General features: G+C 55.0%; 53 protein-coding genes and 1 other RNA gene. 21 read left to right on the top strand and 33 right to left on the bottom strand.

All coding sequences use genetic code 11. The features are described 5' to 3' along the window. Positions 1-24: 24 nt before the first annotated feature. The 3 genes from C0560_RS09265 to C0560_RS09255 are packed head-to-tail and all read right to left on the bottom strand — an operon-like array spanning position 25 to position 2,541. Entirely contained in the window at positions 25-837 is an 813-nt protein-coding gene (locus C0560_RS09265) for a MetQ/NlpA family ABC transporter substrate-binding protein (protein WP_006174916.1), read from the bottom strand. A gap of 20 nt (positions 838-857) precedes the next feature. Next, positions 858-1,526, bottom strand: a complete 669-nt coding sequence (locus C0560_RS09260; RefSeq protein WP_181827773.1) for a methionine ABC transporter permease — start codon at positions 1,524-1,526, stop codon at positions 858-860. Continuing rightward, complete coding sequence (locus tag C0560_RS09255; protein ID WP_123428981.1) at positions 1,519-2,541, bottom strand: methionine ABC transporter ATP-binding protein; 1,023 nt, start codon at positions 2,539-2,541, stop codon at positions 1,519-1,521. The genes C0560_RS09260 and C0560_RS09255 overlap by 8 nt, the downstream gene beginning before the upstream one ends. A 399-nt stretch (positions 2,542-2,940) precedes the next feature. Between C0560_RS09255 and C0560_RS09250 the strand changes: the two genes are divergently transcribed. The 4 genes from C0560_RS09250 (at position 2,941) to C0560_RS09235 (ending at position 7,814) form a co-directional block, all read left to right on the top strand. Further along, positions 2,941-4,311, top strand: a complete 1,371-nt coding sequence (locus C0560_RS09250; RefSeq protein ID WP_100780440.1) for a cystathionine beta-synthase — start codon at positions 2,941-2,943, stop codon at positions 4,309-4,311. 12 nt (positions 4,312-4,323) lie between these two features. Next, the gene (locus C0560_RS09245; protein WP_100780894.1) at positions 4,324-5,469 is read left to right on the top strand and encodes a PLP-dependent aspartate aminotransferase family protein; all 1,146 of its coding nucleotides are present in this window, start codon (positions 4,324-4,326) and stop codon (positions 5,467-5,469) included. Positions 5,470-5,847: 378 nt separating this feature from the next. Then, the gene (pykF, locus tag C0560_RS09240) at positions 5,848-7,269 is read left to right on the top strand and encodes a pyruvate kinase PykF (protein WP_100780441.1); all 1,422 of its coding nucleotides are present in this window, start codon (positions 5,848-5,850) and stop codon (positions 7,267-7,269) included. Positions 7,270-7,577: 308 nt separating this feature from the next. Continuing rightward, positions 7,578-7,814, top strand: coding sequence for a major outer membrane lipoprotein (locus tag C0560_RS09235; protein WP_095281761.1), 237 nt, complete (start codon positions 7,578-7,580; stop codon positions 7,812-7,814). A 60-nt stretch (positions 7,815-7,874) separates the two neighbouring features. On the opposite strand, the gene C0560_RS09230 is transcribed toward C0560_RS09235, so the two are convergent. The 7 genes from C0560_RS09230 to sufA form a co-directional block, all read right to left on the bottom strand. Beyond that, complete coding sequence (locus C0560_RS09230) at positions 7,875-8,894, bottom strand: L,D-transpeptidase family protein (protein WP_248860075.1); 1,020 nt, start codon at positions 8,892-8,894, stop codon at positions 7,875-7,877. Between the two features lie 97 nt (positions 8,895-8,991). Then, complete coding sequence (gene sufE, locus C0560_RS09225; protein WP_100780443.1) at positions 8,992-9,408, bottom strand: cysteine desulfuration protein SufE; 417 nt, start codon at positions 9,406-9,408, stop codon at positions 8,992-8,994. Between the two features lie 12 nt (positions 9,409-9,420). Beyond that, on the bottom strand, positions 9,421-10,641 hold the full coding sequence (sufS, locus tag C0560_RS09220; protein WP_248860073.1) for a cysteine desulfurase SufS: 1,221 nt from the start codon (positions 10,639-10,641) through the stop codon (positions 9,421-9,423). Continuing rightward, positions 10,638-11,909, bottom strand: a complete 1,272-nt coding sequence (gene sufD / locus C0560_RS09215) for a Fe-S cluster assembly protein SufD (protein ID WP_248860072.1) — start codon at positions 11,907-11,909, stop codon at positions 10,638-10,640. The genes sufS and sufD overlap by 4 nt, the downstream gene beginning before the upstream one ends. Then, positions 11,884-12,630, bottom strand: a complete 747-nt coding sequence (gene sufC, locus C0560_RS09210) for a Fe-S cluster assembly ATPase SufC (protein ID WP_095281756.1) — start codon at positions 12,628-12,630, stop codon at positions 11,884-11,886. Before sufC ends, sufD begins: the two co-directional genes overlap by 26 nt. 9 nt (positions 12,631-12,639) lie before the next feature. Then, positions 12,640-14,127 (bottom strand): Fe-S cluster assembly protein SufB, encoded by a 1,488-nt coding sequence (gene sufB, locus C0560_RS09205; protein WP_100780446.1) that lies wholly within the window; start codon positions 14,125-14,127, stop codon positions 12,640-12,642. An 8-nt stretch (positions 14,128-14,135) separates the two neighbouring features. Further along, positions 14,136-14,504, bottom strand: a complete 369-nt coding sequence (sufA, locus tag C0560_RS09200; protein ID WP_095281754.1) for a Fe-S cluster assembly scaffold SufA — start codon at positions 14,502-14,504, stop codon at positions 14,136-14,138. 409 nt (positions 14,505-14,913) lie between these two features. Between sufA and C0560_RS09195 the strand changes: the two genes are divergently transcribed. Then, positions 14,914-15,186 (top strand): YqjD family protein, encoded by a 273-nt coding sequence (locus C0560_RS09195; RefSeq protein WP_102103529.1) that lies wholly within the window; start codon positions 14,914-14,916, stop codon positions 15,184-15,186. A 60-nt stretch (positions 15,187-15,246) separates the two neighbouring features. Here the strand turns inward: C0560_RS09195 and C0560_RS09190 are convergent, their stop codons facing one another. Both C0560_RS09190 and C0560_RS09185 read right to left on the bottom strand, forming a co-directional pair. After that, positions 15,247-15,978 (bottom strand): MerR family transcriptional regulator, encoded by a 732-nt coding sequence (locus C0560_RS09190; protein ID WP_100780448.1) that lies wholly within the window; start codon positions 15,976-15,978, stop codon positions 15,247-15,249. Between the two features lie 163 nt (positions 15,979-16,141). Beyond that, the gene (locus tag C0560_RS09185) at positions 16,142-17,353 is read right to left on the bottom strand and encodes a diguanylate phosphodiesterase (protein WP_248860070.1); all 1,212 of its coding nucleotides are present in this window, start codon (positions 17,351-17,353) and stop codon (positions 16,142-16,144) included. A gap of 345 nt (positions 17,354-17,698) precedes the next feature. Between C0560_RS09185 and ycgZ the strand changes: the two genes are divergently transcribed. The 4 genes from ycgZ to fdhF all read left to right on the top strand — a co-directional run bounded on the left by ycgZ (position 17,699) and on the right by fdhF (position 21,162). Continuing rightward, a complete protein-coding gene (gene ycgZ / locus C0560_RS09180) occupies positions 17,699-17,938 on the top strand; it encodes a regulatory protein YcgZ (RefSeq protein WP_100780450.1) in 240 nt (79 codons plus the stop codon). Between the two features lie 170 nt (positions 17,939-18,108). Next, a complete protein-coding gene (locus C0560_RS09175; protein ID WP_100780451.1) occupies positions 18,109-18,429 on the top strand; it encodes a hypothetical protein in 321 nt (106 codons plus the stop codon). A gap of 35 nt (positions 18,430-18,464) precedes the next feature. Beyond that, positions 18,465-18,743, top strand: a complete 279-nt coding sequence (locus tag C0560_RS09170; RefSeq protein ID WP_100780452.1) for a biofilm development regulator YmgB/AriR family protein — start codon at positions 18,465-18,467, stop codon at positions 18,741-18,743. Between the two features lie 268 nt (positions 18,744-19,011). Next, positions 19,012-21,162 (top strand): formate dehydrogenase subunit alpha, encoded by a 2,151-nt coding sequence (fdhF, locus tag C0560_RS09165; RefSeq protein WP_248860068.1) that lies wholly within the window; start codon positions 19,012-19,014, stop codon positions 21,160-21,162. Positions 21,163-21,231: 69 nt separating this feature from the next. Here fdhF and C0560_RS09160 read toward each other — a convergent pair whose 3' ends face one another. The 3 genes from C0560_RS09160 to C0560_RS09150 form a co-directional block, all read right to left on the bottom strand. Further along, a complete protein-coding gene (locus C0560_RS09160) occupies positions 21,232-21,426 on the bottom strand; it encodes a YdiH family protein (protein WP_100780454.1) in 195 nt (64 codons plus the stop codon). Positions 21,427-21,520: 94 nt separating this feature from the next. Beyond that, positions 21,521-21,931 (bottom strand): 1,4-dihydroxy-2-naphthoyl-CoA hydrolase, encoded by a 411-nt coding sequence (menI, locus tag C0560_RS09155; protein WP_100780455.1) that lies wholly within the window; start codon positions 21,929-21,931, stop codon positions 21,521-21,523. Beyond that, a complete protein-coding gene (locus C0560_RS09150; RefSeq protein ID WP_248860066.1) occupies positions 21,928-24,984 on the bottom strand; it encodes an FAD-binding and (Fe-S)-binding domain-containing protein in 3,057 nt (1,018 codons plus the stop codon). The genes menI and C0560_RS09150 overlap by 4 nt, the downstream gene beginning before the upstream one ends. A 254-nt stretch (positions 24,985-25,238) precedes the next feature. Between C0560_RS09150 and ydiK the strand changes: the two genes are divergently transcribed. After that, the gene (ydiK, locus tag C0560_RS09145; protein WP_100780457.1) at positions 25,239-26,354 is read left to right on the top strand and encodes an AI-2E family transporter YdiK; all 1,116 of its coding nucleotides are present in this window, start codon (positions 25,239-25,241) and stop codon (positions 26,352-26,354) included. A 176-nt stretch (positions 26,355-26,530) separates the two neighbouring features. After that, positions 26,531-26,638, top strand: an RNA gene (gene rprA, locus C0560_RS09140) — antisense sRNA RprA. A 17-nt stretch (positions 26,639-26,655) separates the two neighbouring features. Here the strand turns inward: rprA and C0560_RS09135 are convergent. The 3 genes from C0560_RS09135 to ppsA form a co-directional block, all read right to left on the bottom strand. Beyond that, a complete protein-coding gene (locus C0560_RS09135) occupies positions 26,656-29,031 on the bottom strand; it encodes a glycoside hydrolase family 3 N-terminal domain-containing protein (RefSeq protein WP_248860065.1) in 2,376 nt (791 codons plus the stop codon). 3 nt (positions 29,032-29,034) lie between these two features. Then, positions 29,035-30,435, bottom strand: a complete 1,401-nt coding sequence (locus tag C0560_RS09130) for an MFS transporter (protein ID WP_123428990.1) — start codon at positions 30,433-30,435, stop codon at positions 29,035-29,037. A gap of 226 nt (positions 30,436-30,661) precedes the next feature. Then, positions 30,662-33,040: a phosphoenolpyruvate synthase gene (gene ppsA / locus C0560_RS09125; protein WP_100780460.1), complete on the bottom strand. Its 2,379-nt coding sequence runs from the start codon at positions 33,038-33,040 to the stop codon at positions 30,662-30,664. Between the two features lie 335 nt (positions 33,041-33,375). Between ppsA and C0560_RS09120 the strand changes: the two genes are divergently transcribed. From C0560_RS09120 to C0560_RS09085, 8 genes are all read left to right on the top strand, one after another. Next, complete coding sequence (locus C0560_RS09120) at positions 33,376-34,209, top strand: pyruvate, water dikinase regulatory protein (RefSeq protein WP_100780461.1); 834 nt, start codon at positions 33,376-33,378, stop codon at positions 34,207-34,209. 152 nt (positions 34,210-34,361) lie between these two features. Beyond that, positions 34,362-35,408 (top strand): 3-deoxy-7-phosphoheptulonate synthase AroH, encoded by a 1,047-nt coding sequence (gene aroH, locus C0560_RS09115; protein ID WP_181827761.1) that lies wholly within the window; start codon positions 34,362-34,364, stop codon positions 35,406-35,408. A gap of 180 nt (positions 35,409-35,588) precedes the next feature. Then, entirely contained in the window at positions 35,589-35,777 is a 189-nt protein-coding gene (hemP, locus tag C0560_RS09110; RefSeq protein ID WP_100780463.1) for a hemin uptake protein HemP, read from the top strand. Positions 35,778-35,856: 79 nt separating this feature from the next. Further along, positions 35,857-37,842 carry a TonB-dependent hemoglobin/transferrin/lactoferrin family receptor gene (locus C0560_RS09105; RefSeq protein ID WP_102103522.1) on the top strand — a complete coding sequence of 662 codons (1,986 nt, stop codon included), beginning with the start codon at positions 35,857-35,859 and terminating at the stop codon, positions 37,840-37,842. 47 nt (positions 37,843-37,889) lie between these two features. After that, positions 37,890-38,918, top strand: a complete 1,029-nt coding sequence (locus tag C0560_RS09100; RefSeq protein WP_248860063.1) for a hemin-degrading factor — start codon at positions 37,890-37,892, stop codon at positions 38,916-38,918. Continuing rightward, complete coding sequence (locus C0560_RS09095; protein ID WP_248860062.1) at positions 38,915-39,736, top strand: hemin ABC transporter substrate-binding protein; 822 nt, start codon at positions 38,915-38,917, stop codon at positions 39,734-39,736. Before C0560_RS09100 ends, C0560_RS09095 begins: the two co-directional genes overlap by 4 nt. Then, positions 39,736-40,728, top strand: coding sequence for an iron ABC transporter permease (locus C0560_RS09090; RefSeq protein WP_248860060.1), 993 nt, complete (start codon positions 39,736-39,738; stop codon positions 40,726-40,728). Before C0560_RS09095 ends, C0560_RS09090 begins: the two co-directional genes overlap by 1 nt. Then, on the top strand, positions 40,721-41,500 hold the full coding sequence (locus C0560_RS09085) for a heme ABC transporter ATP-binding protein (protein WP_248860059.1): 780 nt from the start codon (positions 40,721-40,723) through the stop codon (positions 41,498-41,500). Before C0560_RS09090 ends, C0560_RS09085 begins: the two co-directional genes overlap by 8 nt. Here the strand turns inward: C0560_RS09085 and selO are convergent. The 5 genes from selO to C0560_RS09060 all read right to left on the bottom strand — a co-directional run bounded on the left by selO (position 41,497) and on the right by C0560_RS09060 (position 45,845). Further along, positions 41,497-42,939 (bottom strand): protein adenylyltransferase SelO, encoded by a 1,443-nt coding sequence (gene selO / locus C0560_RS09080; protein WP_248860057.1) that lies wholly within the window; start codon positions 42,937-42,939, stop codon positions 41,497-41,499. The genes C0560_RS09085 and selO overlap by 4 nt on opposite strands. Positions 42,940-43,000: 61 nt before the next feature. Next, positions 43,001-43,714: an EAL domain-containing protein gene (locus tag C0560_RS09075; RefSeq protein ID WP_100780470.1), complete on the bottom strand. Its 714-nt coding sequence runs from the start codon at positions 43,712-43,714 to the stop codon at positions 43,001-43,003. Between the two features lie 285 nt (positions 43,715-43,999). Further along, the gene (locus C0560_RS09070) at positions 44,000-44,464 is read right to left on the bottom strand and encodes a C40 family peptidase (protein ID WP_100780471.1); all 465 of its coding nucleotides are present in this window, start codon (positions 44,462-44,464) and stop codon (positions 44,000-44,002) included. Between the two features lie 74 nt (positions 44,465-44,538). Then, positions 44,539-45,294 carry a vitamin B12 ABC transporter ATP-binding protein BtuD gene (btuD, locus tag C0560_RS09065; protein ID WP_248860055.1) on the bottom strand — a complete coding sequence of 252 codons (756 nt, stop codon included), beginning with the start codon at positions 45,292-45,294 and terminating at the stop codon, positions 44,539-44,541. Continuing rightward, positions 45,294-45,845, bottom strand: coding sequence for a glutathione peroxidase (locus tag C0560_RS09060; protein ID WP_100780473.1), 552 nt, complete (start codon positions 45,843-45,845; stop codon positions 45,294-45,296). The genes btuD and C0560_RS09060 overlap by 1 nt, the downstream gene beginning before the upstream one ends. Before the next feature lie 294 nt (positions 45,846-46,139). Between C0560_RS09060 and C0560_RS09055 the strand changes: the two genes are divergently transcribed. Beyond that, entirely contained in the window at positions 46,140-46,811 is a 672-nt protein-coding gene (locus C0560_RS09055; protein WP_103946460.1) for an SOS response-associated peptidase, read from the top strand. A gap of 163 nt (positions 46,812-46,974) precedes the next feature. Here the strand turns inward: C0560_RS09055 and C0560_RS09050 are convergent, their stop codons facing one another. From C0560_RS09050 to C0560_RS09005, 10 genes are all read right to left on the bottom strand, one after another. Beyond that, positions 46,975-48,225 carry an MFS transporter gene (locus C0560_RS09050; RefSeq protein WP_248860053.1) on the bottom strand — a complete coding sequence of 417 codons (1,251 nt, stop codon included), beginning with the start codon at positions 48,223-48,225 and terminating at the stop codon, positions 46,975-46,977. 98 nt (positions 48,226-48,323) lie between these two features. Continuing rightward, complete coding sequence (asd, locus tag C0560_RS09045; protein ID WP_248860051.1) at positions 48,324-49,442, bottom strand: aspartate-semialdehyde dehydrogenase; 1,119 nt, start codon at positions 49,440-49,442, stop codon at positions 48,324-48,326. A 420-nt stretch (positions 49,443-49,862) separates the two neighbouring features. Further along, complete coding sequence (locus C0560_RS09040; RefSeq protein ID WP_151887976.1) at positions 49,863-50,909, bottom strand: bifunctional transcriptional activator/DNA repair enzyme AdaA; 1,047 nt, start codon at positions 50,907-50,909, stop codon at positions 49,863-49,865. Next, entirely contained in the window at positions 50,893-51,669 is a 777-nt protein-coding gene (locus C0560_RS09035) for an isocitrate lyase/phosphoenolpyruvate mutase family protein (protein ID WP_248860268.1), read from the bottom strand. The genes C0560_RS09040 and C0560_RS09035 overlap by 17 nt, the downstream gene beginning before the upstream one ends. A gap of 243 nt (positions 51,670-51,912) precedes the next feature. After that, entirely contained in the window at positions 51,913-52,677 is a 765-nt protein-coding gene (locus C0560_RS09030; protein ID WP_181827753.1) for an NADPH-dependent F420 reductase, read from the bottom strand. Positions 52,678-52,694: 17 nt separating this feature from the next. Continuing rightward, positions 52,695-53,429, bottom strand: coding sequence for an NADPH-dependent F420 reductase (locus tag C0560_RS09025; RefSeq protein WP_049137951.1), 735 nt, complete (start codon positions 53,427-53,429; stop codon positions 52,695-52,697). Between the two features lie 30 nt (positions 53,430-53,459). Continuing rightward, positions 53,460-53,894, bottom strand: a complete 435-nt coding sequence (locus tag C0560_RS09020) for a MarR family winged helix-turn-helix transcriptional regulator (RefSeq protein WP_174592426.1) — start codon at positions 53,892-53,894, stop codon at positions 53,460-53,462. Positions 53,895-54,112: 218 nt separating this feature from the next. Then, complete coding sequence (locus tag C0560_RS09015; protein WP_123429003.1) at positions 54,113-55,381, bottom strand: Y-family DNA polymerase; 1,269 nt, start codon at positions 55,379-55,381, stop codon at positions 54,113-54,115. 3 nt (positions 55,382-55,384) lie between these two features. Then, positions 55,385-55,804 (bottom strand): translesion error-prone DNA polymerase V autoproteolytic subunit, encoded by a 420-nt coding sequence (locus C0560_RS09010; RefSeq protein WP_107703741.1) that lies wholly within the window; start codon positions 55,802-55,804, stop codon positions 55,385-55,387. 152 nt (positions 55,805-55,956) lie between these two features. Next, positions 55,957-56,526, bottom strand: coding sequence for a recombinase family protein (locus C0560_RS09005; protein WP_181827751.1), 570 nt, complete (start codon positions 56,524-56,526; stop codon positions 55,957-55,959). Between the two features lie 81 nt (positions 56,527-56,607). On the opposite strand from C0560_RS09005, the gene C0560_RS09000 reads away from it, so the two are divergent. Continuing rightward, positions 56,608-56,901, top strand: a 294-nt coding sequence (locus C0560_RS09000; RefSeq protein WP_248860050.1) for a hypothetical protein, incomplete at its 3' end; no start/stop codon positions are given.

The following is a 56,901-nucleotide window of genomic DNA, read 5'->3' as shown; positions in this document are numbered from 1 at the left end:
GGGCCTGGGTCTTATATCCAGGGATTAGTTGTTTACCGGGATCACAGCGCCTTTGTATTTGGTGCGGATCCAGTCCTGAATCTCTTTGGAGTGCAGCACGTCCACCAGCGCCACGATATCTTTCTTCTTCTCGTCGCCGCGATGTACGGTGATGATATTCGCATATGGGTTGTTCTCACCGCTCTCGACCGCGATCGGGTCGTGAACCGGGTCCAGACCTGCATCAATGGCGTAGTTAGCGTTAATCACGACCGCCGCGCCTTCGTCGTTGTTATACATCTGCGGCAGCAGAGAGGCTTCGACGTTCGGCGTGAACTGCAGTTTTTTCGGGTTTTCGACGATGTCGCTGATGCGCGCGGTCACTTTATCGATGCCTGGCTTCAGTTTGATCACGCCCTCTTTCTCGAAGATTGAGAGAATACGCCCCTCTTCGGAGACCGCATCACGCATGATGATTTTGCCGCCTTCCGGCAGATCTTTCAGGGATTTGTATTTTTTGGAGTAGATACCAATCGGCTCGATGTGAATCGCACCGGCACTGACGAAATCATAATCTTTGTCGCCCGCATGATCTTTCAGCACGCTGTTCAGGTAAGGAATGTGCTGGAAGTAGTTTGCGTCGATATCACGGCCTGCCAGCGCGGTGTTGGGCAGGATGTAGTCCTGGAAAGGTTTGATCTCCAGATCGATACCCTGTTTCGCCAGAATCGGCTTCGCCTGCTCCAGAATTTCAGCATGCGGGGTGTTGGACGCCCCTACGGTCAGTGTATCCGCCCAGGAGGCAAAGCTCAGGGCGCTCAGGGTTGCGGCGGCAATCAGTGTCAGTGTCTTTTTCATGATGTGGTTTCCTGTGTGTTTTATCGTTTATCTAACAGTGAAGTAATGACGTCGCCGCAGAACTGGATAATGAAAACGATGATCAAAATAGTCACCGTTGCCACCAGCGTGACATCACCGTGGTTGCGCTGGAATCCTTCCAGATAAGCCAAATTTCCCAAACCACCGGCGCCAATCACCCCCGCCATTGCGCTGTAGCTCACCAGTGCAATCAGCGTCACCGTAATGCCTGAGACCAGTGCAGGTGATGATTCCGGCAGTAAAACCCGAAGAATTAAGGTGCTCAGACGTGCGCCCATCGAACGCGTCGCCTCAATGACCCCTTTGTCCACTTCGCGCAGGGCGATCTCCACCAGACGCGCATAAAACGGTGCCGCGCCGACAATCAGCGCCGGGAGCGCGGCATTGGCCCCGAGAATCGTCCCGACGATGGTCTTGGTGAACGGGATCAGCAGGACAATCAAAATGATGAACGGAATCGAGCGGAAAACGTTCACCACAATCGAGATGACGCTGTAGACGGTGCGGTTGTGGAACAATCCGCCGCGCGCCGTCAGGAACAGCGCCAGCCCCAGGACAATCCCCAACACAAAGGTCGCGACGCCGGAGATCGCCGTCATGTAGAGCGTTTCCAGGGTGGCGGCCCATAGCTGGTCCCATTTCAGGTGCGGAAAAAGCGTCTCAGCCATGTTTAATTACCTCGCCATCAATATCGCTGTGCTTCAGGTCGGCGAGGATATTGTTCAGTTGCTCTTCGGATGCGACGACGTGCACCCATAATTGGCCGAAAACGCCGTGTGCCGTTTGCGTCATTTTGCCGTGTAGAATGTTAAACGGCAGGCCGTAACGCAGGGTCAGCTCCCCGACAATTGGCTTGTGGGTGCTGTGCCCGGTGAAGGTCAGGCGGATCACCGTGCCTTCCAGCTCGTTCGCCAGCTCCGGATTAAAAGCCTCTTCTTCGGTGTACTGGCTCACCTGGCGCACAAACTGCTGGGTGATCGGTTTTTGCGGATGGGTGAAAACGCCGAGGACATCGCCCTCTTCCACGACTTTGCCGTTTTCCATCACCGCCACGCGGTCGCAGATTTTGCGCACCACATGCATTTCGTGGGTGATCAGCACGATGGTGAGATTAAAACGACGGTTAATATCGAGCAGCAGATCGAGGATCTGATCCGTCGTTTGCGGGTCGAGGGCAGAGGTCGCTTCATCGCACAGCAGTACGTCCGGGTTATTTGCCAGCGCACGGGCAATGCCCACGCGCTGTTTCTGCCCGCCGCTGAGCTGCGACGGATAAGCATTCTCGCGGCCTTTCAGCCCCACCAGATCCACCAGCTCTGCAACGCGGGCGTTAATTTTGGCTTTCGGCACGCCCGCGATTTGCATTGAGAAGGCGATATTCTCCCTGACCGTACGCGACCAGAGCAGGTTGAAGTGCTGGAACACCATGCTAATTTTCAGGCGCGCCTGGCGCAGTGCTTCGCCTTTGGCCGAAGAGATCTCCTGGCCGCTGATGGTCACGCTGCCCGAGGTCGGCTTTTCCAGTCCGTTCAGCAGGCGAATCAGCGTACTTTTTCCGGCGCCGCTGTAGCCGATAATCCCGTAAATCTGCCCCTGTTCAATCGTCAAATTGACGTTATCAACGGCGGTAAGTGCCACTTTTCCGTTGTCAAAAACCTTCGAAATATTCCTGAGAACAATCATTATTTTTCGTTATCCGTTACGCATATAGCGGTTTAGCAGTATGGATGTCCAAACGATAGTAATCAGACGTTATGATGTTTTAAATGAACAAAATCGAATGTCTTATAACGCTGAGTAATATGTGGCGTGGCGACTGGGCGCAGGATGATTAGCTTATTTTCAGCAATGATTATCTGCACAATGCATATGTGGCAGCGCCTGAGGCGCAAAAACGGTCATTTTTGCCGCATTTTCTCCTTATATAGCCATCCTCACATCCAGAGCACTTTACGGCTTGCTGTCTTAACTGCCAAATCAGCCATTTATATTACTTTCCGTTCTAACAGGCAGTGAAACGTTCTTTCTTGAGGAAATTTCATAGTCCTATCATCCAGCCATGTCTCTGTTAAGGAAAAGACCATGGCGATTTATCACTCCGTGACTGAACTGATTGGCCGCACGCCGCTCATCCAGTTGCACAAGCTGGATACCGGCCTGTGCTCGCTGTTTTTAAAACTCGAAAACCAGAATCCTGGCGGCTCGATTAAGGACCGCGTGGCCCTGTCGATGATCAACGAAGCCGAGCGCAAAGGGCTGCTCGCACCGGGCGGCACCATTATTGAAGCTACGGCGGGCAATACCGGGCTGGGGCTGGCACTGATTGCGGCGCAAAAAGGCTATGCGCTGGTGCTAGTGGTGCCGGACAAAATGAGCCGCGAGAAGATTTTTCATCTGCGCGCGCTGGGCGCTCAGGTGGTGCTGACGCGCTCCGACGTCAACAAAGGCCACCCGGCCTACTATCAGGACTACGCGAAGCGACTGGCGCAGGAGATCCCCGGCAGCTTCTATATTGACCAGTTCAATAACGAGGCCAACCCGCTGGCGCACAGCACCTCTACTGCGCCCGAGCTGTTTGAACAGCTGGACGGCAGGATCGACGCGATTGTGGTTGGCGTAGGATCCGGCGGTACGCTCGGCGGGCTGCAGGCGTGGTTTGCGCAGCACTCTCCGCACACGGAGTTTGTGCTTGCCGACCCGGCGGGTTCAGTGCTGGCGGATCAGGTGGAGTCGGGCCGCCACCATGACGCGGGTTCGTGGCTGGTCGAGGGGATCGGCGAAGACTTCATTCCGCCGCTGGCGCACATCGAAGGCGTGCATCAGGCCTATCGCGTCACCGACCGCGAAGCCTTCACCACCGCCCGCGACCTGCTAAAAACCGAAGGCATCCTGGCCGGCTCCTCCAGCGGTACACTGCTGGCGGCGGCCCTGCGCTATTGCCAGGCGCAAACCACACCGAAACGGGTGGTGACCTTTGCCTGCGACAGCGGGAATAAGTACCTGTCAAAAATGTTCAACGACGACTGGATGCGCCAGCAGGGGCTGATCTCCCGCCCGCAAACCGGCGATCTCTCTGATTATATCGCCCTGCGTCACGACGAAGGCGCGACCGTTACTGCCGCCCCGGATGACACCCTGGCGACCGTGCTGGCGCGTATGCGGCTGTACGATATCTCACAGTTGCCGGTTTTAGAGAACGGTCAGGTGGTGGGCATTGTCGACGAATGGGATCTGGTCAGCCATATCGCGGGGGACGGCGAGCGTTTCGCCCTGCCCGTCACCGAGGCAATGACCCGCAACGTCGAGGTGCTCGACAAACATGCCTCTGAGAGCGCGCTGAAACCGATCTTTGACCGCGGTCTCGTGGCCGTGATTAACGACCGCGATCGCTTTCTGGGCCTGATAACGCGCAGCGATGTCCTCACCGTGTGGCGCAACCGTCTCCAACACTAAGGAACAATAATGATGAAAAACCTGGCAACCTTGAGCGTCCACAGCGGCGAGTTTAACGATCAGCACGGCGCGGTGATGCCGCCCATTTACGCCACCTCGACATTTGCGCAACCGTCTCCCGGCGAACATACGGGTTACGAGTATTCCCGCAGCGGTAATCCGACGCGCCATGCGCTGGAAACGGCGATTGCCGAGCTGGAGAGCGGAACGCGCGGCTATGCCTTTGCCTCCGGTCTGGCGGCGATCTCTACCGTGCTGGAGCTGCTGGATAAAGATAGCCACATCGTCGCCATCGACGATGTCTACGGGGGCACATATCGCCTGATTGAAAACGTGCGCAAACGCAGCACGGGATTGCAGGTGAGCTGGGTGAAACCTGGCGATTTGTCGGCGCTTGAAGCGGCAATCCGCCCTGACACCAAAATGATCTGGGTGGAAACCCCGACTAACCCTTTGCTGAAACTGGTGGATCTCGCGGCTATCGCAGAGATTGCGCGTCGCCATCGCATCATTAGCGTGGCGGATAATACCTTTGCCTCGCCGGTGATCCATCGTCCGCTGGAGTTGGGTTTTGATATCGTTGTTCATTCCGCGACGAAATATCTCAACGGCCACTCTGACGTGGTGGCGGGCCTGGCGGTGGTGGGCGACAATCGCGAACTCGCTGACCAGCTGGGCTATCTGCAAAATGCCGTCGGCGGCGTGCTCGACCCGTTTAGCAGCTTCCTGACCCTGCGTGGCATTCGTACCCTCGCCCTGCGGGTGGAAAAACACAGCGCCAACGCGCTGGCGATTGCGCAATGGCTGGAGCAGCACCCGGCGGTCGAAAAAGTGTGGTTCCCTTGGCTGGAATCTCATCCGCATTACCAGCTGGCGCGCACGCAGATGGCCCTGCCGGGCGGGATGATTTCCGTGGTCGTCAAAGGTGATGCGCAACAGGCCACCGCGATTATTCGCAAGCTGAAACTCTTTACCCTCGCCGAGAGCCTGGGCGGTGTGGAAAGCCTGGTCAGCCAGCCCTACAGCATGACCCACGCGTCGATTCCGCTGGAACAGCGGTTAGCCAACGGCATCGTTCCGCAGCTGATTCGTTTGTCCGTCGGGATTGAAGATGCCCACGATCTGATCGCAGACCTCGAACAAGCGCTGAAAAATTAAGCGAAATGCGGCAGACGTTACCTCTGCCGCAACAAGATAGCGTTTAGCCTTAACGCGTTGATAACAATCTTTTGTGAAACTGCACAGAATCTTTTTGAAACACCGTTTCCATTTTCCTTTTATCTGAAAATCAGCGTATAATGCGCGCCTAATCCCTGGGTGAATGGTTTCAGCGCTTGGAATACAAAAAACAACGTACAACTTCTCCTCTCCTTCGTTGGGCCAAGACTCAGGCACACTTTCTTCTGCACGCTCATTTGATGTCACCTATCCTTAGTGCGTGTCATTTAAAATTTCGCTACACAGGTTTGACTCTGCGGCAGTGCGCCCCCGGAGCGAGATTTCCATATCCTTCCCAACTTAAAGACTAAGACTGTCATGAAAAAGACGAAAATTGTTTGCACCATCGGCCCGAAAACCGAATCTGAAGAGATGCTGAGCAAAATGCTGGACGCCGGCATGAACGTAATGCGTCTGAACTTCTCTCACGGCGACTATGCTGAACACGGCCAACGTATTCAGAACTTGCGCAACGTGATGAGCAAGACCGGTAAAAAAGCAGCGATCCTGCTGGATACCAAAGGCCCGGAAATCCGTACCATCAAACTGGAAGGCGGCAACGACGTCTCCCTGAAAGCGGGTCAGACCTTCACCTTCACAACCGACAAATCCGTTGTAGGTAACAACGAAATCGTCGCTGTGACGTACGAAGGTTTCACCACCGACCTGTCCGTTGGCAACACCGTGCTGGTGGATGACGGCCTGATCGGTATGGAAGTGACCGCTATCGAAGGCAAAAACGTTGTTTGTAAAGTGCTGAACAACGGCGACCTGGGCGAGAACAAGGGCGTTAACCTGCCAGGCGTTTCCATCGCACTGCCAGCCCTGGCTGAAAAAGACAAACAAGACCTGATCTTCGGTTGCGAGCAAGGCGTTGATTTCGTTGCAGCGTCCTTTATCCGTAAACGTTCCGACGTGACCGAAATCCGTGAGCACCTGAAAGCCCACGGCGGCGAGAAGATCCAGATCATCTCCAAAATCGAAAACCAGGAAGGCCTGAACAACTTCGACGAAATCCTCGAAGCGTCTGACGGCATCATGGTTGCTCGTGGCGATCTGGGCGTTGAAATCCCGGTTGAAGAAGTGATCTTCGCGCAGAAGATGATGATCGAGAAGTGTGTGCGTGCACGTAAAGTGGTTATCACTGCCACGCAGATGCTCGACTCTATGATCAAAAACCCACGCCCTACCCGCGCAGAAGCCGGTGACGTGGCGAACGCCATCCTCGACGGTACCGATGCCGTGATGCTGTCTGGCGAATCCGCGAAAGGTAAATACCCGCTGGAAGCCGTGACCATCATGGCTACCATCTGCGAGCGTACCGACCGCGTCATGACCAGCCGTCTGGATAACAGCAACGACAGCCGTAAACTGCGTATCACCGAAGCCGTTTGCCGTGGTGCCGTTGAAACCGCTGAGAAACTGGATGCACCGCTGATCGTGGTGGCGACCCAGGGCGGTAAATCCGCTAAAGCCGTGCGTAAATACTTCCCGAACGCCACCATCCTGGCGCTGACCACCAACGAAACCACTGCTCGTCAGCTGGTTCTGAGCAAAGGCGTGATCCCACACCTGGTGAAAGAGATCGCGTCTACCGACGATTTCTACCGTCTGGGTAAAGAAGTGGCTCTGCAGCTGGTTGATTGTGGTCTGGCACGTAAAGGTGACGTTGTGGTGATGGTTTCTGGTGCGCTGGTACCAAGCGGAACGACCAATACGGCATCTGTTCACGTCCTGTAATCATTATCAAGCGAATTGATTTGCTAAAAAAGCGCCTCTGGGCGCTTTTTTTATTTATGGCATTAGCCATGTTTATTCAAAATGCAAATCGAGTTTTTCTATTTAAGAGCGATTTATCTAAGATGAATCCGATGAAAAATGTCTTTTTTAACATAGCTTTTTCGGCAAAAGGGGCAGATTCGTTGTTTCTTTGAGCGAACGATCAAAAATAGGTGTATTCCCATCAAAAAAATATTCTCAACATAAAAAACTTTGTGTAATACTTGTAACGCTACATGGAGATTAACTCAATCTAGAGGGTATTAATAATGAATCGTACTAAACTGGTACTGGGCGCGGTAATCCTGGCTTCTACTATGCTGGCTGGTTGTTCTAGCAATGCTAAAATCGACCAACTGTCTTCTGACGTTCAGACTCTGAACGCTAAAGTTGACCAGCTGAGCAACGACGTGAACGCAATCCGTTCTGACGTTCAGGCTGCTAAAGACGACGCAGCACGCGCTAACCAGCGTCTGGACAACCAGGCTACTAAATACCGTAAGTAATAGTACCTGTTAATAAAATGGCGCACATTGTGCGCCATTTTTTTTTGCCTGTTATTCGCCCTATTGCATGACGACCTCTTTCTCGCCTTCAGACACCGCGTCTGATGCGCGACTGTTCTGCACCGACAGCACCGGATTCGCCACCGACGCGGATGGGCCGTTTCCCGCAGAGACCGCAACCGGAATACCCGCGCGGCGCGACAGCGCTTTATCAATCAGCACTTTGTCATTACCCTCCAGCGACGCAAAGGACGCAAAGCCCGCGTTATACACGATTGGCGTGGTTTGCGGGTTCTCCCCTTCGACCTGAGCCAGCGGGCGATGTACTTCTACATAGCGTCTGCCATCGGGTTCAACGGAGAACTTCACCGGCTCGTTGATGATCTGCACCCGGGTCCCCACGCGCGCCTGAGCGAACAGCGCTTTAATGTCCGGCGCATTCATGCGCATACAGCCGGAGCTGACGCGCAGCCCGACACTGTCCGGCGCGCTGGTGCCATGAATCAGATACTCCCCGTTGCCTATCCCCAGACGTAGCGCAAAGCGCCCCAGCGGGTTGTTAGGCCCTGCCGGGACCACAGGCGGCAATTTGATACCTTGCGCCAGAGAACGCGCTCTGATGCCCGGTGTAGGCGTCCAGGTTGGATTCGGGATTTTCTGGCTCACGCGCGTGGTGCTGACCGGCGTCTCCAGCCCCAACTGGCCAATGCCTAAAGGATAAACCTGAACGATATTCTCCCCCGGCGGGAAGTAGTAGAGCCGCAGCTCGGCCAGGTTCACCACGATGCCCTCGCGCGGCGTATCCGGCAGCAGCATTTGCGACGGAATGGTAATCACCGTCCCGGGCGCGGGATAGACCGGTGCAATCGTATTATTGGTTTCGAGGATCAGTTGCGCCGCGGTATTAAATCGACGGGCAATCGCCTGCAAATTTTTGTCCCCTTCCTGGATAGCGTAGGTTTGATTTTGACCAATAAGGCGGCTGCCCGCTGGCGGCAACGGATAATCCATCGCGCTGGCAGAATTAAGGCCACCGAAAGTGCTGAGCAGTAAAAGTGTAATTATCGACGCACGCTTCATGCTGAGATTCCTTATTCACTGACAGAACGCCAGAAAGCCGAAAAACCAGCGAGGTGGGAGCCACCTCGCGTAACAGAATGAATGCAGTCTTTTTAGTTTAGCTAATGTTGGACGCTTTGGAGCGGATTGCGCGGATCATCGCTTCCAGCCCCTGGGATCGGGAGGGGGTTAAATGTTGCGCCAGCGACATTTTTTCAAACCACGGGCGCACGTCAAAGGCCACAATGTCCTGAGCGGACATCTGGTGATACAGGATAAATACGACGGCAACCAGCCCTTTCACAATGGCAGCATCGCTGTCGCCCTGCAATTCAATCACGCCGTCGTCGGTCTGGCGCATCACAATCCAGACCTGGCTCTGACAGCCCTGGATAATGTTCTCCGGGCTGTGTGCTGCTTCGCTGAGCGCAGGTAAACGCTGTCCCAGCTCAATGATGTACAGGTATTTCTCTTCCCAGTTGGCGCAACGGGTAAAGTTACGCAACAGTTTGTCTCTGTCCGGCAACGCGGCCATGTCTTGCCTCTCTTAGCCCAGCAGGTGATGGATACGTTTCAGTCCTGTCACCAGCCTGTCGATCTCTTCCGTTGTGTTATACATCACCAGCGACGCACGGCACATGGCCGGGACCTGGTAAAACGCCATCAGCGGCATCGCGCAGTGGTGCCCGGTGCGCACGGCCACGCCGTAGTTATCCAGGAAACTCCCCACGTCGTAGGCGTGATGTTGACCCAGATTAAAGGCAATAACCCCTTTGCGCGAATCTGGTCCGTAGAGCGTCAGATCCGGCACGCTGGCCAGCTCTGCCAGCGCATAGCGCATCAGCGTCTGTTCGTACTCGGCAATCGCATCCAGCCCAATCGCTGATACGTACTCAACTGCCGCACCCAGTCCGATAATTCCGCCCGTGTTCGGCGTCCCGGCCTCAAAGCGCCACGGCGCTTTAGCGTAGGTCGTGCCCTGCGTCAGGCTGACGGTGGCGATCATCGACCCGCCCCCTTCCCATGGCGGCATCGCCTGCAGGATATCCTCTTTCACGTACAGCACGCCAATCCCGGTCGGACCATACAGTTTGTGGCCGGAGAAGACGTAAAAATCGCAGTCCAGCGCCTGTACGTCGGTAGCGTGATGCATGACCGCCTGCGCGCCATCCACCAGCACTTTCGCACCGGCCTGATGCGCTTTGGCGATGATCTCGGCCACCGGGTTCTCGGTGCCAAGCACGTTGGAAATCTGGGTAAGCGCCACCAGCCGCGTACGGTCGTCGAGCAGGGTATCCAGCAGCGCCAGCTGCAACGTCCCGTCCTGATTGAGCGGGATCACGCGCAGTTGTGCCCCCACACGCTCGCAGAGCATCTGCCACGGCACGATATTGGCGTGATGCTCCATCTGGGTGATGATGATGTTGTCACCCGCATGCACCTGCGCACTGCCCCAGCTGTTGGCCACCAGATTGATGCCTTCGGTGGTGCCGCGCACGAATACCAGCTCTTCCGGTGAACGGGCGTTGAGGAAGGTCGCAAGCTGCGTGCGCACGTTTTCCATCCGCTGCGTCGCTTCGGCGCTAAGGGTATGAATACCGCGATGCACCGCCGCATAGCCGTGGCGATAAAACTCCGCCTCGGCGTCGATCACCTGATTAGGCTTCTGCGCGCTGGCCGCGCTGTCGAGATAGGCAAGCGGCAGACCGTTCACTTCACGGGTCAGGACGGGAAAATCCGCCCGCACTTTCTCTACGGGAAAACTCATGCTTCGCCTCCTGGCAAACGCTGACCAATGCGTGCCAGCACCTGCTGTTTCAGGGTTTCATCGCGCAGCGCTTCCGTCAGCTCCGCGGCGAACGCGTAGATGATCATCTTCTGCGCCGCCTGCTTGTTGATACCACGCGAGCGCAGATAGAACATCTGTTCATCGTCGATACGTCCAACCGTCGCCCCGTGGCTGCACTTGACGTCATCGGCATAAATTTCGAGCTGCGGCTTGGTGTCGACTTCCGCCAGACGGCCCAGCAGCAGATTGTTGTTCGTCATCTGCCCGTCGGTTTTGATGGCGTGTTGCGCCACGTTAATCAGGCCGTTAAACACCGCCCGCCCTTTGTCATTGGCGATGACTTTATGCATCTGGCGACTGTTACAGTAGCCTTTGTTGTGCTCAAGCCAGGTACGGGTATCGCACACTTCCGACTTCACCGGCATCGCCAGGCTGTTCATGCGCAACGTGGTGTTCTCGCCGTTAAGCTGCGTGCTGGTGTTGTGGCGCAGCACCGCCCCGCCGAGCAGGAAGCTGTGGCTGTACGCCGCCGCATCCGGGCCAATCAGCATGTCGTTGTGGGCAAAGTGATGGCTCACCGGGTTTTCAAACGCCAGCTTGATGTGATGCAGCTGGGCATTGGCCGCCACGTTCATCGTCAGGCGCGCGCCGGTAAAGTGTCTGGTCTCATTCAGGCTGACGTAATGCTCAATGAGGGTCGCTTCCGCCCCCTCAGCCAGGTCGAGATGATGACGATAGTGGGCCGTATTCACCTCTTCGCCCTCCAGCCCCTGCGTGATGTGCAACAGCAGCAGCGGTTTCGCCGGACGCTGATTACGCTTCACGCTGACATGCGTCACGCCTGACGCCAGGCTTTCGGTCAGATGCAGGAACACTTCAGGCTGCACCGGCGCAGGCAGAGACTGGCGCTGGTCATTGATCTCAACGTCAAACCCGCTGCCCTCAGTGCTGTCGCTCAGTTCCGGGTTATAACGCCCATCAACAAACACCAGACGTACGGCGTCAATATTCAGCGCCAGCGCATCGCGCTGGGCTGGCGTGACATCCGCCAGACGCGTGACAAACTGACTGTTGAGCAAGCCGTCCAGCGGCGTGTACTTCCAGTTTTCGTGTTTGCGCGTCGGCAGACCGAGACGCAGCATCTGCTGCAGGTGCTGTTGCGCCTGTTCAGATCGCGTTTCGCCCTGGGTTTCAAACAGGCGATGCCACTGCTGCAGTGCGTTACTGCTGTTCGGTAAGCCAGCCATAGCCCTGCTCCTCCAGTTGTTTGACCAGAGTAAAATCGCCGGATTTAACGATGCGGCCCTGATACAGCACGTGGACGTAATCCGGTTTGATGTAGTCAAGAATGCGCTGATAGTGGGTGACGATAATGAACGAGCGTTTGCCGTCGCGCAGGGAGTTCACGCCGTCGGCAACAATTTTCAGCGCATCAATGTCCAGACCGGAGTCCGTTTCATCCAGAATACACAGCTCCGGCTCCAGCACCGCCATCTGCAGGATATCGTTGCGTTTTTTCTCGCCACCGGAGAAGCCGACGTTCACAGAACGGGTCAGCAAATCTTCCGGCATTTTCAGCAGTTTGATCTTCTCTTCCATCAGATCCTGAAAGTCAAAGCGGTCCAGCTCCTCTTCTCCACGGTATTTACGCACCGCGTTGAGGGAGGTTTGCAGGAAGAACTGGTTGCTGACGCCCGGGATTTCGACCGGATACTGGAAGGCCATAAAGATGCCTTCACCGGCGCGATCTTCCGGGGAGAGTTCCAGCAGATCTTTGCCCTTAAACTCGACGGACCCGCCGACCACTTCATAATCTTCACGCCCGGCCAGCGTCGCGGAGAGCGTACTTTTCCCGGAGCCGTTTGGCCCCATAATGGCGTGCACTTCACCCGGACGGACGTCAATATTCAGCCCACGCAGGATCGCTTTATCTTCCACACTGACCTGTAAATCTTTAATGCTTAACATGTTTTTTCCTTAACCGACGCTGTGCTCAAGGCTAATCGCGAGTAATTTTTGTGCTTCTACGGCAAATTCCAGCGGCAGCTCAGAGAACACGTCCTTGCAGAAGCCGTTCACAATCATCGAAATCGCATCTTCTTCGCTGATCCCGCGCTGCAGGCAGTAGAACAGCTGGTCTTCGCCGATGCGCGAAGTGGTGGCCTCGTGCTCAAGCTGGGCGCTGTTGTTGCGACACTCCACGTACGGGAAGGTGTGCGCCCCGCAGTCGGTGCCGATCAGCATCGAATCACACTGGGTGAAGTTACGGGCGTTGGTTGCCGTCGGCATGATTTTCACCAGGCCGCGATAGCTGTTCTGGCTGTGCCCGGCGGAGATGCCTTTCGAAATAATCGTCGATTTGGTGTTTTTACCGATGTGGATCATCTTGGTCCCGGTATCGGCCTGCTGATGGCCGCTGGTGAGCGCCACGGAGTAGAACTCACCGATCGAGTTATCGCCGCGCAGAATACAGCTCGGGTATTTCCAGGTGATCGCCGAACCGGTCTCGGACTGGGTCCAGGACATTTTACTGTTTTCACCTTCGCACAGGGCGCGCTTGGTCACGAAGTTCAGGATGCCGCCCGTATTACCGTCACCAGGGAACCAGTTTTGCACCGTGGAGTATTTCACTTCGGCGTCTTTGTGAATGATCACCTCAACCACCGCCGCGTGCAGCTGATAGCTGTCGCGCACGGGCGCAGAACACCCTTCGATATAGCTCACGTAGCTGCCTTCGTCGGCCACCAGAATGGTGCGCTCGAACTGGCCGGTTTTTTCCGCGTTGATGCGGAAATAGGTCGACAGCTCCATCGGACAACGCACGCCTTTCGGCACATAGATAAAGGTGCCGTCGGAGGCGACCGCCGCGTTCAGCGCCGCAAAGAAGTTATCGTTGCTCGGCACCACGGTACCGATGTATTTCTTCACCAGTTCCGGGTGATCGTGAATGGCTTCGCCAAAGGAGCAGAAGATAATGCCCTGCTCGGCCAGCTTGCCTCGGTAGGTGGTGGCAACGGAAACGGAGTCAAAAATGGCGTCGACGGCCACTTCACGTCCTTCGCGCACCGGCACACCGAGCTGCTCGAAGGCCTCTTCCACCTCTTTGCTCAGGAACGTGTTGGCACCCGTCTGCTGTACGGCACCCGGCTGAGACGCGCAGGTGTCATCACAGCTGCCGCAGGATGGCGCGGAGTAGTAGCTGTAGTCCTGATAGTTGAGCTTTTCGTAATGTGCTTTCAGCCAGTGGGGTTCTTCCATTTCCAGCCAGGCGCGAAACGCGCTCAGGCGAAACTCGAGCATCCACTCCGGCTCATTACGTTTGGCCGAAATCGCGCGCACCACCTCTTCGTTGATGCCTTTCGCCAGTTCGTCCGTTTGCAGGTGGGTGAAAAAGCCCTCTTTATAGTTGAGGTGCCCGCCACTCCAGGTGTTCACATCGTCAGTTGCTTCAGTATTACGAGACATAGTACCGCCTATACCCCAAAGCTTTCGCCGCAGCCGCATTCATTCTGCGCTTTCGGGTTATTGAATTTGAATAACTGGTTTAAGCCTTCGCGCACGTAATCGACTTCGGTGCCATCGATAAACGGCATCGCCTGCAGTGCGACAAACAGCTTCGCCCCGTCGGTTTCGAACACCAGATCGTCTTTTTCGGGCACGCTCACCGTGTCCAGCACGTAGCCGAATCCGGCGCAGCCAGTCTGTTTAACGCCGAGACGCAAGCCCACAATATCCGGCTTCTTCGCTATCAGCTCGTGAATATGCGCCGCCGCCGTGGGCGTCAGCGTCAAACCACGCCAGGCAAAATCAGCGGGATTAAAGGTTTCTGAATGCAATTCCATAGGTCCACCTCATCTGTTAAGCCACCAGGGGCATTACACCATGTTAGTGATAACGATTATCACTTCAACCCCCTGACAGCAGGGGCTTTCGGCTAAACCGCCCTTTTTGGCTACTTTTATTAAGCATAGACCCTGCGACGCAGGTTATTAGCCTATGAAAAAATTGTTTAATGCTTTGATGTATAACGCATTTGATGGGCTAAAACCGTGAGAACAGCGCAAGGGGAAAATATGTATCGGGAATACCTATTTATTTAATCGGTTTTAGAAAATCTTCAGAATCAAACGACTACCCGAAAATCAGGGCGTTCTGTGATTTACGCAAACAGGGCATTCCAGGAAAACACCGAATCATCAGCGCGTCAGGGATAAGGGACTAAACTTTATGTGACACCAAAAGGAGATAAGTATGTCATCACATGATTTTGAGAATGAAGCCGATCGCCTGGCGAAAAAAGCCCTGAACAAAGCCGATGAATTTGCAGGCGAAGCGCAGTCCCAGTTTGGCGATGCGGTTGATTCACCGAAACATCAGCTGAAAGGCGCCGCACGCAAATACGCAGCACAAGCATCAGACGTCGCTTCAGAGGTCTCTGACAAAGTTCGTGATAATCCATTGACCGGGCTGATGGCGGCAGGCGCAATCGGGCTGATCATCGGTTTATTGGTCGGCAGGAAATAAGCCGCGAATAAGCAGCAAATATGACAGGCCCGAAAGGGCCTTTTTAGTCTTGTCAGGCGATTAGCCGTTGATAAATGAGACGGAAAAACCTTGTTCCCGCCAGTGATCTAACTGCTCCTGCTGACGCATTGACGGCGCATGGCCCGTCCAGACAAATATTTTTTGCCCCGGGAACAGCTCGGGTTTCGGCGAGTCGATCGGCTCAGCCAGCACATCAATATGCCAGCCCTGCTGCGACAGGCGCCCGGCTTCCAGCCATAAACGCGTACGATCGTCCGTATCCCACCCAATCAGCAACGCTTCGTTGCCCGGTTTTTTGCGCGCTTCAGCCAGAAGCATCGCAATGAAATCGATCAGCACCCCATCCAGCAGGCTGGACATGTGTCGAGCGGTGTTGTGATCCAGGCTTAAACGCTGACGAACCGGAATGAAAATGTGATCGATGAGAACTTCTATGGCGTGGTCGCGACGGAATTCAGAAATTTTAAGTCGCAGTTTCGCGGGACTGGCAAACCGCAGCACCGTCATCATCTCTTCCTGAAGAGAGATCCAGTTGCTGTCCACCAGAGGAACGCCGACTTCCAGTAACGCCTTTACCTTGCCAACCGAAATGCCGGTTTTCATGAGGCGTTTAATCTCCTCGATGCGCTGGATATCCTCTTCGTCAAACTGACGATGGCCCCCTTCACTGCGCTGCGGCTTCAACAAACCGTAGCGTCGCTGCCAGGCGCGCAGTGTGACGGGGTTGATTCCGCATCGTTCGGCGACTTCGCCGATACTGTATAAGGCCATTAACTCCCTCATGCTTAAACGCAATACTTCCATACCAAACCTGATCAACTTTAGCAGATTGTATAACCTGATTGTATAACTAACAATTGACCAGGGTACAAGTCGATTTTGTACAAGATGACGTGTACCTGGTCTGATTTGTACAACCTTTACGACGCTATCCCTATTTTTTCTCCGGCCACGCCACGGCTGGAATCCCGCCAAAACGCGGGCTGGCAAACAGATGTCCCTGGAACTGGGACATCCCCGCTGACTCAAGCCACATCCACTCTTCCGCCTTTTCGACACCCACGGCACACACCAGGATTTCAAGGGATGTACAGCATTTGATGATGGCCTGAATAATCGCCTGTCTCGGGCCGCTGCGATGGACATCCGCCACCAGATCGCGATTAATCTTGATTCGGTCTGGCTGGAACTGTGCCAGCAGTAATAGCCCGGCGAAACCCGCGCCAAAGTGATCGATTGCCACGCTGATACCGGCACTTTTGAGCTGCCGGACGGCGTCTTTAAATTCATCAAAGCGCGAAATCACTTCGCTCTCGGTGAACTCGACCACAATCTGCTCCGGCACCAGACCGTTGGCTTCAATCTCATTTAACAGAAATCCCACCGCGCCCGGCACATTTACCAGCGTCATTGGCAGCAGGTTGACGGATAAGGCCTGCTCCTGCAGGCGTAACTTGCCGGCCATGGCAAACGCCACTTTCTTACTCTGCAGATCCGCCTCGTAAATCTCGTTGCCAGAGAATTTATTGAAGTAGGCATCCGGAGAGCCGCCGTCAGCGGTGCGGATCAGGGCCTCATAGGAGACCAGTTCCCGGGCAAAGGGATCGACAATCGGCTGAAAGGCAAAGCCGCAATCAGCCGATGCGTCGAGCGTCAGGGGTTCTGCCGGTGCAACATCGTCGTCCGGGATAAAGTCCCAGCTATCGCCGTCAGGAATTTCGTAGTAGTTGGCTTTTTCCGTCGCTTCAACGAAGGTACGGAAGAACTGCAATGCGCGATCGTTGTAGGTCAGCTGGTACTTGGTTGTCCCTTTATCAAGCACCTTCTGGAGCACTTCCTGGCGATCATAAGTGCGTAAATCAAACAGCTCCATTCCTGCTTTGCCAAAGCGTCGCGACGGCGCGTAATCGCACAGCAGCTCCACCAGATTGTAGTGGCGCGGGTCTTTGCAAATGTCGGCGTAAATGCGGAAAACGCTCTCTTCCGGCCCTTCCAGCAGCTGGAAAAAGTGCGTTCCATTAAACAGTAAAATCCCGGTGACGTCGGATTCCCCGTTTTTAATGTTCGCTCCCGCGACCATCTCTTCCAGCGCTTTCACCGGAACGTTTTCGCAGAGATGGCTGCGGTAAATTATTGTCGTGAGCATAGTCGTCCTGGTGAGTAGAAGGGTTACCCCCGCGGCGTGTCGCGAGGGTCAGGTCATTGTTATACCACATTAATTGATTAACAAATAATTCACATTTCAAACAGTTCAGCCGGATTCCACCGCCTCCCCGCGCGTTTGTACAGAAATTTCAGAGTGAAACATCTTGTACAATATATTCTGTACTGATATCGAATCAAACACATTGTAACTTACTGATAAAAAACAAATAGCACTTTTTGCTTAAAATTAAGGTAAAAAACTGTACATCAAAAATGTACAACTTTTTAAAAAACGTATAACTTAAATCGTAACTTAGCTGACTACTTAATTTTACAGGAGTGATACATGCGTCAGAACAGCTACATTCCCGATAGCGGTAATGCGATTGTCCAGTACTTCGAGAAAGCTGCGCTACCTACTCAGCAAGAAACCCTGGGACAGATCGTAGTAGAGATCCTGAGCGATGGCCGTCATTTGAATCGCAAAAACCTGTGCACCAAGTTACTCAGCCGTCTTGATAAGGCGTCCGGTCCAGAAGAAGAGAGCCACTACCATGCATTGATTGGTTTGCTATTTGATCGTTGAGATCCAATAGCAAACCCATTTAACAGATCACCTGGTTTTTAAGTCAATTCTGACGAAGGAACGTTTCAGGCACAAAAAGACCTGGCAATCTTCAGCAGACCCCCTTAAAAGGGGATCTGACTTAATGCCGCACGGCGTGACGTCACCCTGCGGCAATCAGAGATGCAGTTATGAACAGAAGTGAAATAGAGCAATTAACAGATGAATTAATTGGAGAGGCGGTTTTATCTCTTCTGAAAGAGCACGGCCCTGTCAGCAAGCAGTCTCTCGTACGGAGACTGCGGGACATGGAGGCGAGTGAGGCCGACCCTCGCCGTCGCGAAGCCCTCGCGGCGGTGATAGCCGAAATCAGCGCCAGCGGTACGCCGTTCGCACAACGTAAGAGAGCCCGCCCTCAGAGGGATCTGAACGGTCTAAAAAGCGAGCAAAGCGATAATGTTTTCCCGCTGTTTGGCGATGGCAAGCCCAGCGGTTCAAAAAACATACACTAACAGCAACCGATCAATAACCCTTACGGTGAGAATAAATGAGACAAAATATTCAAGTTCAACCCGCTGCGTATACTGGTTTTCATGATACCGCGCTGTCTGAATATTTCCGTAATGCAGGCGACAGACTGGCCGATGAATCCGCGCTTTTCGCCTCTGCGGTGAGCTGTATCATGGCGTCAGAAGGGCATCTGACCAACAAAGCCATTATCCTGTGGCTGATTAACGCCCTTGAAACCACTGACGATGTGGTGATGGCAGACGTGATCCGCAAAACCCTCGAAATCGTGGTTGGCTATACCATGGACGATATCTAAAAAAACGATTTCGTCCCCGAAGGCCAGAAGAGCGTCGCACCCTGCTGCGTTTCTCACTGGCCTTTTCTTTTGTCGACACTTTTGTCGAATGTCATGTCGAGCCAGGCGCTCAAAACCAAACAACTCCTGTTAAATCAATGAAATGAAATCTGGCACAGAACCTGCTAAGCGGTAATGTCAGATGACGCACATTCAACATATTGAATCGCATGCTGGTATTGCGGACCTCCGCAATACCTTAATTCATTTCTTAACAGGTCTGTTATTGATGAAAAAAATCGCAAGCATCTGCCCCTACTGTGGCGCAGGCTGTAAATTAAATCTCGTTGTAGAAAACAACCGTATCCTCCGTGCCGAAGCCGCTGAAGGCGTCACCAACCAGGGCACCTTGTGCCTGAAAGGCTTTTACGGCTGGGACTTTCTCAACGATACCCGTCTGCTCACCCCTCGCCTCACCCAGCCGATGATCCGCTATAACAAAGGAGACAAATTCACCCCTGTCACCTGGGAAGAGGCGATCCGCTACACCGCCAGCAAACTGAAAGCCATCAAAGAGCAGCACGGCCCACGCGCGATCATGACGACCGGATCGTCACGCGGTACTGGCAACGAAACCAACTACGTGATGCAGAAGTTTGCGCGCGGTGTGCTTAACACCAATAACGTGGATTGCTGCGCCCGCGTCTGCCACGGCCCGTCAGTGGCCGGTTTGCAGGAGACGCTCGGCAACGGCGCAATGAGTAACTCCATAAACGATATCGAGAACTCAGCATGTCTGCTGGTGTTCGGCTATAACTGCGCCGATTCGCACCCGATCGTCGCCCGTCGGGTGCTCAAAGCCCGACAAAACGGTGCCAAAATCATCGTCTGCGATCCGCGTCGCATTGAAACTGCGCGCATCGCCGATCAGCATTTGCAGCTCAACAACGGCAGCAATATGGCGCTGGTCAATGCCTTTGGCTACGTTCTGCTCGAAGAGGAGTTGTACGACAAAAACTACGTCGCGCGCTTCACCGATGGCCTCGACGCCTATCGTAAAATCGTTGCGGATTACGCGCCTGAGAAGGTCGAACATCTGACCGGTATCCCGGCGCGCGACGTGCGTCAGGCGATGCGCACCTTCGCCGCCGCGCCGTCTGCCACGGTGATGTGGGGCATGGGCGTGACCCAGTTCGGCCAGGCCGTGGATGTGGTGAAAGGCCTGTCGAGCCTGGCGCTGTTGACCGGCAATCTCGGCCGCCCTGCCGTCGGCGTCGGCCCGGTTCGCGGGCAAAACAACGTACAGGGCGCGTGCGATATGGGCGTGCTGCCGAACATGTTCCCTGGCTATCAGGACGTGACGGATGCCGCCGTGCGCGCGAAGTTTGCTGACGCCTGGGGGATTGACGTCAACACCATGGACGACCAGGTCGGCACACGCATCACCGAAGTGCCGCACCTGGCGCTGGAAGGCAAAATCAAAGCCTACTACATCATGGGGGAAGACCCGCTCCAGACCGAAGCCGATCTGGGCCTGGTGCGTCGCGGCTTTGAGGCGCTCGATTTCGTGGTGGTGCAGGACATCTTCATGACCAAAACCGCCGAAGTCGCCGATGTGCTGTTACCTGCGACCTCCTGGGGTGAGCACGGCGGCGTGTTTACCTGTGCAGACCGCGGCTTCCAGCGCTTCGGTAAAGCAATCGAGGCCAGCGGCAACGTGAAACGCGACTGGGAGATCATCAGCCTGCTTGCCAGCGCGATGGGCTATCCGATGCATTACGACTCCAACCAGCAGATTTGGGACGAAATGCGCGAACTCTGCCCGCTGTTCTTCGGCGTCACCTACGAAAAAATGGGCGAGATGGGCCACGTGCAATGGCCATGTCCGACGCTGGATCACCCCGGCACGCCCTACCTGTACAAAGACAATCAGTTCGATACGCCCAACGGTAAAGGCCAGCTGTTTGCCGCTCCGTGGCGCGCGCCTGCAGAAGTGCCGGACGCAGACTATCCGTTAGTGCTGTGTACAGTACGCGAAGTCGGCCACTACTCCTGCCGTTCGATGACCGGCAATTGCGCCGCGCTGCAAAGCCTGGCCGATGAGCCGGGTCGGGTGCAGATGAATCCGGTGGATGCCGACGCGCTGGGGGTAAGAGACGGACAGCTGGTGTGGGTGCGTTCGCGTCGCGGGAAAGTGATCACCCGGGCGAACGTCAGCGAGCGCATTAATCCGGGCGCGGTGTACATGACTTACCAGTGGTGGATCGGAGCCTGTAACGAACTGACTCAGGATAATCTGGACCCGACGTCGAAAACGCCGGAAACCAAGTACTGCGCGGTTAAACTGGAGGCCATCGACGATCAGCGCTGGGCGGAAGATTATGCCGCCTCTGCCTATCAGTCGATGAAAACCCGGTTGATTGACGCGGTGAACGTTTAGCCACCCGATCGCTCAACGGATAAAAACAAAAAAGGCCGCATGAGCGGCCTTTTTAAACAAGCGGGAGTATTAATGGACGTGAACGCCTAACCGCCAGGCAAAGTAGATCTCTTCTTTCAGTTCGTTTGAAGAGAGCGCGAGCAGGTCGGCAAACTCCAGTTCAAGCTGTTTCAGCTTTTTCAGGTACTGCGCCGGGGACAGGTTGCTCTTATCGCGGCGTAAAAACTCTACTGCCAGTTGGGTGGGACTCATTTCGGTATCCATAACATCCTCTCTATGTACAAAACCTGACCAGTATAGCACGTCTGACTGACCAATTTTTGACCAAAAACAATTCCTCAAGGATGTTTACCTTTATTTAAACCACCGCCGTCGTCAGGCGCGACGAACAGCACAGCCTCTCCTGCTCGTCGAAAATATCGATTTGCCACACCTGATGACGACCGCCCGCATGGAGCGCGCGACAGACGCCGCGCACGCGCCCGCTGCGCACGGAGCGAATGTGGTTAGCATTCACTTCCAGCCCCACCACCTTTTGCTCCCCGTCGGTACAGAGGTAACCCGCCACCGATCCCAGCGTCTCCGCCAGCACCACGGACGCGCCGCCATGCAGCAGGCCAAACGGTTGATGCGTACGGCTGTCCACCGGCATGGTGGCTTCAAGGACGTCTTCGCCGATACGGGTAAACTGAATATCGAGCAACCCGACCATATTCCCTTCGCCCATGGCATTGAGCACCTCAAGCGTCACGGTACGTTTCCAGATCATCCCATAATCTCCAGTAAAGCCTGCAATGGATGGCGAACGCCGCTTCCTTCAACGCGTTTCACCTGGCTGCGACAGGAGTAACCCGTCGCCAGACAGCGGTTTCGCGGCAAACGCTGCATGGCCTGATGCCATGACAACTCGTAGATACCCAGCGAATTCGCGTGGTTTTTCACTTCATGGCCGTAGGTCCCGGCCATCCCGCAGCAGCCGACGCTGACGTTTTCCAGCTTCGCGCCAAAGCGGGCAAAAATAGAGGCCCATTGCGCAGGCGCACCCGGCAGCGCGGTCACTTCCGTGCAGTGTCCAAAGAGATACCAGGCTTCACCGCTGACCTCTTTTGTCTCGGCAGAGTGCAGCGCCGCAGGCAGCCATTCATGCACCAGCATAACGCTGAAATCCCCGCGCTTGTCGCCCAGAGTCTGTTTGTACTCATCGCGATAACAGAGCACCAGCGCGGGATCGACGCCCACCATCGGCATGCCCAGCTGCGCGATACGGTTCAAAAAGTCCGACGTTTTCTGCGCCGTTTTCGCAAAGCGCGTCAGGAACCCTTTAATGTGCTGCGCTTTACCGTTCGGCGAGAATGGCAGCACCACCGGCTGATAGCCGACGCGCTCCACCAGCCGCACGAAATCGGCCACCACCTGCGCCTCGTAGTAGCTGGTAAACGGGTCCTGCACCACCAGCACGGTTTTCGCTTTTTGCTCGTCGCTCAGGGCCTCCAGCTGTTCCAGCGTCATATTGGCCGAACGGTGGCCCACCAGCTGGCGTTGCAGAGAAGGCGTGGAGAGCAGCGGCAGATCGACCATGCCGATATGTTTTTCGGAAAGTTTGCGCACCAGCGGCTGATTGATAAAGAAGTTGAACGTCTTCGGCGCGCGCGCCATCAGCGGGGCGTAGCTTTCGACCGTCGCCACCAGGTGATCGCGCACCGGGCGCAGATAGCGGGAGTGATACAGCTGCAGGAAGCGCGAGCGGAACTCCGGCACGTCGATCTTGATCGGACATTGCGTCGAGCAGGCTTTACACGCCAGGCAGCCGGACATCGCCTCTTTCACTTCATGGGAAAAATCATACTCACCTTTACTGGCGTGCCAGCTGTTCCTGGAACGCTCAATCAGCGTGCGCAGGCTGGCGCGTTTTTCCGGTAGATCGCTTTCGAGTTTCAGCGGGTCCACGCCGCGATCGGCCAGCAATCGCAGCCACTCGCGCACCAGCGTCGCTCGCCCTTTCGGAGAATGAATGCGGTTGCTGGTGATTTTCATCGACGGGCACATCGGGCTTTTCACGTCGAAGTTAAAGCACAGACCGTTGCCGTTACACTCCATCGCCCCGCGCCAGGAGGAACGCACCGCGATCGGGATCTGGCGGTCATACGTGCCGCGCTTCACCGCGTCGACCTGCATCATCGGATCGTCCACACCCGCAGGCGGACAGATTTTGCCTGGATTCAGGCGGTTATTCGGGTCAAACGCCGCTTTGATTTTGCGCAGTTCGCCGTACAGCTGCTCGCCGAAGAACGCCGGGCTGTACTGGGCGCGGAAACCTTTCCCGTGCTCGCCCCACAGCAGGCCGCCGTATTTTGCCGTCAGCGCGACCACGTCGTCGGAGATCTGCTTCATCAGCATCTCCTGCTGCGGGTCGCACATATCCAGCGCCGGACGCACATGGAGCACACCGGCATCCACGTGACCAAACATGCCGTAGCTCAGGCCGTGGCTGTCGAGTAACGCGCGGAACTCCACAATGTAATCCGCCAGATGTTCCGGCGGCACGCAGGTATCTTCGGCAAACGGAATCGGTTTGGCCGCACCTTTCGCATTCCCCAGCAGGCCGACCGCTTTTTTACGCATCGCGTAAATGCGCTCAATGCCCGAGAGATCGTTGCACAGCTGCCAGCCAATCACGCCGCCCTCGCCCTGCGCGATCAGTTCGTCGAGTCGGGTACGGAGCATCTGCACCTGTGAGTCGATAAGCTCCGCATCATCGCCAGCAAATTCAACAATGTTCAGGCCCAGCATCTCTTTATCAGGCACATCGGTGATCAGCTCGCTGACCGAATGCCAGACGATATCTTCCCGCGCCAGATTGAGCACTTTCGAGTCGACGGTTTCCACCGACAGGGCGCGCGCCTCGACCATAAAGGGCGCGTTGCGCAGCGCCGCATCGAAGGAGTTGTATTTGACGTTCACCAGGCGGCGCACCTTCGGCAGCCGGGTGATATCCAGACGGGCTTCGGTGATAAAGGCCAGGGTGCCTTCCGAGCCGGTCAGAATACGGGTGAGATCGAACTCGCTCAGATCGTCATTAAAGACGTGGCGCAGATCGTAGCCCGTCAGGAAGCGGTTCAGTTTCGGGAATTTATCGACAATCAGCTGGCGGTTATCGCGACAGCTTTCGAGCACGCTGCGATAAATGCGCCCGACCGCCGTGTTGTCCTGCCCAAGGGTTTCAGCCAGCTGCACCGGAATCGCCTGGGTGTCGAGAATGTCCCCGCCCAGCAGCACCGCGCGCACGCCCAGGACGTGATCGGACGTTTTACCGTACACCAGTGACCCCTGGCCGGAGGCATCCGTATTGATCATCCCGCCCAGCGTGGCGCGATTGCTGGTGGATAATTCCGGAGCAAAGAAGTAGCCGTAGGGTTTCAGGAACTGATTGAGCTGATCTTTAATCACCCCCGCTTCGACGCGCACCCAGCCCTCTTCCGGGTTGACCTCAATGATACGGTTCATATAGCGCGACATATCAATGATGATGCCCTGATTCAGGGCCTGCCCATTGGTGCCTGTCCCGCCACCGCGCGGGGTGAAGACCAGCGACGCAAAACGCTCCTGCGCGGCCAGACGGGAAAGCAACGCCACATCGGCGGTGGAACGGGGGAAAACGACGGCATCGGGAAGTAACTGATAGATACTGTTGTCGGTCGCCATCGTCAGCCTGTCGGCATAATTGGTGGCGGTATCACCTGTAAAACCCTGTTGCTCCAGTGCTTGCAAATAAGTCAGCACCAGCTGAACGACGCCAGGTGCCTGAGAAATCAATGGGATCATTACGGAAGACCCTAAATAGTGTTGTTGCCCTCTCGATAATCCGCGATGCGACAAGGCCGCAAGTGCGCGAATTATGACGGGGATAATCGTTTGCGTTGTGTTTGAATTGTTGTATCACATTTTTTTCTTATACGCCCATCAGTTTTACGGGCAGAATTCGCCTGTCAAAAATCGCTGAAATCACTAATGATTAAGGGATGCGATTTTCTGTTTCGGCCAGCCGGTCTGGTCTTCATGTAAGGTAAATTTCATTTATGGTCACTTCTCGTCAGCCCAGGGACGTTGCGCAAATACTGCTGTCGGTGCTGTTTTTAGCCATCATAATTGTTGCGTGTCTATGGATAGTTCGCCCCTTCGTCCTCGGTTTTGCGTGGGCAGGTACGGTGGTCGTTGCCACCTGGCCACTGTTATTACGTCTGCAGAAACTGTTTTTTGGTCGTCGTACTCCCGCCGTTCTGGTGATGACGCTGCTGCTGTTTCTGGTCTTTATCATTCCGATTGCGCTCCTGATTAACAGCCTTGTCGATACCAGCGGGCCGGTGATTCGTGGGATCACCAGCGGTGAGATGACCGTGCCAGATCTGGCGTGGCTTAACAGCATTCCGCTGGTCGGCGCGAAGCTCTACAGCGGCTGGCACAGTCTGCTGGAGATGGGCGGCAGCGCGATCATGGCGAAAGTTCGCCCATACGTCGGCACCACGACCACCTGGTTTATCGCCCAGGCGGCCAATATCGGCCACTTTATGATGCACTGTACCCTGATGCTGCTTTTCAGCGCCCTGCTCTACTGGCGCGGTGAGCAGGTGGCACAGGGCGTACGTCATTTTGCGACCCGTCTCGCAGGGACACGCGGTGACGCGGCGGTGCTGCTGGCAGCCCAGGCGGTTCGTGCGGTGGCGTTGGGTGTGGTTGTCACAGCGCTGGTGCAGGCGCTACTTGGCGGGATTGGTCTGGCGATAAGCGGCGTGCCGTACGCGACCATTTTAACCGTCATCATGATCCTCACCTGTCTGGTCCAGCTTGGCCCGTTGCTGGTGCTGGTCCCATGCATTATCTGGCTCTACTGGAGCGGTGATACAACCTGGGGTACGGTGCTGCTGGTGTGGAGCTGCGTGGTGGGCACCATGGATAACGTCATCCGTCCGATGCTCATTCGTATGGGCGCGGATTTGCCGTTGATTCTGATCCTCTCCGGCGTCATCGGCGGGTTGATTGCCTTTGGGATGATTGGGCTGTTTATTGGCCCTGTGCTGCTGGCCGTGACCTGGCGTCTGTTCTCCGCGTGGGTGCATGAAATTCCACCGCCAGGCACCGACCCTGAAGTGGCGCTGCATAATCTCGAAGAGCTTGACGGCAAGAACAACCCGTAATGTATCGTCAGGCGAAGTCACTCGCCTGACACTTAAGCACGCCTAATCTTTATTAAGACTTTTCTCAGGTTCAGCCCGCTTCGTCTGGTCTCGCCTCGCGCTAAATCTTCATAGTTCTTAAACTATTGAGACGAATCTGATCGACGCTAAAACGTCGCATGTCCTACTATTAAGTCACGGTTATGAATCAACGCATTGATTTATAAGCATGGAAATCCCCTGAGTGAAACAACGAATTGCTGTGTGTAGTCTTTGCCCATCTCCCACGATGGGCTTTTTTTTGCCCTGCTTACGCTCGTTTTTACGCTCGTTCGATTTCACACGAACTCAGCATCCGCCACTTCTCCGGCAATACCCGCGTCTCGCCAGTGACATTTACCGTCACCGCAGCGCGAATATCCGCTGAGGACAGCCCGACCTGCAGCTCAAACTCGCCTGGCTCTACCACTCTTTTACCGTCGCGGCGGGTGAAATTAAACATATCCACCGGCAGGCTGAAGGTGAGCGTCGCCTTTTCACCCGGTGAGAGCGTGACGCGCTGGAAGGCTTTAAGCTCCTGTAACGGTCGCACCATCGAGGCCACGCGGTCGCGCACATAGACCTGCACCACTTCGCTACCGCTACGCTCGCCGCTGTTTTGCACCGTCACGCTCAGCGTCACCTCGCCCTCGACCGGGACAGACGTTTTCGCTAAACGCAGTGCATCGCAGGAAAATGTCGTCCAGCCGAGACCAAAACCGAAGGGATAGCGCGAGCCAAAGTGGAAGGCGAACGGCGTACCGCCGCTTTTCAGCTTGTGATTGTAATAGTACGGCATCGCACCCGCACTTTTCGGAACACTCACCACCAGCCGTCCCTGCGGTTCCGCGCGCCCGGTCAGCACATCGGCAATCGCCCAGCCGCCCTCCTGTCCTGGTGCCCAGGCCAGCAGCAGCGCCGCGACCTTGTCTTCCAGCCCCTGCAGGTTGTACGGACGCCCGCCCGTCATCACCACCACGACCGGCTTACCGGTTTCCACCAGCGCTTCCAGCAGTTGTTGCTGCACGCCGGGCAGGTTCAGGCTGTCGGTGTCGGAGCCTTCACCCACGGTACCGCTCTGGAATAATCCCGCCAGATCGCCCACGCAGGCGATGACGATATCGCTGTCCTGCGCCGCCCGTACCGCCTGTGGAATCAGACGGGTATCGAATGACACCGGCGATTGCTGCATCGGTTTGCCGCCGCTGTCGCCTGGGAACACCGGCGCACCCGCCATGCGGTGCTCAATGATGTGGCAGCCTTTGGCGTAACGCACCTGGGCATCGCCCAGATAGTGTTTCAGCGCGGCAAGCGGTGTGGTTACCTGCGACGTCTCTTCCACCATATCGCTGATGATCAGATGCACCGGGAAGCTGTAGCCGCTCAGCAGCGCCAGCGGATCGTCTGCGGTTGGCCCTACCACAGCCACACGCGGTTTACCCGCAAGCGGCAGTACGCCGTTGTTCTCCAGCAGCGTCAGCGAGCGGGTTGCCACGTCGCGCGCCACCTGTCGGGTTTGCGCATTTTGCAGATCGATATTCTCTTCGCGCGCATACGGCTGCTCAAACAGACCGAGGCGGAATTTTTCGCTCAGCACACGCGCGACAATTTCATCGATCTTATCCATCGAAATCAGCCCACGCTTCACGGCATCCGCCAGATGACGAGCGCAGTCGTCTTTCGGCAGCTCGACGTCCAGCCCGGCGTTGAACGCCAGCGCCGCAGACTCCGCCGCATCGTGGGAAATGCCATGATGCTGATGCAACAGGCTGACACCGCCATAGTCGGCCACCACAATCCCGTCGAATCCCCACTGCTCGCGTAGCACCGTGGTGAGCAAGAAGGCATCGCTGTGGCCGGGCTGATTGTCGATATCATGATAGGCCGGCATCACGGAACCGGCGTTGGCCAGTTTTACCGCCATTTCAAACGGCAGCAGGAACGTATCATTCAGCTCGCAAAAACCGAGATGCACCGGGGCATGGTTACGCGCCCCCTCGCTGAAAGAGTGGCCGACATAGTGTTTGAGGGTCGCCAGCAGATCGCGTTTTTCGCCCTGCAATCCGTCGACATACGCGGTCGCCATGACCCCGACCAGCCACGGGTCTTCACCGAAGGTCTCTTCGGTACGCCCCCATCGCACGTCGCGAGAGACATCCAGCACCGGGGCCAGCCCCTGCTGACAGCCCACCGAGCGCGCCTCTGCGCCGATCTGCTGTGCCGCACGCTTCACCAGCTCCGGGTCCCAGGTCGAACCGTAGTTGAGGGAGGAGGGAAACAGCGTCGCGTCTTTACACAGCAGGCCGACCAGGCACTCCTCATGGAACAGCGCGGGGATCCCCAGCCGAGTCTCTTCCATCATCATCCGCTGCAGACGGTTTGCCGCGCGCACGCCGGTGTGCGCATCCACAATGTGCGTCCCCAGCGGACGGGTAATTTGTCCGACGCCCAGTTTGAGCCGCTCGCTCAATGCCGCCTGTTCGCTCACGCCTGCAAATTCGTCGCTAAGATCGCTGCGCTCACGGTGATTGCCGTCCTCATCCAGAACCAGCCAGTAGGCATGCATCTGCGCGAATTTCTCTTCCGGGGTCATACGTGCCAGCAGATCGGCGACACGCTCTTGCACGGGATATCCCGCATCCTTGTAGATGGCAGTCATGTTTTACTCCTGTGTAGCAGAATGAAATGCCGGGCTGGTTTGCCCCGCATCAGTGCGCGCTTCGCGCTTGCGGGCAAGCTCTTGTGCGATGGAATCCACCAGGCGGCTGTTCAGTTTGTAAATGGCGAGCAGCACCACCATGGCGATAAACAGCACGCACGGGATCAGGGTGAACAGCGCGTTGATCGTGGTCAGTACCTGCGGGCTTTGAATTGCCTGCCCGGGGACATAACTCACGATTCCCAGTACCCAACCGACAACCGCACCGCCGAGGGCGAGGCCGAATTTAATGGCGAACAGCGCAGTGGAAAAGACCAGCCCGTCCAGACGGCGACCACTGCGGTGCTCTTCGTAATCCACCACATCCGAGAACATGGTCCACTGCAGCGGCGTGGTGAGGTTCTGGATAAAGCTAAAGATGATGTTCAGGCCGAAAATCAGCCAGATTTGCGTCGGCGGCAGGAAGAAAATCAACGCGCCAAATATCACAAAGGAAATAATCGTCCACTGATAGGCACGCACCCGGTCAAATTTACCCAATAACCGTTCAGATAATAAGGCTCCGCTTAAAGAGGCCACCATTCCGGAAACGATAAAGGCAAAGACTAAATCCGGGCGTAGCAGCACATAATTGACGTAATACATCGTGGCGGAGCCGCGTGTGACGACTGCCGTCAGCAGTAAAATATTAAACACAAAAACAATGCGCCATTGGCTGTTGGCGGCCAGTAATTTTAAATCCGTGAGCATCGAGCCGGAGGTATCATTACGCGGAGAATAACGCTCGCGGGTCATAAAGAAGCAGATGAAGAATAAGATAATGCCTAACAGGCCCATTAGACTCATGGCATAGAAATAGCCTTTCTGCACATTTCCCTGGCCTAAATGGGAGACCAGCGGCAGGGCGATGACCGTGACGATCAGGCCGCCAATAAAGGACAGTCCGAAACGCCAGGATTGCAGGGAATGGCGCTCGCGCGGGTCCATCGTCAGGGCACCCGGCATCGCGCAGTACGGCACATTAATCGCGGAATAGATCAGGCTCAGCAAGGTGTAAGTCACACAGGCATAGGCAATTTTCGCCGTTGGCCCGACATCGGGGACATAAAAAGTAATCAGACAGCTTACGCCAAACGGAATGGCGAACCACAGCAGCCACGGACGGAAACGCCCGTGCCGGGTCTGGGTGCGATCCACCAGCGCGCCAATGCACGGGTCGACAAAGGCATCCACCACGCGCACCACCAGAAACATGGTACCCATGATCGCGGCGGGCAGGCCAAATACATCCGTATAGAAATATGCCAGAAATAAGGTAGCCGTTTGCCAGACCAGCGCGCTGGCCATATCACCCAGGCCGTAACCTATTTTATCTTTGGTACGTAATACAGAGGAGATTGTCATTGTTAATTGCCTTTTATCGGTTAAAACGTATTTCAACCAGTTGCGCAAGATGTAGGGTAATGCGCAGTAAGGCTCAATTATTAGCAGCGCTTCGCTGGCTAACAATTGTAGAAATTAACAGATTGATTACGATATTTGGTTAATTGCGCTAAGTGTGACGGGGAGCATAGTGGGGGAAAATAATGTCGCCGTCCCTTTGTGAATAAAAGGGACGGCGCGATCAATACTACTTATTCAGTTCAGCCAGGCTCAGCCAGGTTTGCACCACGGTGTCCGGGTTCAGGGACAGGCTATCGATCCCCTCTTCCATCAGCCATGCGGCAAAGTCTTCGTGGTCCGATGGACCCTGGCCACAAATCCCGACGTATTTACCCTGTTTCTTCGCGGCGCGGATGGACATCGACAGCAGCGCTTTCACCGCTTCGTTACGTTCATCGAACAGCTCAGACACCACGCCGGAGTCGCGGTCCAGACCCAGCGTCAGCTGTGTCATATCGTTAGAGCCGATAGAGAAGCCGTCGAAGTGTTCCAGGAACTGCTCTGCCAGCAGGGCGTTGGACGGGATCTCGCACATCATGATGATCTTCAGCCCGTTCTCGCCGCGCTTCAGCCCCTGACGCGCCAGCTCTTCGACTACCGCTTTCGCCTGATCCACGGTACGTACGAACGGGATCATGATTTCGACGTTAGTCAGCCCCATTTCGTTGCGCACGCGTTTCACCGCGTCACATTCAAGGGCGAAGCAGTCGCGGAAGCTGTCCGCCACGTAGCGACCCGCGCCACGGAAGCCGAGCATAGGGTTCTCTTCTTCCGGTTCGTAGCGCTCGCCGCCCACCAGGTTGGCGTATTCGTTGGACTTGAAGTCCGACAGACGCACGATCACCCGCTTCGGATAGAATGCCGCACCCAGGGTGGCAATCCCTTCCGTCAGACGTCCGACGTAGAACTCTTTCGGTGAGTCGTAGCCCTTCATCATCTCGCGGATTTCGTTTTGCAGCTGAGGCGTCTGGTCGTCAAACTCCAAAAGCGCACGCGGGTGCACGCCGATCATGCGGTTAATGATAAATTCCAGACGCGCCAGGCCGACGCCTTCGTTCGGCAGACAGGCGAAATCGAACGCACGATCCGGGTTGCCGACGTTCATCATGATTTTCAGCGGCAGATCCGGCATGGTATCGACGCTGGAGCTTTTCACGCTGAAGTCGAGAATATCAGCGTAAACGTAGCCGGTGTCGCCTTCAGCACAGGAGACGGTGACTTTCTCATCGTCTTTCATGCGTTCGGTGGCATCACCGCAGCCGACAACCGCCGGAATGCCCAGCTCGCGGGCGATGATCGCCGCGTGGCAGGTACGGCCACCACGGTTGGTCACGATCGCCGCCGCTTTCTTCATGATCGGTTCCCAGTCCGGGTCGGTCATGTCCGTTACCAGCACGTCGCCCGGCTGAATACGGTTCATCTCGCTGATATCGTGGATCACTTTAACCGGGCCGGCACCGATACGGTGACCAATCGCACGCCCTTCGGCGACAATTTTTCCCTGGGCATGCAGGGTGTAACGCTCCATCACCTGGCCGCGAGAACGCACGGTTTCCGGACGCGCCTGCACGATAAACAGTTTGCCGGTGTGGCCGTCTTTCGCCCATTCGATATCCATCGGACGTGCGTAGTGTTTTTCAATCTGAACAGCCTGTTTCGCCAGCTCCTGAACTTCCGCATCGGTCAGGGAGAAGCGGTCGCGTTGCTCCTGCGGCACGTCCTCGATTTCCACCTGTTTGCCGTGTTCCTGGCTTGGGGCGTAAATCATGCGGATTTTTTTAGAACCCATGGTGCGGCGCACAATCGACGGACGGTTGGCCGCCAGCGTCGGTTTGTGGACGTAGAATTCGTCAGGGTTAACCGCGCCCTGCACCACCATCTCACCCAGACCCCAGGCGGAGGTTATAAACACCACCTGATCGAAGCCAGATTCCGTATCGATGGAGAACATCACGCCGGAGGAGCCGATGTCGGAGCGCACCATGCGCTGCACGCCCGCAGAGAGCGCGACGCCGCGATGGTCATAGCCCTGATGCACGCGATAGGAGATCGCGCGGTCGTTGAACAGGGAAGCAAAGACATGCTTCACCGCCACCAGCACCGCGTCGTAGCCCTGAACGTTCAGGAAGGTTTCCTGCTGACCGGCAAAAGAGGCGTCCGGCATATCTTCTGCGGTGGCAGAGGAACGCACGGCGAATGAGGCCTGCGCGTCGTCAGCAGAGAGTTGGTTATAAGCGTCGTGAATCGCTTTTTCCAGCTCCGGCTGGAAAGGTGTGTCGATAATCCACTGGCGGATCTGCGCACCGGCTTTGGCAAGCGCGGTCACGTCATCAATATCCGTTTGGTCCAGCAGGTCGTAAATGCGCTGGTTAACACCGCTCTGGTCTAAAAAATAGTTAAACGCGTCGGCAGTTGTGGCAAACCCGTTCGGTACGGAAACACCCATACCCGACAGATTTGTAATCATTTCACCCAGGGAGGCATTTTTGCCTCCAACTCTGTCTACATCATTCATGCCGAGTTGGTTATACCAAAGCACCAGCGGTGACGAGCCATTGTTGGACATCGAAACAATCCTTTTGTGATATTTAAACGGAGTAAGTAACGCCTGACTTCGTATTTATACTGGCATATTTATTCCCGGCAAAAAAACGGTGAATCGTGTAAGCACTTTTATTTTTCAGTTTTTCGGACACTTTCCCATCATTCGCTAACCCGATGATTCCTATAGATTCGTGCTAAAACCCTTAAAACAAAGTGACTAATTTAAAAATGAAATCCACTTTTCAGTAAAATCAAAAACACCGTTTCATTTATAAATCAGACAAGTTCTTTGCTGTGTATTTTACTTTTTTAATTTATGCTTTCAGACAATTACGTACGATATTCAGGGTGGATAAAATGGATAATGCTGTGGATCGCCACGTTTTTTATATTTCTGATGGTACGGCGATCACCGCCGAAGTGCTGGGGCATGCAGTGATGTCGCAATTCCCCGTTGCGATTAACAGCATCACGCTGCCGTTTGTCGAAAACGAGAGCCGCGCAAAAGCGGTGAAAGAGCAGATCGATGCGATTTATCAGCAGACCGGGATTCGTCCGTTAGTCTTCTATTCCATTGTTATCCCCGAAATTCGCACCATTATTTTGCAAAGCGAAGGTTTCTGTCAGGACATCGTGCAGGCGCTGGTCGCTCCGCTGCAAAGCGAGCTAAAACTCGATCCGACACCCGTTGCCCATCGCACCCACGGCCTGAACCCCGGGAATCTGGTGAAGTATGACGCGCGTATCGCCGCCATCGATTACACCCTCGCCCACGACGACGGGATTTCGATGCGCAATCTCGATCAGGCGCAGGTGATTTTGCTCGGCGTGTCGCGCTGCGGCAAAACCCCGACCAGCCTCTATCTGGCGCTCCAGTTTGGTATTCGCGCCGCGAACTACCCGTTTATCGCCGATGATATGGACAACCTCGTGCTGCCCGCCGCTCTGAAACCGCTGCAACATAAGCTGTTCGGTTTGACGATAAACCCCGAGCGTCTGGCCGCCATTCGCGAGGAGCGCCGCGAAAACAGCCGTTACGCCTCGATGCGTCAGTGCCGCATGGAGGTCTCCGAAGTGGAAGCGTTGTACCGCAAAAACCAGATTCCATGGCTGAACAGCACCAACTATTCGGTGGAAGAGATCGCCACGAAAATCCTCGACATCATGGGGTTAAACCGCCGCATGTACTAATATGCTAGTACGATGGTTTATTTTCAGTTATCATCGCGTTCACGCTTCGGGGCAGAGTGGCCTCGAACTTGAATTCAGCAGGGATTGGTTTAAGGTGATGCCCATCACTTCCCGGTAGTCTGCCGATGAAGCAAAAAATTCTGAGAACTTCCATGAACAAAACTGACGAACTTCGCACAGCGCGTATCGAAAGTCTGGTGACGCCCGCCGAACTGGCCCAGCGCCATCCTGTCTCCGCAAGCGTGGCGGAACACGTGACAGCGTCACGTCGACGCATTGAAAAAATCCTCAACGGGGAAGACCGCCGTTTACTGGTGATTATTGGTCCCTGCTCCATTCACGATCTCGATGCGGCGATGGAGTACGCTCAGCGCCTGAAAGTGCTGCGCGATAAGCACCAGGATCGCCTTGAAATCGTGATGCGCACCTATTTTGAAAAGCCGCGCACCGTGGTGGGCTGGAAAGGTCTGATCTCCGATCCTGATCTGAACGGCAGCTACCGTGTGAACCACGGTATCGAGCTGGCGCGTAAACTGCTTTTGCAGGTCAACGAGCTTGGCGTGCCGACCGCGACCGAGTTTCTGGATATGGTGACCGGGCAGTTTATCGCCGATCTCATCAGTTGGGGGGCCATCGGGGCTCGCACCACGGAGAGCCAGATCCACCGCGAGATGGCCTCGGCACTCTCCTGTCCGGTGGGCTTTAAGAATGGCACCGATGGCAATACGCACATCGCGGTCGACGCCATTCGCGCCTCGCGCGCCAGCCATATGTTCCTCTCGCCGGATAAAAACGGCCAGATGACCATCTACCAGACCAGCGGCAACCCGTACGGCCATATCATCATGCGCGGCGGTAAAAAACCGAACTACTACGCGGAAGATATCGCGGCGGCGTGCGATACGCTGCACGAGTTTGACCTGCCTGAGCATCTGGTGGTGGATTTCAGCCACGGCAACTGTCAGAAACAGCATCGTCGCCAGCTGGACGTGTGCGATGAGATTTGCCAGCAGATCCGCAGCGGGTCGACCGCAGTGGCCGGGATTATGGCCGAGAGCTTCCTGAAAGAGGGCACGCAGAAGGTGGTGGCCGGTCAGCCGATCGTTTACGGCCAGTCGATTACCGATCCGTGTCTGAGCTGGGAAGACAGCGCGTTGCTGCTGGAAAAACTGGCGGCAGCGGTCGATACCCGATTCTGATCTCCTGCCCCATTGTGCCGGGTGGCGCTCTGCTTACCCGGCCTCATCTCGTTTCTGCATAACGTCCTCAATCCGCAAGAATTGATCTCGTCACAAAATTTTCACAAAAACGCTTGCCGTGAAATTTCACTTTGTTGATAATGATTATCATTGTTACATTGATTGTTATTTATAAACACTATGTCACGCATTACTAACAGCACGGCAACGCGCGTACAAGAAGACACACAGCCAAAACCTGCTCCCCTGGAACGTCGCATCGACAGCAAGACTCTGCTGGGCGACGAGGGGCGGGTCATTATTGAGCATGACGGCCAGCACTACCTGCTGCGCCAGACACATGCCGGAAAACTGATTCTCACTAAATAAACAATACCCAAACTATTCGCCAGCCACCCAGGTGATCCCCAGGCAGCCAGCGCTTTCGATTTCCAAATGGAGAGTTGCTATGCCATACCTGCATTCCGCGTCTTTGCGCCCCTCGCTGCTGGCGCTGGCCGTTGTCAGTGCCCTGCCGGGCGCTGCGTTTGCCGCCTCAGAAGAGATGACCGTCACCGCCACGGGTAACGCCCGGAGCACCTTTGAAGCGCCAATGATGGTCAGCGTGATCGACGCGACCTCCCCTGATAAACAGACCGCCAGCTCTGCCGCCGACCTGCTGCGCAATGTACCAGGCATTACGCTCGACGGCACAGGGCGCACCAATGGTCAGGACGTGAACCTGCGCGGGTACGATCGCCGTGGCGTGCTGGTGCTGGTGGATGGCGTGCGTCAGGGGACTGATACCGGCCACCTGAACAGCACCTTCCTCGATCCTGCGCTGATCAAACGTATTGAAGTGGTACGCGGCCCGTCTGCCCTGCTCTACGGCAGCGGCGCGATGGGCGGCGTGATCTCCTATGACACCGTCGATGCCAAAGATCTGCTCGAAAACGGTAAAAACAGTGGTTTCCGCGTCTTCGGCACCGGCGCCACGGGCGATCACAGCATTGGCATGGGTGCCAGCGCGTTTGGTCGTACCGATACGCTGGATGGCCTGGTGGCCTGGTCCAGCCGCGATCGCGGGGATTTACGTCAGAGCGACGGGTCCACCGCGCCTAACGACGAATCTATCAACAACATGCTGGCGAAAGGCAGCTGGAAAATCGACAGCGCCCAGACCCTGGGCGGTGCCCTGCGCTACTACAACAACGCCGCGCAGGAGCCTAAAAACCCGCAGACCCTCGATGCGGATGACAGCAGCAACCCGATGACCGACCGTTCCACCATCCAGCGCGACGCTCAGCTCTCATACGCTCTCGCGCCGGAGGGGAACGACTGGCTGAATGCCAACGCGAAAGTCTACTGGTCCGAGGCACGCATTAACGCCCAGAACGTCGACCGCACCGCTGAATTCCGCAAGCAGACGACCAAAGGTGGGAAAGTCGAGAACCGCACGCGCCTGTTCACCGACTCCTTCGCCTCGCATCTGCTGACCTATGGCGGGGAGTATTATCGTCAGGAGCAGAACCCAGGCGGATCTACCACCGGCTTCCCGGACGCGAAAATCGACTTCAGCTCCGGCTGGCTGCAGGACGAAATCACCCTGCGCGACCTGCCGGTGACCCTGCTCGGCGGTACGCGCTATGACAACTACCGTGGCAGCAGCGACGGTTACGAAGATGTGGATGCAGATAAATGGTCATCCCGCGCGGGCTTAACCGTGACGCCAGCCGACTGGCTGATGCTGTTCGGCTCCTACGCGCAGGCGTTCCGCGCACCGACGATGGGCGAGATGTATAACGATTCCAAACACTTCTCCATCGGCAGCTTCTACACCAACTACTGGGTGCCGAACCCGAATCTGCGCCCGGAAACCAACGAAACGCAGGAGTACGGTTTTGGCCTGCGCTTTGACGACCTGATGCTTGCCAACGATGAACTGGAGTTCAAAGCCAGCTACTTCGACACCAAGGCGAAAGATTACATCTCCACCACCGTCGACTTTGCGGCCGCCACCACCATGTCCTATAACGTACCCAACGCCAAAATCTGGGGCTGGGACGTGATGGCGAAATACTCGGCTGATCTGTTCAGCCTGGATATGGCCTACAACCGCACGCGCGGGAAAGACACCGATACGGGCGAATACATCTCCAGCATTAACCCGGATACCGTCACCAGCAAACTGAACGTACCGGTGGCGCAAAGCGGTTTCTCCGTGGGCTGGATCGGCACCTTCGTCGATCGCTCCACGCACATCAGCAGCTCATACAGCAAGCAGCCTGGCTACGCGGTGAATGACTTCTACGTCAGCTATCAGGGTCAGGAGCAGTTGAAAGGCGTCACCACCACGCTGGTGCTCGGCAACGCCTTTGACAAAGAGTACTGGTCCCCGCAGGGCATCCCGCAGGATGGACGCAACGGCAAGATTTTCGTCAGTTATCAGTGGTAATCACCTTGCCCCGGCTCGCCGGGGCGCTTATCTGGAAGGAAGAGACAATGAATCACTACACACGCTGGATTGAGCTAAAAGAACAAAACCCTGGCAAATACGCCCGCGACATCGCCGCCATGATGGGCATCAGCGAAGCTGAACTGACCTCCGCACGCGTGGGCCACGACGCCTGGCGCCTGCACGGTGAAGTGCGTGAGATCCTCAGCGCGCTCGAAGCGGTAGGCGAAACCAAGTGCATTTGCCGCAACGAATACGCGGTACATGAGCAGGTCGGCAGCTTTACCAATCAGCATCTCAGCGGCCACGCCGGGCTGGTGCTGAACCCAGGTGCGCTCGATCTGCGCCTGTTCCTGAATCAGTGGGCCTACGTGTTCCACATCAGCGAAGCCACCGCGCGCGGCGAGCGCCAGAGCATTCAGTTCTTTGACCATCAGGGCGATGCGCTGCTGAAGGTCTACACCACCGACAACACCGATGTCTCTGCGTGGGGTGATGTTTTGACCCGCTTTATCTTTGCCGATAATCCGCCGCTGGCGCTGAAAGCCGCCGATGCAGTGGCTCACGCCGCTGAAGTGGACGGAAATACGGTGGACAGCGAATGGCGGGCGATGACCGATGTACATCAGTTCTTCAGCCTGCTGAAGCGCCATAACCTGAGCCGTCAGCAGGCGTTCCGCCTGGTCGGAGACGATCTGGCTTGCAAAGTGGACAACAGCGCGCTGGGGCAACTACTTGAAACCGCACGTCAGGATGGCAACGAGATCATGATCTTTGTCGGTAACCGTGGCTGCGTGCAGATCTTCACCGGCGCCGTGCAAAAACTGGTCCCGATGAAAGGCTGGCTGAACATCTTTAACCCGACCTTCACCCTGCATCTGCTGGAAGAGACCATCGCCGAGACCTGGGTCACGCGTAAACCGACCGCCGACGGACACGTCACCAGTCTGGAGCTGTTTGCCGCAGATGGCACGCAAATCGCCCAGCTTTACGGCCAGCGTACCGAAGGCCAGCCGGAACAAACCCAGTGGCGCGCGCAGATCGACGCGCTGGCGCCAAAAGGGCTGGCCGCATGAGAAAACTGCTTGCCCTGATTGTCGCGCTACCGCTGACGGCTTTTGCCGCTGCGCAGGAGAAAATTGTCTCGCTGGGCGGTGACGTGACGGAGATTGTCTACGCCCTGGGCGCAGAGTCATCGCTCGTCGCCCGCGACAGCACCAGCCAGTGGCCGCAACCGGCCACTGCGCTGCCGGACGTGGGCTATCTGCGTCAGCTGAACGCCGAAGGGATTCTGGCGATGCGCCCGACGCTGGTGCTGGCAAGTGCGCAGGCTCAGCCGTCGCTGGCGCTCAAACAGGTCGAGCAGAGCAACGTCCGGGTCGTCACTGTGCCGGGCAGTAACGATCTCAGCGTCATCGACGAAAAGGTGCGGGTGATTGCTGAAGCGACCCATCGCATTGAGCAGGGTGATGCCCTGCGTAAAAACCTGCGACAGGCACTGGCGGCGCTGCCGTCGTCACCGCTTAATAAACGGGTGCTGTTCATTCTCAACCACGGCGGGATGACCGCCATGGCGGCGGGCCAGCAGACCGGCGCGGATGCGGCGATCCGCGCCGCCGGGTTGCAGAATGCGATGCAGGGTTTTGCGCGCTATCAACCGCTTTCGCAGGAGGGTGTAATTGCCAGCCAGCCGGATCTGGTGGTGATTTCGCATGACGGCGTGAGCGCGATGGGTGGCGAAGACAATCTGTGGAAGCTGCCAGGTCTGGCGCAAACCCCGGCGGGCAAAAATAAGCAAGTGTTGCAGATTGACGATATGGCGCTGCTCGGGTTTAGCGTGCGCACGCCGCAGGCGATTCAGCAGCTGCGCGACAAAGCGGAGCAACTCCCCTGATGCCTCGCCGGATCACCCTCTCCCTGTGGGGGCTGGCCTTGACGCTGGCGCTGATGACGCTGCTGGCAACCGGTTTTGGCGCGTTGCGCCTGCCGATCACCCTGCTGTGGAACGGCACCGATGACGCGCTGCGCCAGATCTGGTTCACCATTCGCCTCCCCCGCGTGCTGCTGGCGCTGGTGATTGGCGGGTCGCTGGCGCTGGCAGGCTGTGTGATGCAGGGGCTGTTTCGTAACCCGCTCGCCGACCCCGGTCTGCTGGGTATCAGCAGTGGTGCGGCCTGCGCTGTGGCGCTGTGGGTGGTATTGCCCGTGACGCTGCCGGCGCTGCTGATGCTTTACGCTCCGATGCTGGCGGCGTTTCTCGGCGCGCTGGCGGCGACACTGGTCATTTTTCTGCTCAGCCAGCAGCGTGACAGCTCCCTGTCGCGGCTGCTGCTGGTAGGCATTGCCATCAACGCCCTGTGCGGTGCGGCGGTTGGCGTGTTGTCGTGGGTCAGCAATGATGCGCAGCTCCGCCAGTTGTCCCTGTGGGGGATGGGCAGTCTGGGGTCGGCGCAGTGGTCGACGCTGCTGGCCGTCACCTCGCTGATGATCCCGACGGTGCTGATTATCTGGCGGTTAGCGGGTGCGCTGAATTTGCTGCAGCTGGGCGACGAAGAGGCGCACTACCTGGGGGTGGACGTCCGCGTGGTGCAGCGTATGTTGCTGCTGTGTAGCGCGTTGCTGGTCGCCTCTGCGGTCTCCGTCAGCGGCGTAATCGGCTTTATCGGTCTGGTGGTTCCGCATCTGATGCGCATGTGGCTGGGATCGGATCATCGCGCGGTGATCCCCGGTTCGGTGCTGGCGGGCGCATTTTTACTGCTGATCGCCGACACTCTCGCCCGGACGGCCGTCGTCCCTGCGGAGATGCCGGTCGGCCTGCTGACCAGTCTCCTTGGCGCCCCCTGGTTCCTGTGGCTCATTTTCCGTCGCGGAGAACAGCATGGCTGAAGAATTTAGCGCGCGGGCACTGACTTACCGCACAGCAGACAAGACCGTGATTCGTGAGGTGTCGCTCTCGCTGGAGCCGGGTGAACTGGTGGCGCTGATCGGCCCTAATGGCGCAGGGAAATCGACGCTGCTGCGTCTGCTGACCGGCTTTCTGAAACCCGCGTCGGGAGAGTGCGTGCTGAACGGGAGACCGCTGGCGGCCTGGAGTACGCAGACGCTGTCCCGCCATCGCGCGGTGATGCGCCAGCAGACCCAGCTGGGCTTCGACTGGCCGGTTGAAGCGGTCATCGGCATGGGACGTGCGCCCTGGACGCCGCAGCCGGAAGGCGCAGTGATCCATCAGGTGATGCAGATAACCGGCTGTCTGCCGCTGGCGGGAAGGCGTTACGCCTCCCTGTCGGGCGGTGAGCAGCAGCGGGTGCAACTTGCCCGCGCCCTGGCGCAGTTATGGTGCGACGGCGCGCCGCGCGGCTGGCTGTTTCTCGATGAACCGACTTCGGCGCTGGACCTTTATCACCAGCAGCATTTGCTGCGCCTGATGAAATCCTTAACCGCGCAGGGCGATCTGCACGTCTGCGTGGTGCTGCACGATCTCAATCTGGCCGCTCTGTGGGCCGACCGGATTGTGTTATTGCACGAAGGAGAGATTGTGTCGCAGGGGTCGCCGGAAAGCGTGTTGCGCGCCGGGGATCTGGCGCGCTGGTACGGGGCGCAGGTGCACGTGGGCCAGCATCCAGTGAATGCGGCCCCACAGGTGTTTCTCGCGCCTTAGCTTGAACAGCTCACTTCCAGCCGCTTGCCCCAGTCCGGTGGGCGGCTGACATAATCATCGCTGCGATCCGCAAACGGCGTGCGTAGGGCATCGTGCAGACGGTGCAGCTCTGCGTAATCCCCCTGCTCTGCTTGCTCAATCGCCCGCTGCGCCAGCCAGTTGCGCAGAACCATCGCCGGATTAACGGCTTTCATCTGCGCCTGACGGTCGTCGTCCTGAATTTCCTCGCGCTGCAAGCGCTCACGGTATGTGACAAACCAGCTGTCAAAAGCCGCTCTGTCGATAAACTCATCGCGCAGCGGCGAGGCGGCACTTTGCTGTTCCGTCTGACTCAGCATACGGAAAGTACGGGTGTAGTCGCTCCCCTCTCGGGCCATCAGCGCAAACAGCGCATTCAGAATATCGTTATCGCCCTTCTCCTGCGTCGTCAGCCCCAGCTTGCGGCGCATCAGCTTGCCGTATTCCTGCATCAGAACCTCCTGATAGAGATCCAGCGCATCGTTCAGGGCTTCCACATCAATAAACGGCGACAGAGACTGGGCGAGGCGCTGCAGATTCCACAGGCCTACCGCAGGCTGATTTTCAAAGCTGTAGCGCCCCTGATGGTCCGAGTGATTGCAGATAAAATCTGGCTGATAGTCATCAAGGAACCCGTACGGGCCGTAATCCATGGTCAGGCCCAGGATCGACATGTTATCGGTGTTCATCACGCCATGGGCAAAGCCGACGGTTTGCCAGCAGGCCATCAGCGACGCGGTGCGCGCCACGACATCACGGAACCACAGGATGTATTTGTCCGCGTCATCCTGCCACTGCGGCCAGTGATGAAGAATGACAAAATCTGCCAGCTGGCGGACTTTTTCCGGCTCACGACGATAGTAAAAGTGTTCGAAATGGCCGAAACGGACGTGGCTTTGCGCGATACGCATCAGCATCGCGCCCGGCTCGTAGGTTTCGCGGGCAATCTGCGTATCGCTGGTCACGATGGATAAGGCGCGCGTGGTGGGGATACCAAGCGCGTGCATCGCTTCTGAGGCGAGACTTTCGCGGATCGTCGAGCGCAGCACCGCGCGTCCGTCGCCCATGCGGGAATATGGCGTCAGTCCGGCCCCTTTCAGGTGCCAGTCGACGGTCTGGCCGTTCGCAAGTTGCTGTTCACCCAGCAGAATGCCGCGACCGTCGCCGAGCTGACCGGCCCAGACGCCAAACTGATGACCGCTGTAGACCTGTGCCAAAGGCTGCATGCCCGGAAGCAGCGCTTCGCCGCCCCAGACGCCAGCGCCAGTCGCGGGCTGGAATAGCGACGGCGGAATGCCTAACTCGCTGGCAAGGCTGTCGTTGTGCCAGATGAGCCGGGCGTTGGTCAGCGGCGTTGGATTAAGTGCGGTGTAGAAATCTGGCAGTTCATCGTGCCAGTGAGCAGTAAAAGACAGGGTCATAAGTCCTCCTGCCTCTAGTGTAGAGGGTTTACCCGTGCTTAAACACGGGCGAATGGCAGGGTTATCGTTGAACGAGCGTGGTGACCTGACTCGCGGGGACTGCGGACCACAAATTCCCCTGCATGGCACTAAAACGGAAAGGCATCACCCGTCGCAGGACCTCTTCATCATCCACTCCCGCGATCATCACCGACAGGCAGTACGGCGAGATTTGTGCAAGGATCGCGCGCATAAAGGGCTCGAAGGAAAACTCCGCGACACGCTGCTGGATAAACCCTTTATCCAGCGCAACACGGGTAAACAGCCCGTCAAAAATGGCTTTATTCGACGCGGCACCGGCGCCGTAGTCGGCCAGCACCATCGGGAAATGGATCGCCATTCTCGCCAGCATGAGATCATCTTTACCGTTATTTAAACCGGGATAATTCTCATTAACCGTGAACTCAAGAAAAGGATAACGATCTAATATTGCCCCGGCATTTCTGTCTGTTAAAAGATACTCACTAATGACCGGCGTAATATTTATCCATGCAATAAGCTGATGCTGCACAAAAAAAAGTTTGCAGGAATCCAGCAGGTCGAGTTTCTCTTTAAACAGCGTTAACTCGTCTTCTGCAGTGAGATGGGGCTTCACCAGCTCAGTAGGGATGCGGACGTCAGACCCCACGCTAACAAAGTTAGCAAGGATCTCTAAACCCTGTAGCTCCCCTGCGATATTGCGCGCCGGGAGTAATAACAGTTCAGATTGATAAGGATTATTCAGGGTGACAATCATAGAGCCTGCCCCGCGTTAACGACGATATCTTGCATCCTGGAGCAACGGCTAAAACAATTCAACTTTATTGATTTTAATAGAGTTAATTTCATTCTTTCCTTTTATATTTTAAGATTTTTCCCTCAATCTAAAAATAATCTTATCCTGGATATCAAATAATATCCAGTATTCACGAATACAGGGACTTACAGAATTAATTAATGTTACGTAATGTATCAAAAGTGCAATGAGTCAGAAAACAGCGCGACTTATCCAAAATCGCGCTTAAGAAAGAAGAGAGTGCGGCTATATACGGCGCGCCTGCCAGAAGTTTTTCCGCCAGTAAACATTATCTAAGGAAGACCTCATCACACCGCGACTGGTCGAGGCGTGAATAAACTGGTTGTCGGTATCATAAATGCCAACATGTAAGCCACTTTCTCCCGACCCCGTTTTAAAGAATACCAGGTCACCGGGAAGCAGATCGTCTTTGTCTATTTCAGTGCCAATTTTGGCCTGCGTGCGTGTATCGCGCGGGAGTTGCAGATCGAATTTATCGCGGAATGTCATCAGCACAAAGCCAGAGCAATCCACTCCGCCCCGGCTCATGCCGCCATAGCGATAGGGTGTCCCGCGCCAGTTTTGCAACTGATCGTTCAGGTTGGCTATCACGGTTATTGAATCCGATAACCGCGGATTAGGGGGTGGCGCACGATGGCTACTGCATCCTGCAAGTAATAACATGCCCACGATCAGAAACCAGAATCGCATTTCCAGACGAATCCTCTGCTTTTTTTGTCCTTTCCGTAATTTAGCCTGTGATTACACAACCTTGCAAGAAACGCTTATTCCTGGACGGTAGAAATCAACATTCTGTGCCCTTCGATGTCCAGCCGCCGGAAAGGCATCCCGTATGCAGTCGCCAGATTAGGCGGTGTGAGCACGGTGTCACGCGGGCCGCTGGCGAGCAGTTTTCCGCGTGCCAAAAGCCACACGCGATGGGCGTGACGCAGCGTATGGTTCAGGTCATGGCTGCTCATCACCACGGCAATGCCCCTGCCAGACAGCAGGCTGAGCTGCTTATCCAGCGCCGCCTGCTGGGCGACGTCCAGACTGCTCATCGGCTCATCCAGCAGCAGCAGACTACCATGTGGGTTTCCCGCCGGATGGATTTGCAGGATCACCGCCGCAAGCCGCACGCGCTGCCACTCCCCGCCGGAAAGCTGGTTGACGTTGCGCGTAAGCTTATCAGTCAGCCCAAGCGCCCCGGTGAGGTCATCCAGAAGTGATGACGAGGATTTATCATGCTGATGCAGCGCCAGATAGTGCCAGACAGGCATGGCGAAGGGCGGCGTTTGCTGTTGCACCAGATAACTGCGCCGGTGCGCCAGCGACACAGGCGACCATTCATGAAGAGAATGCCCGTGTAAAACGATATCGCCCTCGCCTGACGTCAGCCCGGCCATCCGCGCGAGCAATGTGCTTTTCCCGGCACCGTTTGGCCCCACGAGGTGCACGATCTCACCCGCGCGAATTTCCGCGCTGACCGGTTCCAGCCTTCCCTTCTCCGCGACGCCCGCGAGCTGCATCAGCTGAGTCATTACTTCGCCAGCGCCAGTTTGATGGACTCCATCACGATCGGATCTTCCGGCGTCATATCCGGTGCGAAGCGCTGCACCACCTGACCATCGCGGCCAATCAGGAATTTTTCGAAGTTCCACAAGATATCGTCTGGATAGAGCGGCGCACGTCCTTTGCTCGCCATCCGCTCGTAGAAACCGCTGCCTTCCGGCGCGACGGCAGCAGGCGCTGCGGCGACCAGTTTTTCATACAGCGGATGGCGGTTTTCGCCGTTGACGTCGATTTTGCTGAACATCGGGAATGTCACGCCATAAGTGGTGCTGCAAAAGGTTTTGATCTCGTCTTCGCTGCCAGGCTCCTGGCCCAGGAACTGGTTGCAGGGGAATCCGAGGACCACAAATCCGTCTTTTTCCCAGGCTTTCTGGATGTTCTCCAGCTGTTCGTACTGCGGCGTCAGACCACATTTCGAGGCGACGTTGACCACCAGCAGAACCTTACCTTTGTAACTTTCAAGCGTGGTGTTCTCGCCATCAATGGTTGTGACTTCGGTATTCAAAATATCGTACTGCATAGCGTCCCCTTAGATTGTCTTACGGTTGGGCGGATCTAACGTCCGGCCTTTAATAGTAGCCAGATAAGAGCCTAGCTCAACTAATCTTTTGTGAATCATAATTTTACATACAATCCAATAGATTAGCTTCTTCTGCAACGGACAATATCAGAGAATAACGGAAAGCATCTTGCCCCTTTTCATGCCCCCGCATCACATTTTGCCCCCAAATTTGCCCCTAAAATTCTCTGCATTAGCTTAGCAGTCTTTGTCCCTGCCCTATACTTTCAGTCTGACATCTGGCTGGAGGTTTCTATGTGTGGGCGCTTTGCACAAGCTCAAACTCGCGAAGAATATCTGGCGTACCTGGCAGACGAAGCCGATCGCGATATCGCTTATGACCCGGAACCGATCGGCAGGTATAACGTGGCGCCAGGCACTAAAGTTTTGTTGCTGAGCGAACGTGACGAGCAGCTGCATCTCGATCCAGTATTCTGGGGTTACGCGCCCGGATGGTGGGACAAACCGCCACTGATAAACGCGCGCGTAGAGACTGCAGCCAGCAGCAGAATGTTCAAACCTCTTTGGCAGCATGGCCGGGCTATCTGTTTTGCAGACGGATGGTTTGAATGGAAGAAGGAAGGCGATAAGAAACAGCCCTACTTCATCTACCGCACCGACGGCAAACCGATATTCATGGCAGCAATCGGCAGCACGCCGTTTGAACGCGGCGATGAGGCGGAGGGTTTTCTGATTGTGACTTCTGCTGCCGATGAGGGCCTGGTCGATATCCACGACCGACGTCCGCTTGTTCTGTCACCAGAAGCCGCCAGGGAATGGATGAGGCAGGATATTGGCGGAAAGGAAGCGGAGGAGATTATTGTCGACGGTGTCGTGCCTGCCGACAAGTTTATCTGGCATGCGGTCACTCGAGCCTTAGGAAATCCGAGAAATCAGGGGCCGGAGTTAATCGAGGCTGAGATCTGATGCACAAAAACTACGCGATCATGTCTGCTTTGAGCGAAAAGCGGACATTTATGGCAAGAATGTAGCAGTTCAGCCCATTGAATCTCTATGCCATTATTGCAGTCCAGCGAACCGGCAAGTTGTAGCTTAGTCCTACTCTTTGCCGCCCGTTGTCCCTTATTATTTACGCCTGCAACCGTACCAGCATGTTGATGCTACAGGCGTAAATAATCACGCACAACAGCAGGCTGAGCAATGCAGTGCTGATAAATACTCCCGCCCCGGTCATCGCCAGCATCACACCACCGATTAACGGCCCGACAGCGAGCCCAAGCGTAGACAGCGTTGATGCACCAAGATAGGCTCCTCGATGCTCTGCCGGGGCCAACTGATCGAGTAAAATGTTCAGGTTCGGCATCAGAATCGCTTCCCCCATACTGAATACGCCGGTGACCGTCAGCCATACCCAAATATCCGTCGAACGTATGGCAAAAAAGCATAGCTGTGAGAATGCGAAAATTGCTCCCCCCAGAAGAATGCGTTTTGGCAGGCTTATCTGTGCCAGAAACCGCATTATAAAAGTCTGAAACACCAAAACTGTGCAGGCATTAGTGACCAGAATCAGGGTAATGAGCTTAACCGCCGCATTGCTGTCCAGTAGCAGTAAGTACTGGGGCAGTACTGCTTCGTAATGGATAAAAACCACACTGCACAAAATGCTGCACAGCAGAGCAGCAACGTAGATTCTATCTCTGGCGATTATACTCATCACCTGATGTAGCTTAATCGCTGGACCGCTGCTACTCGGCTTCTCGCCCAGTAATTTACCCGCAGGGATAAACAACAGCACGTAGACGAAAAAAGGCAGATAGGTCAGCCCGGTTATCAGGAACGTCCCCTTCTGAGATGTCAGGCCAAAGACAATTCCTACCAGCGGGCCAAACACCGCTGCAACGTTGATCAGGTAGTAGCGCATTTGAAGGGCAAGTGCACGACGGCGGCGGTCACCAAGCAAATCACTCATCAGAGCACGCACCGGGGGATCAACCCACGCAAAGCAGACACCGATGATCATCAGGCCGGTGATAAACAACCCCATCCCAGTAGCCAAAGCCAGGGTCATATACCCCACAGCAGAAAACCCACAGCCCAGTAGAAGAATAACCCGTCGTCCCAGCCTGTCCGAAAGCTGCCCGCCATACATACCGAGCACTACGGAGATAAGCGCGCTGCTTGTCATCGCCACGCCAATGGCAACAGACGACATGTGGTAATTCTGCGTCATGATCACTGCAATAAACGGCCATGCCATAAAATAGCTGAACCGTATAATGAGCGTAAAAAAGAGCAATGCATGGACTGTTGCAGGGAACGTTTTTAGCGTCTGGAATAGACCCTGTGTTGCACAAATTTCAGCGGCGGGCTTAGTCGTCATACGTCATCCTGTTGATTATTTTTATTAACATCTGGATTGCATGATCCTGAATATTAAAAGCACCTATCGAGCAGGTGCTTTTGCCTAAATAAAATGAATCAAACTCTGCCAAGCAGAATATTCAACATCCGGCGCAAGGGTTCCGCGGCTCCCCACAATAGCTGATCGCCTACAGTCAGAACTGAATAGACTGGCTCATTGTTGAGCGCCATTTTCTTGTAGCGACCGATGCCCACCTGGAGAGAACCGCTAATGTATGCAGGGGTCAATTTACTGACACTCTCTTCCTTGTTATTTGCCACATAGTTAACCCAGGGGTGGGAATGCGTAACGAGCTCCGCAAATTCTGCTTCACTGACTTCACGTTTGAGCTTCAGAGTAATTGCTGCACTGTGGCATCGGATCACGCCGACGCGGATACATAATCCGTTTACCGGGATCGTTCCGGGAGAAAGGCCGAGGATTTTGTTCGTTTCTGCCTCACCTTTCCATTCTTCACGGCTGTTGCCATCACCTAAATCGCTGTCAATCCATGGAATGATGCTGCCCATTAAAGGCGCGCCGAAATTCTGAATTGGCATCTCCGTACTATTAATCAATTCACTGACTTTATTGACTAAAGGAAGCACTGAACCTGATGATGCCAGTTCATCGGAGGACAAATGGTTGCTTATGTAAGCGCTTTGCGTAATTAATTCCCGGACATATTGCGCACCGGCCCCTGATGCAGACTGATACGTCATCACACTCATCCATTCAATGAGATCTGCCTTTATCAGCCCGGTCAGCCCCATAAGACTCAGCGTGATCGAACAGTTGCCGCCGACAAAAAGTTTAATTCCCTCTTTGACTGCGCGGTCAATATTTGTGCGGTTGACGGGATCTAGAATAATGCAGGCTTTTTCATCCATCCGCAGCGCTGAAGCAGCGTCAATCCAGTAGCCTTCCCAGCCATGGGCAATCAATGCAGGATAGACCGCTTTAGTATAATCCCCGCCCTGACAGGTTATGATGATGTCCATTTCGGCCAGGGCACTAATGGAGTTAGCATCTTTGAGTATATAGCCGACTCCACCAATGACCGGACCGGCGGCTCCCGCACTGGAAGTGCTGTAAAAATGCGCAGAAATATCGTCAAAGTCGTTCTCTTCGACCATGCGCTGTAGCAAAACAGAACCGACCATTCCTCGCCAACCAACAATGCCAACTTGCTTCATTTGCTTAACCTTAACAACGTTATGAGAATGTTAATTATTTTCGAAGCACGTTATATCTCATCCCTAAATAAAGGTCATTACGAAGTGCATCAGATTCTGTCATTATTAAAATGTTTCATATGGCATCAGCGATTTTCATCCCTTCCACAGATAAAAATCAATTGTATCTATTTGATATGGAATAAAATAATGTCAATCCTGATAATGAAAGGCATAAGCAAACAAGGATAGAAAACGCATAGTTAAAGTCTAATAAATGTCTCTAAGATGTCCGCTCCTGGCACACAGCAGACAAACACGTAAAGCTGAAGGTCTGCTGAGAGCGAGAAGCGGACCTATAGTTGCAAAACCTTCGAAAGGCACAAGAACCAAGCCCTCAGACGGAGCATACGTTTCTGGCTAAATGGGACCATCAGATCATCAAATGTTGCTTCTCTCATGATCAATGAGCCATTCTTTACGAGAAATGCCGCCACCATAACCGGTCATCTTTCCATCTTTTCCAATTATTCTATGACAAGGGATCACAATCGCAATCCGGTTTGCACCATTAGCAGCAGCGACTGCACGTACGGCATTTGGCTTATGAATCCGTAGTGAAATCGCCTGATAGTGTGAGGTCTCCCCATAGGGAACAGCACGCAACTCATGCCAGACGGATTGTTGAAAATCACTGCCCGGGGCATCTAAAGAGAGTTCAAACTGTCGGCGAGTTCCGGCAAAATACTCGCTCATTTCTTTGACTGTCTGCCGCGTATGGCTGTTTTCTCCGGTGACAATTCTGGCGTTAAATAAACGCTGGAGATCGCGAAATTCCGTTTCTAACATCCGGCGATCGGTAAATTCCAGCAGGCAGACTCCCCGCTCTGTAGCACAGACAAACATAGGCCCAAGCGTAGTGGTAAACCTGTGAATGACAATCACCTGGGTTGCCTGAGTCGGAGCTGCTCCAGTAAGCCGCTTGTAGGTGTAACCAAACCCGCTCAGGGATTCATAGCCATTGTCCAGCGCGACGTCCGTTGCCGCTCGTCCGCTTTTCAGCTCCTGCAGGGCAATGTTTACCCGCTGCATTCGCTGGAAAGCCTGAAATGTGATGCCGTGATGTTGCAGGAACCAGCGCCTTACCCGCTCCGGACTGACTCCATGCTGACGAAGCTCCGCGTCAGCTACACGGGATTTAATATCGCGCCTGACAAGCGCAAGCGCATGTTCAACAAATGATGGCGCGCTGTGCGCATTTTCAGCAGGTCTGCAGACCTTACATGGACGGAAGCCGGCCGCCAGAGCAGATTTGGCATCTTTATAAAATTCAACGTTTTCGCGTTTGGGCTTTCGTGCCCGGCATACTGAAATGCAGAATACGCCAGTGGTTTTGACGCCGACAAAAAACACGCCGGTATATTCTGAAGCACGTTCAAGTAATGCCTGATACCAGACATCACACAAATTCTTATCGATAATTTTCATCAACAAAAAGTCCTTCAAACGTCTGATGCGATCGGATCGCATGCATTACATCAGTCAGCTTTGACTGAATGGCCGAATGAACAAAATTGCCCATTGAAATGCGGCTTACCCCGGCTAGTTTCAGCCTGCCGAACGACGGGAGATCAGGCATACACATGACATTCAGAGGCAGACCTGTTTCCTCTGCAATGAGGCTGATGTCTTTCTCTGACGTCAGGCAGGGAACAAAAAGGCCGTCAGCACCTGCAGCTTTATAGCTCTGACCCCGTAATAACGTTTCCTGCAACGCGCTTTCATGACCGAGCAGGTACGTGTCGGTCCGGATGTTCAGAAACAGTTTATAATTTTCGCTTCTCAGCAAATTGCATACTGCTCTCAGATTACGGGAAAAATCAGATGCATCGTCAAGCTGACGAACCCCATTAACGACTCTGCTGTCTTCAAGGTTTACGCCTGATACGCCTATCTGTTCGAGGCGCTTGAGATTGGCTGTTATCTCTTCGGCTGAATCACCATACCCTGCTTCCATGTCAACGCTCAATGGCAGGTTGCTGACAGCCCGGATACGAGTGACCAAATAAAATAATTCATTAAACGGCATTCCCTGCCCGTCTTCATATCCCAGGGTGGACGCTATTGCTGCACTGGACGTTCCCAGTACCTGATAACCTGCTTTTTGCGCTGCGACAGCACTCGCGGCGTCCCAAACGTTAGCGATAAGAAGAGGTTGGTGCTGGTCGTGGAGTTCTGCAAAATTCATATTCATTTCCTCGCAATAGATTGAAAATGAATCTAAGCATTCAGTAAGAACCTCACAACCGAAATTCAGACGACCATTTTTAAGCAAGCGTAGTCTGAGTTCGGGGCGGGTCAGATCGAAACCTTTCAACGTCCGCTTCTGGCACGAAGCAAAACGGCTGAATGTTCGTTAGGGCCGCTGAGAGCGAAGAGCAGATGTTTGCATTTTCGCTCATACATCGATAAATGAAATATGGCTTACGGATTACATAAAAAGAGCCCGGTGTAATCGAACAATATAATCTGCAGTCGGATTGGATTGCTTATCGCCCATTCGCTCCTGAATTGCCTGAACAGCAATATCCCGACGCGCAGGCAGCCGTGTTTTTTCCGTTGCGGCGATCGCTGACTTCATTTCATCAAATGTGAGGTCAGTACAGTAGCAAGGTGCACCCGGTTGTTGACGCCATGACTCCTCAACTGTACCTGCATCGAAGGCGTCAAACCCCGTATCACTGACAAGACGCATAATCAATTTTTTGTGCTCTACGATATTCCCTGCCACCGGAATTGAAATACGTCCTGCTGTACCCTCTGCTTTACCTTTTGTAGCGAGAGAATCTGAACCTATTGCATTCCAGGCCTTCACCAGTGGACGGTTCAGGAGATGCGCTACCCACGCGCTTTCGACCTGACCATCTGAGAACCCATCGATGATTCCGTCGCGATGTGGGTAATAGTTCGACGAGTCAGCAACGATAACATGACTGGGTAATGTCCGGATCAGAGGCGCGATATCCGCAACCTTTGCCATAGGTATGGACAGGATGACAACCTGTGCATCCTGTACTGCACTGGCTGCATCGGCTGCTTCAGCGCCCGTTTCAAGCACGTCGGGGGCTATCGTTTCAGGCCCACGTGAATTTGCAACCTTAACGGAGTGACCGGCAGAGGCGAGACTGCGAGCAAGCGTTTTACCGATATGGCCGGTTCCCAGAACAGCAATCCGGTACTTTTCATAATTAATCATAACATCCCCTTTTTGGCTCAGGCCGTTACTGCACGGTTACGTTTAACGATGGCATCATGAGTGAGTTGTTCGCCTGCAGACATAAACTCCTTGATCAACGCATCTCTGTTTAGTGGAGCGCGAGTTTTATCCGCTGCCTTAAGGGCTGCTTCAAGCTCTCCGGTTTTTAGCTCAGTACAGTAGGCTGGCGTGCCGGGCTGTTGCCGCCATGATTCGCTAAGCGTACCGGCATCAACTGCATCGAAACCGGTCTGACTGACCAGTTCAAGTGCAACAGATTTTGCTACCGTACTGTCGCCGGCAACCGGAATAGCGATACGTGAGGGTGAACCGGCAACCAGCCCTTTATCTTTAAGCGTCTCGGCCAGAACAGCGTTCCAGGCTTTGACAAGAGGGCGTTTGACTATTTCACTGGCGTACACGCTTTCAGGTTTGCCTTCACGGATCTCTTCAATGTCCCCGTCGCGGAAGGGATAGTAGTTAGACGTATCAATGACGATCACGCTCTCCGGAACATCACGCAAGAGTTCAGCCAGTTCAGCATGCTTATCAAAGGGCGTAGAGAGGATGATGACATCCACATCTCGTACGGCTTCCTGACGCTCAACCGCCAGTGCCCCAGCTCTTCGCGCAATCTCTGCAATTGTTTCCGGTCCCCTTGAGTTAGCCAGTTTGACCTCATGGCCCTGCACAGAGAGCTTATGTGCCAGAGTCGCACCAATGTTTCCAGCGCCAATAATGCCTATTTTCATACCAGTACCTTTTGTCTGAGTGGAGGATGATCAGTTATCAGCGGGATGGGCAAAGTTATTGAGGGTATCTCGTAACTCCTCGAGCTTCGCATCCGATAACTGACAGGCTGATTTGATTTTTTCGGTTACGTGCCACAGCTCGCTTTGCAAAGCGAGCCCGTCATCCGTAAGAGTAATGAGGACTCGCCTTTCGTCAGCGCGATCCCGCATGCGAACTATGCGTCCGGCAGCCTCAAGCCGTTTGAGAAGGGGGGTAATGGTGCCGGTATCCATGCCGAGCTTATTCCCGATATCACCCACGGTGCGTGGGGTTCCGTTAAACAACTCCAGCATGACCAGATACTGGGGAAAGGTTAGCCCAAGCGGGTCCAGCAACGGCTTATGTAACCGGTTCATGCGGCTCGCCGCACCATAGAGGGCAAACGAAAGTTGTGTCCCTATTTCCTGTCGTGACTGCATGCTCATATGCCAATCCGTTATCTTGTAGATGATTATATAGTGCACTAGATAAAACCATATAACAAACTTTTAATCAGTTAAAGAGTGATGAATGAGTAATTCGTGCGGTATAACAATGACAACAAAGCAGGCTGAGAAGTCTCCAGACTGACGGGTACTATCGTTCCAGGCTATTCAAACAGGTCCGCTTCTGGCACTAAGCGGACCAATTTATGCTTTGATTCTCATCGAACCCTAAGAAGATCAGCGTATCTCGTCGTGTACCTCGGCGAGAGCATTTCACGCTTCATCTGCCACTGCTGCTGTATGCCCTGCCCAGCAAAGTAAAGCGTGCCCTTCCCGCCTTTAGCGTTCAACTGATCCAGCACCTCCATTAACTTGTCGCCACCAGCCCGCGGTGCGTTCTCGTCAAATAAATTGAGCTGGGCCACGCCTTGACTGAAAAAGTCTCCGAGCATGATCCCCGCTTTCTGATATCGGTGGCCATCCTTCCAGATTTTGTCCAGGCACTTTACCGCGGCGTTGATAATATCGCGGGAATCCTGAGTGGGGGTGAGAAGCTTCATGGACGCGCTGTTACCGTAATACGGCTCGTTAAGCGCAAAGGGAGAGGTTTTCACGAACGCAGAGATAAAGCGGCAGTACTGATGTTCACCCCGAAGTTTTTCAGCACCACGGGCGGCATAGCTGCAGATAGCCTGGCGCATCTGCTCATACTCAGTAACGCGTTCACCGAACGACCTACTGCAGACGATTTCCTGCTTCGCAGGTGCAAACTCTTCCAGATCGAGACAGGGTTCGCCGCGCAGTTCCCGAACGGTTCGCTCGAGCACCACGTTAAAGTGTTTCCTGATAATCCACGTACTCTGCTCAGAAAGGTCCAGGGCCGTTTTGATGCCCATGGCGTTCAGCTTCTTACTGATGCGCCTTCCGACGCCCCATATGTCCTCTACCGGCACGATAGCGAGTAATCGGCGCTGGCGATCGATATTAGATAAATCAACCACCCCGCCTGTCTGGCGCTGCCATTTCTTCGCAGCGTGATTTGCCAGCTTAGCGAGGGTTTTCGTCTGCGCGATTCCAACCCCGACAGTCAGGTGCGTACGCTTCAGAACCGTAGCTCGGATCTCTTTGCCGAACTCCGTCAGGTCCCGGCAGTTGCGAACACCAGTCAGGTCGCAAAAAGCTTCGTCGATACTGTAAATTTCGACGCGAGGGCTCATCTCCTCGAGCGTCGTCATTACCCGGTTCGACATATCAGCATACAGCTCATAGTTGCTGCTGAAGCAGACAACGCCAGCGCGCCGGAACAGATCTTTCTGCTTAAAGAACGGCTCCCCCATGGTAATTCCAGCCGCCTTGGCCTCTGCTGATCTCGCGATCACACAACCATCGTTATTAGAAAGAACAACTACTGGCCGCCCCCGCAGATCCGGTCTGAAAACCGTCTCGCATGATGCATAGAAGGAATTCACATCACAGAGCGCGAACATACTTCAGCTCGCCGATTTAACGATGAAAGTCACGACGCCAAAAACGTCCAGGGTATCTTCACTGCCCACAATGATCGGGCTGTAAGCGCTGTTCATTGGGTTGAGTTGGACAGTCGGTCGAAGCTGCAGGCGTTTTACAGTGAACTCCCCTTCCACTGCGGCGATCACAATATCTCCATGATCTGCTGTGATGGAGCTGTCCACCACCAGCAGATCACCATCACCAATTCCCGCATCGATCATCGAGTCCCCGGCAGCCTTCAGGAAGTAGGTTGAACTCGGGTGTTGGATCATCAATTCATTGAGATCGATACGTTGCTCGACGTAATCCGCGGCCGGGCTGGGAAATCCACATTGCACTAAGTCGCTGAAAAGCGGGATAGCAATGACTTCACGTAACTCTGCTGGTCTGTACAACTTCATAATGCACGCCTCAACACTGTTTTTATATACAGTAGTTGAATGGAAAATTCTGATCAAGGTGCGCTATGAAGCTGGCTGATTAAGGCTTAAGCGGTTTGCCCGTAACCTTCTCATGCATCGACAAATATATTTTTGTAAATTTTTCCGCCCGCCTACAGTTCGGCGCCATCCGGCTTTCCTGCCGGGAATTTTTTGTACAGTGTGCAGACCGCTACGTCGTAAATTAAAGCGACTTGCTTACGGTCGATGCCGTTCGCAACGAGTCGTCCAGCTTGTGCCCATTGTTCCGCAGTCAATTTTGGGCGACGACCGCCAACCCTTCCCTTTTCTCTCGCAGCGGCAAGGCCAGCGCGCGTTCTCTCGACGATCAGTTCCCTTTCCATTTCCGCAAGCGCGGACATGATATGAAAGATGAATCGCCCCATCGGGCTGGAAGTGTCTATGCTGTCGGTGAGGCTACGAAAATGAATGCCGCGCTGCCGCAATTCGTCTACCAGCAGGACAAGATTCCGCATACTTCGGCCCAGTCTATCCAGCTTCCAGACCACCAGCGTATCGCCTTCGTTTAAAGTCCGAAGCAGCCTTTTTAGTGCCGGGCGATTAGCCACGGTTCCGCTCATCTTTTCTTCAAAAATCTGCTCACATCCTGCGCGTTCAAGAGCCTGCCGCTGGAGATCAGTATTTTGGTCATTTGTTGACACCCGGACATAGCCAATCTGCATATTTTTTACCCAATATTTTTGCCAAAAAATCAGGTGAAGTTATCGGCCACGCACTTGAGAGGCAATCTATAAAACGTCGGTTTGGGAAGTAGTGTCACAGTCAACTTCGGAAGCCTTGAAATTGGAGCGAAAAATACCTCTTCTGCAAGCTTCATTGATTTCCATTTTCTTGGCACTAATGATTATGACGCGCGCATCCTGTGTGGTGGCAATTCGAATGGAGGGATGGGGAAGGGGGATTTCACTTTCTATGCTGGAAAATACACTTTTATCGGTGACAGTTTTGAGTTTCGAAATCCTATCACCTGCCAGAACAGCATAACTGCCTCAGGCAGCATTAACGCAGGTGGCTCACTAAGGGTCGTAACTTCATCA

Origin of the sequence: Lelliottia sp. AC1 (assembly GCF_023278595.1) — a bacterium.
Lineage (GTDB): Bacteria > Pseudomonadota > Gammaproteobacteria > Enterobacterales > Enterobacteriaceae > Enterobacter > Enterobacter nimipressuralis.
Note: the sequence above shows the minus strand (reverse complement) of the source record. Positions and strands in the feature narration are given on the sequence as shown.

Bases quoted from the DNA above. Each gene is read 5' to 3' on its own strand.
- C0560_RS09265 (WP_006174916.1), bottom strand. From the start codon at position 837: ATGAAAAAGACACTGACACTGATTGCCGCCGCAACCCTGAGCGCCCTG.
- C0560_RS09260 (WP_181827773.1), bottom strand. From the start codon at position 1,526: ATGGCTGAGACGCTTTTTCCGCACCTGAAATGGGACCAGCTATGGGCC.
- C0560_RS09255 (WP_123428981.1), bottom strand. From the start codon at position 2,541: ATGATTGTTCTCAGGAATATTTCGAAGGTTTTTGACAACGGAAAAGTG.
- C0560_RS09250 (WP_100780440.1), top strand. From the start codon at position 2,941: ATGGCGATTTATCACTCCGTGACTGAACTGATTGGCCGCACGCCGCTC.
- C0560_RS09245 (WP_100780894.1), top strand. From the start codon at position 4,324: ATGAAAAACCTGGCAACCTTGAGCGTCCACAGCGGCGAGTTTAACGAT.
- pykF (WP_100780441.1), top strand. From the start codon at position 5,848: ATGAAAAAGACGAAAATTGTTTGCACCATCGGCCCGAAAACCGAATCT.
- C0560_RS09235 (WP_095281761.1), top strand. From the start codon at position 7,578: ATGAATCGTACTAAACTGGTACTGGGCGCGGTAATCCTGGCTTCTACT.
- C0560_RS09230 (WP_248860075.1), bottom strand. From the start codon at position 8,894: ATGAAGCGTGCGTCGATAATTACACTTTTACTGCTCAGCACTTTCGGT.
- sufE (WP_100780443.1), bottom strand. From the start codon at position 9,408: ATGGCCGCGTTGCCGGACAGAGACAAACTGTTGCGTAACTTTACCCGT.
- sufS (WP_248860073.1), bottom strand. From the start codon at position 10,641: ATGAGTTTTCCCGTAGAGAAAGTGCGGGCGGATTTTCCCGTCCTGACC.
- sufD (WP_248860072.1), bottom strand. From the start codon at position 11,909: ATGGCTGGCTTACCGAACAGCAGTAACGCACTGCAGCAGTGGCATCGC.
- sufC (WP_095281756.1), bottom strand. From the start codon at position 12,630: ATGTTAAGCATTAAAGATTTACAGGTCAGTGTGGAAGATAAAGCGATC.
- sufB (WP_100780446.1), bottom strand. From the start codon at position 14,127: ATGTCTCGTAATACTGAAGCAACTGACGATGTGAACACCTGGAGTGGC.
- sufA (WP_095281754.1), bottom strand. From the start codon at position 14,504: ATGGAATTGCATTCAGAAACCTTTAATCCCGCTGATTTTGCCTGGCGT.
- C0560_RS09195 (WP_102103529.1), top strand. From the start codon at position 14,914: ATGTCATCACATGATTTTGAGAATGAAGCCGATCGCCTGGCGAAAAAA.
- C0560_RS09190 (WP_100780448.1), bottom strand. From the start codon at position 15,978: ATGGCCTTATACAGTATCGGCGAAGTCGCCGAACGATGCGGAATCAAC.
- C0560_RS09185 (WP_248860070.1), bottom strand. From the start codon at position 17,353: ATGCTCACGACAATAATTTACCGCAGCCATCTCTGCGAAAACGTTCCG.
- ycgZ (WP_100780450.1), top strand. From the start codon at position 17,699: ATGCGTCAGAACAGCTACATTCCCGATAGCGGTAATGCGATTGTCCAG.
- C0560_RS09175 (WP_100780451.1), top strand. From the start codon at position 18,109: ATGAACAGAAGTGAAATAGAGCAATTAACAGATGAATTAATTGGAGAG.
- C0560_RS09170 (WP_100780452.1), top strand. From the start codon at position 18,465: ATGAGACAAAATATTCAAGTTCAACCCGCTGCGTATACTGGTTTTCAT.
- fdhF (WP_248860068.1), top strand. From the start codon at position 19,012: ATGAAAAAAATCGCAAGCATCTGCCCCTACTGTGGCGCAGGCTGTAAA.
- C0560_RS09160 (WP_100780454.1), bottom strand. From the start codon at position 21,426: ATGGATACCGAAATGAGTCCCACCCAACTGGCAGTAGAGTTTTTACGC.
- menI (WP_100780455.1), bottom strand. From the start codon at position 21,931: ATGATCTGGAAACGTACCGTGACGCTTGAGGTGCTCAATGCCATGGGC.
- C0560_RS09150 (WP_248860066.1), bottom strand. From the start codon at position 24,984: ATGATCCCATTGATTTCTCAGGCACCTGGCGTCGTTCAGCTGGTGCTG.
- ydiK (WP_100780457.1), top strand. From the start codon at position 25,239: ATGGTCACTTCTCGTCAGCCCAGGGACGTTGCGCAAATACTGCTGTCG.
- C0560_RS09135 (WP_248860065.1), bottom strand. From the start codon at position 29,031: ATGACTGCCATCTACAAGGATGCGGGATATCCCGTGCAAGAGCGTGTC.
- C0560_RS09130 (WP_123428990.1), bottom strand. From the start codon at position 30,435: ATGACAATCTCCTCTGTATTACGTACCAAAGATAAAATAGGTTACGGC.
- ppsA (WP_100780460.1), bottom strand. From the start codon at position 33,040: ATGTCCAACAATGGCTCGTCACCGCTGGTGCTTTGGTATAACCAACTC.
- C0560_RS09120 (WP_100780461.1), top strand. From the start codon at position 33,376: ATGGATAATGCTGTGGATCGCCACGTTTTTTATATTTCTGATGGTACG.
- aroH (WP_181827761.1), top strand. From the start codon at position 34,362: ATGAACAAAACTGACGAACTTCGCACAGCGCGTATCGAAAGTCTGGTG.
- hemP (WP_100780463.1), top strand. From the start codon at position 35,589: ATGTCACGCATTACTAACAGCACGGCAACGCGCGTACAAGAAGACACA.
- C0560_RS09105 (WP_102103522.1), top strand. From the start codon at position 35,857: ATGCCATACCTGCATTCCGCGTCTTTGCGCCCCTCGCTGCTGGCGCTG.
- C0560_RS09100 (WP_248860063.1), top strand. From the start codon at position 37,890: ATGAATCACTACACACGCTGGATTGAGCTAAAAGAACAAAACCCTGGC.
- C0560_RS09095 (WP_248860062.1), top strand. From the start codon at position 38,915: ATGAGAAAACTGCTTGCCCTGATTGTCGCGCTACCGCTGACGGCTTTT.
- C0560_RS09090 (WP_248860060.1), top strand. From the start codon at position 39,736: ATGCCTCGCCGGATCACCCTCTCCCTGTGGGGGCTGGCCTTGACGCTG.
- C0560_RS09085 (WP_248860059.1), top strand. From the start codon at position 40,721: ATGGCTGAAGAATTTAGCGCGCGGGCACTGACTTACCGCACAGCAGAC.
- selO (WP_248860057.1), bottom strand. From the start codon at position 42,939: ATGACCCTGTCTTTTACTGCTCACTGGCACGATGAACTGCCAGATTTC.
- C0560_RS09075 (WP_100780470.1), bottom strand. From the start codon at position 43,714: ATGATTGTCACCCTGAATAATCCTTATCAATCTGAACTGTTATTACTC.
- C0560_RS09070 (WP_100780471.1), bottom strand. From the start codon at position 44,464: ATGCGATTCTGGTTTCTGATCGTGGGCATGTTATTACTTGCAGGATGC.
- btuD (WP_248860055.1), bottom strand. From the start codon at position 45,294: ATGACTCAGCTGATGCAGCTCGCGGGCGTCGCGGAGAAGGGAAGGCTG.
- C0560_RS09060 (WP_100780473.1), bottom strand. From the start codon at position 45,845: ATGCAGTACGATATTTTGAATACCGAAGTCACAACCATTGATGGCGAG.
- C0560_RS09055 (WP_103946460.1), top strand. From the start codon at position 46,140: ATGTGTGGGCGCTTTGCACAAGCTCAAACTCGCGAAGAATATCTGGCG.
- C0560_RS09050 (WP_248860053.1), bottom strand. From the start codon at position 48,225: ATGACGACTAAGCCCGCCGCTGAAATTTGTGCAACACAGGGTCTATTC.
- asd (WP_248860051.1), bottom strand. From the start codon at position 49,442: ATGAAGCAAGTTGGCATTGTTGGTTGGCGAGGAATGGTCGGTTCTGTT.
- C0560_RS09040 (WP_151887976.1), bottom strand. From the start codon at position 50,909: ATGAAAATTATCGATAAGAATTTGTGTGATGTCTGGTATCAGGCATTA.
- C0560_RS09035 (WP_248860268.1), bottom strand. From the start codon at position 51,669: ATGAATTTTGCAGAACTCCACGACCAGCACCAACCTCTTCTTATCGCT.
- C0560_RS09030 (WP_181827753.1), bottom strand. From the start codon at position 52,677: ATGATTAATTATGAAAAGTACCGGATTGCTGTTCTGGGAACCGGCCAT.
- C0560_RS09025 (WP_049137951.1), bottom strand. From the start codon at position 53,429: ATGAAAATAGGCATTATTGGCGCTGGAAACATTGGTGCGACTCTGGCA.
- C0560_RS09020 (WP_174592426.1), bottom strand. From the start codon at position 53,894: ATGAGCATGCAGTCACGACAGGAAATAGGGACACAACTTTCGTTTGCC.
- C0560_RS09015 (WP_123429003.1), bottom strand. From the start codon at position 55,381: ATGTTCGCGCTCTGTGATGTGAATTCCTTCTATGCATCATGCGAGACG.
- C0560_RS09010 (WP_107703741.1), bottom strand. From the start codon at position 55,804: ATGAAGTTGTACAGACCAGCAGAGTTACGTGAAGTCATTGCTATCCCG.
- C0560_RS09005 (WP_181827751.1), bottom strand. From the start codon at position 56,526: ATGCAGATTGGCTATGTCCGGGTGTCAACAAATGACCAAAATACTGAT.